Origin of the sequence: Centipeda artemidis DSM 19719, assembly GCF_000426665.1 — a bacterium.
Classification (GTDB): Bacteria; Bacillota; Negativicutes; order Selenomonadales; family Selenomonadaceae; genus Centipeda; species Centipeda artemidis.
Genome location: NZ_AUFU01000018.1, coordinates 1 through 40,817, shown reverse-complemented (window position 1 = coordinate 40,817; position 40,817 = coordinate 1). Strand labels below are relative to the sequence as shown.

General features: G+C 54.0%; 57 protein-coding genes. 5 read left to right on the top strand and 52 right to left on the bottom strand.

Annotation, left to right across the window (positions count from 1 at the left end; genetic code table 11):
- Positions 1 to 206: 206 nt before the first annotated feature.
- From K341_RS0109930 to K341_RS0109675, 51 genes are all read right to left on the bottom strand, one after another.
- Complete coding sequence (locus tag K341_RS0109930) at positions 207 to 746, bottom strand: hypothetical protein (RefSeq protein ID WP_026762698.1); 540 nt, start codon at positions 744 to 746, stop codon at positions 207 to 209.
- The gene (locus tag K341_RS0109925) at positions 739 to 924 is read right to left on the bottom strand and encodes a hypothetical protein (protein ID WP_026762697.1); all 186 of its coding nucleotides are present in this window, start codon (positions 922 to 924) and stop codon (positions 739 to 741) included. The genes K341_RS0109930 and K341_RS0109925 overlap by 8 nt, the downstream gene beginning before the upstream one ends.
- A complete protein-coding gene (locus K341_RS0109920) occupies positions 924 to 1,439 on the bottom strand; it encodes an IbrB-like domain-containing protein (RefSeq protein ID WP_026762696.1) in 516 nt (171 codons plus the stop codon). Before K341_RS0109920 ends, K341_RS0109925 begins: the two co-directional genes overlap by 1 nt.
- Positions 1,440 to 1,447: 8 nt before the next feature.
- Positions 1,448 to 2,752, bottom strand: coding sequence for a DUF3440 domain-containing protein (locus K341_RS12660; RefSeq protein WP_026762695.1), 1,305 nt, complete (start codon positions 2,750 to 2,752; stop codon positions 1,448 to 1,450).
- Positions 2,749 to 4,521, bottom strand: a complete 1,773-nt coding sequence (locus K341_RS11865; protein WP_051217814.1) for a GNAT family N-acetyltransferase — start codon at positions 4,519 to 4,521, stop codon at positions 2,749 to 2,751. Before K341_RS11865 ends, K341_RS12660 begins: the two co-directional genes overlap by 4 nt.
- Before the next feature lies 1 nt (position 4,522).
- A complete protein-coding gene (locus K341_RS0109905; RefSeq protein WP_162141750.1) occupies positions 4,523 to 5,548 on the bottom strand; it encodes a hypothetical protein in 1,026 nt (341 codons plus the stop codon).
- A 197-nt stretch (positions 5,549 to 5,745) separates the two neighbouring features.
- Positions 5,746 to 6,354, bottom strand: a complete 609-nt coding sequence (locus K341_RS0109900; protein WP_248676908.1) for a hypothetical protein — start codon at positions 6,352 to 6,354, stop codon at positions 5,746 to 5,748.
- Entirely contained in the window at positions 6,341 to 6,835 is a 495-nt protein-coding gene (locus K341_RS0109895) for a peptidoglycan recognition protein family protein (RefSeq protein ID WP_026762692.1), read from the bottom strand. The genes K341_RS0109900 and K341_RS0109895 overlap by 14 nt, the downstream gene beginning before the upstream one ends.
- 3 nt (positions 6,836 to 6,838) lie before the next feature.
- The gene (locus K341_RS0109890) at positions 6,839 to 7,357 is read right to left on the bottom strand and encodes a phage holin family protein (protein ID WP_037349633.1); all 519 of its coding nucleotides are present in this window, start codon (positions 7,355 to 7,357) and stop codon (positions 6,839 to 6,841) included.
- A 53-nt stretch (positions 7,358 to 7,410) separates the two neighbouring features.
- Complete coding sequence (locus K341_RS0109885) at positions 7,411 to 8,151, bottom strand: hypothetical protein (protein ID WP_026762690.1); 741 nt, start codon at positions 8,149 to 8,151, stop codon at positions 7,411 to 7,413.
- 1 nt (position 8,152) lies between these two features.
- Positions 8,153 to 8,641: a hypothetical protein gene (locus K341_RS0109880; protein ID WP_026762689.1), complete on the bottom strand. Its 489-nt coding sequence runs from the start codon at positions 8,639 to 8,641 to the stop codon at positions 8,153 to 8,155.
- A 12-nt stretch (positions 8,642 to 8,653) separates the two neighbouring features.
- Complete coding sequence (locus K341_RS0109875; protein WP_026762688.1) at positions 8,654 to 9,424, bottom strand: hypothetical protein; 771 nt, start codon at positions 9,422 to 9,424, stop codon at positions 8,654 to 8,656.
- Positions 9,425 to 9,695: 271 nt separating this feature from the next.
- Positions 9,696 to 12,941: a phage tail protein gene (locus K341_RS0109865; RefSeq protein ID WP_026762687.1), complete on the bottom strand. Its 3,246-nt coding sequence runs from the start codon at positions 12,939 to 12,941 to the stop codon at positions 9,696 to 9,698.
- Positions 12,938 to 13,378 carry a C40 family peptidase gene (locus tag K341_RS0109860; RefSeq protein ID WP_026762686.1) on the bottom strand — a complete coding sequence of 147 codons (441 nt, stop codon included), beginning with the start codon at positions 13,376 to 13,378 and terminating at the stop codon, positions 12,938 to 12,940. Before K341_RS0109860 ends, K341_RS0109865 begins: the two co-directional genes overlap by 4 nt.
- A complete protein-coding gene (locus K341_RS0109855; protein ID WP_211221219.1) occupies positions 13,375 to 14,265 on the bottom strand; it encodes a DUF2163 domain-containing protein in 891 nt (296 codons plus the stop codon). Before K341_RS0109855 ends, K341_RS0109860 begins: the two co-directional genes overlap by 4 nt.
- On the bottom strand, positions 14,226 to 14,801 hold the full coding sequence (locus tag K341_RS0109850) for a DUF2460 domain-containing protein (RefSeq protein ID WP_009350435.1): 576 nt from the start codon (positions 14,799 to 14,801) through the stop codon (positions 14,226 to 14,228). Before K341_RS0109850 ends, K341_RS0109855 begins: the two co-directional genes overlap by 40 nt.
- On the bottom strand, positions 14,798 to 17,344 hold the full coding sequence (locus K341_RS0109845) for a phage tail tape measure protein (protein WP_009350434.1): 2,547 nt from the start codon (positions 17,342 to 17,344) through the stop codon (positions 14,798 to 14,800). Before K341_RS0109845 ends, K341_RS0109850 begins: the two co-directional genes overlap by 4 nt.
- Positions 17,341 to 17,604: a hypothetical protein gene (locus K341_RS0109840; protein WP_009350433.1), complete on the bottom strand. Its 264-nt coding sequence runs from the start codon at positions 17,602 to 17,604 to the stop codon at positions 17,341 to 17,343. The genes K341_RS0109845 and K341_RS0109840 overlap by 4 nt, the downstream gene beginning before the upstream one ends.
- Before the next feature lie 59 nt (positions 17,605 to 17,663).
- The gene (locus K341_RS0109835; RefSeq protein ID WP_026762685.1) at positions 17,664 to 18,005 is read right to left on the bottom strand and encodes a hypothetical protein; all 342 of its coding nucleotides are present in this window, start codon (positions 18,003 to 18,005) and stop codon (positions 17,664 to 17,666) included.
- A gap of 51 nt (positions 18,006 to 18,056) precedes the next feature.
- A complete protein-coding gene (locus K341_RS0109830) occupies positions 18,057 to 18,527 on the bottom strand; it encodes a phage tail tube protein (protein WP_009350431.1) in 471 nt (156 codons plus the stop codon).
- 3 nt (positions 18,528 to 18,530) lie between these two features.
- Positions 18,531 to 18,947 (bottom strand): DUF3168 domain-containing protein, encoded by a 417-nt coding sequence (locus tag K341_RS0109825; RefSeq protein ID WP_009350430.1) that lies wholly within the window; start codon positions 18,945 to 18,947, stop codon positions 18,531 to 18,533.
- A 4-nt stretch (positions 18,948 to 18,951) separates the two neighbouring features.
- Positions 18,952 to 19,452 (bottom strand): HK97 gp10 family phage protein, encoded by a 501-nt coding sequence (locus tag K341_RS0109820; protein ID WP_026762684.1) that lies wholly within the window; start codon positions 19,450 to 19,452, stop codon positions 18,952 to 18,954.
- Positions 19,452 to 19,754, bottom strand: coding sequence for a phage head completion protein (locus K341_RS11855; RefSeq protein WP_162141749.1), 303 nt, complete (start codon positions 19,752 to 19,754; stop codon positions 19,452 to 19,454). The genes K341_RS0109820 and K341_RS11855 overlap by 1 nt, the downstream gene beginning before the upstream one ends.
- A gap of 11 nt (positions 19,755 to 19,765) precedes the next feature.
- Positions 19,766 to 20,023 carry a hypothetical protein gene (locus K341_RS0109810; protein ID WP_051217812.1) on the bottom strand — a complete coding sequence of 86 codons (258 nt, stop codon included), beginning with the start codon at positions 20,021 to 20,023 and terminating at the stop codon, positions 19,766 to 19,768.
- Position 20,024: 1 nt separating this feature from the next.
- A complete protein-coding gene (locus tag K341_RS0109805; RefSeq protein WP_026762682.1) occupies positions 20,025 to 20,288 on the bottom strand; it encodes a head-tail connector protein in 264 nt (87 codons plus the stop codon).
- A 17-nt stretch (positions 20,289 to 20,305) separates the two neighbouring features.
- Entirely contained in the window at positions 20,306 to 21,454 is a 1,149-nt protein-coding gene (locus K341_RS0109800; protein ID WP_026762681.1) for a phage major capsid protein, read from the bottom strand.
- A 13-nt stretch (positions 21,455 to 21,467) separates the two neighbouring features.
- A complete protein-coding gene (locus K341_RS0109795) occupies positions 21,468 to 22,106 on the bottom strand; it encodes an HK97 family phage prohead protease (RefSeq protein WP_026762680.1) in 639 nt (212 codons plus the stop codon).
- A complete protein-coding gene (locus K341_RS11850; RefSeq protein WP_051217810.1) occupies positions 22,076 to 23,365 on the bottom strand; it encodes a phage portal protein in 1,290 nt (429 codons plus the stop codon). Before K341_RS11850 ends, K341_RS0109795 begins: the two co-directional genes overlap by 31 nt.
- Positions 23,362 to 23,544, bottom strand: a complete 183-nt coding sequence (locus K341_RS0109785) for a hypothetical protein (protein WP_009350422.1) — start codon at positions 23,542 to 23,544, stop codon at positions 23,362 to 23,364. The genes K341_RS11850 and K341_RS0109785 overlap by 4 nt, the downstream gene beginning before the upstream one ends.
- Before the next feature lie 13 nt (positions 23,545 to 23,557).
- On the bottom strand, positions 23,558 to 25,288 hold the full coding sequence (locus K341_RS0109780; protein WP_026762679.1) for a terminase large subunit: 1,731 nt from the start codon (positions 25,286 to 25,288) through the stop codon (positions 23,558 to 23,560).
- On the bottom strand, positions 25,285 to 25,854 hold the full coding sequence (locus tag K341_RS11845) for a P27 family phage terminase small subunit (RefSeq protein WP_037349622.1): 570 nt from the start codon (positions 25,852 to 25,854) through the stop codon (positions 25,285 to 25,287). Before K341_RS11845 ends, K341_RS0109780 begins: the two co-directional genes overlap by 4 nt.
- Positions 25,855 to 25,963: 109 nt before the next feature.
- Positions 25,964 to 26,326: an HNH endonuclease signature motif containing protein gene (locus K341_RS0109770; RefSeq protein ID WP_026762678.1), complete on the bottom strand. Its 363-nt coding sequence runs from the start codon at positions 26,324 to 26,326 to the stop codon at positions 25,964 to 25,966.
- 71 nt (positions 26,327 to 26,397) lie between these two features.
- Positions 26,398 to 26,580: a hypothetical protein gene (locus K341_RS0109765; RefSeq protein ID WP_026762677.1), complete on the bottom strand. Its 183-nt coding sequence runs from the start codon at positions 26,578 to 26,580 to the stop codon at positions 26,398 to 26,400.
- 215 nt (positions 26,581 to 26,795) lie between these two features.
- Positions 26,796 to 26,966, bottom strand: coding sequence for a hypothetical protein (locus K341_RS12655; RefSeq protein WP_009350416.1), 171 nt, complete (start codon positions 26,964 to 26,966; stop codon positions 26,796 to 26,798).
- A 152-nt stretch (positions 26,967 to 27,118) separates the two neighbouring features.
- The gene (locus K341_RS0109755) at positions 27,119 to 27,496 is read right to left on the bottom strand and encodes a hypothetical protein (protein WP_248676907.1); all 378 of its coding nucleotides are present in this window, start codon (positions 27,494 to 27,496) and stop codon (positions 27,119 to 27,121) included.
- A 44-nt stretch (positions 27,497 to 27,540) separates the two neighbouring features.
- Positions 27,541 to 27,882: a dATP/dGTP diphosphohydrolase domain-containing protein gene (locus K341_RS0109750; RefSeq protein WP_026762675.1), complete on the bottom strand. Its 342-nt coding sequence runs from the start codon at positions 27,880 to 27,882 to the stop codon at positions 27,541 to 27,543.
- A 9-nt stretch (positions 27,883 to 27,891) separates the two neighbouring features.
- The gene (locus K341_RS0109745) at positions 27,892 to 28,095 is read right to left on the bottom strand and encodes a hypothetical protein (RefSeq protein WP_026762674.1); all 204 of its coding nucleotides are present in this window, start codon (positions 28,093 to 28,095) and stop codon (positions 27,892 to 27,894) included.
- Positions 28,085 to 28,696: a recombinase family protein gene (locus tag K341_RS0109740; RefSeq protein ID WP_026762673.1), complete on the bottom strand. Its 612-nt coding sequence runs from the start codon at positions 28,694 to 28,696 to the stop codon at positions 28,085 to 28,087. Before K341_RS0109740 ends, K341_RS0109745 begins: the two co-directional genes overlap by 11 nt.
- Positions 28,697 to 28,717: 21 nt before the next feature.
- The gene (locus K341_RS0109735; protein ID WP_026762672.1) at positions 28,718 to 29,095 is read right to left on the bottom strand and encodes a hypothetical protein; all 378 of its coding nucleotides are present in this window, start codon (positions 29,093 to 29,095) and stop codon (positions 28,718 to 28,720) included.
- On the bottom strand, positions 29,095 to 29,460 hold the full coding sequence (locus tag K341_RS11840) for a DUF1064 domain-containing protein (protein WP_037349619.1): 366 nt from the start codon (positions 29,458 to 29,460) through the stop codon (positions 29,095 to 29,097). The genes K341_RS0109735 and K341_RS11840 overlap by 1 nt, the downstream gene beginning before the upstream one ends.
- The gene (locus tag K341_RS0109725) at positions 29,457 to 29,882 is read right to left on the bottom strand and encodes a hypothetical protein (protein ID WP_026762671.1); all 426 of its coding nucleotides are present in this window, start codon (positions 29,880 to 29,882) and stop codon (positions 29,457 to 29,459) included. Before K341_RS0109725 ends, K341_RS11840 begins: the two co-directional genes overlap by 4 nt.
- Positions 29,882 to 30,655, bottom strand: coding sequence for an ATP-binding protein (locus K341_RS0109720; protein ID WP_026762670.1), 774 nt, complete (start codon positions 30,653 to 30,655; stop codon positions 29,882 to 29,884). The genes K341_RS0109725 and K341_RS0109720 overlap by 1 nt, the downstream gene beginning before the upstream one ends.
- Positions 30,612 to 31,640, bottom strand: a complete 1,029-nt coding sequence (locus tag K341_RS12120; protein WP_051217808.1) for a DnaD domain protein — start codon at positions 31,638 to 31,640, stop codon at positions 30,612 to 30,614. The genes K341_RS0109720 and K341_RS12120 overlap by 44 nt, the downstream gene beginning before the upstream one ends.
- A 15-nt stretch (positions 31,641 to 31,655) precedes the next feature.
- Entirely contained in the window at positions 31,656 to 31,901 is a 246-nt protein-coding gene (locus K341_RS0109710; RefSeq protein WP_026762669.1) for a hypothetical protein, read from the bottom strand.
- 5 nt (positions 31,902 to 31,906) lie between these two features.
- Positions 31,907 to 32,569, bottom strand: a complete 663-nt coding sequence (locus K341_RS0109705) for a putative HNHc nuclease (protein ID WP_026762668.1) — start codon at positions 32,567 to 32,569, stop codon at positions 31,907 to 31,909.
- Positions 32,569 to 32,955 (bottom strand): single-stranded DNA-binding protein, encoded by a 387-nt coding sequence (locus K341_RS11830; protein WP_071604423.1) that lies wholly within the window; start codon positions 32,953 to 32,955, stop codon positions 32,569 to 32,571. Before K341_RS11830 ends, K341_RS0109705 begins: the two co-directional genes overlap by 1 nt.
- A complete protein-coding gene (locus K341_RS0109695; RefSeq protein WP_026762667.1) occupies positions 32,952 to 33,833 on the bottom strand; it encodes a recombinase RecT in 882 nt (293 codons plus the stop codon). Before K341_RS0109695 ends, K341_RS11830 begins: the two co-directional genes overlap by 4 nt.
- Positions 33,834 to 33,859: 26 nt before the next feature.
- A complete protein-coding gene (locus K341_RS0109690; RefSeq protein WP_026762666.1) occupies positions 33,860 to 34,795 on the bottom strand; it encodes a YqaJ viral recombinase family nuclease in 936 nt (311 codons plus the stop codon).
- 36 nt (positions 34,796 to 34,831) lie between these two features.
- Complete coding sequence (locus tag K341_RS0109685; RefSeq protein ID WP_026762665.1) at positions 34,832 to 35,032, bottom strand: hypothetical protein; 201 nt, start codon at positions 35,030 to 35,032, stop codon at positions 34,832 to 34,834.
- Positions 35,029 to 35,346 (bottom strand): LysM peptidoglycan-binding domain-containing protein, encoded by a 318-nt coding sequence (locus tag K341_RS0109680; RefSeq protein ID WP_026762664.1) that lies wholly within the window; start codon positions 35,344 to 35,346, stop codon positions 35,029 to 35,031. The genes K341_RS0109685 and K341_RS0109680 overlap by 4 nt, the downstream gene beginning before the upstream one ends.
- Entirely contained in the window at positions 35,343 to 35,657 is a 315-nt protein-coding gene (locus K341_RS0109675; RefSeq protein ID WP_026762663.1) for an excisionase, read from the bottom strand. Before K341_RS0109675 ends, K341_RS0109680 begins: the two co-directional genes overlap by 4 nt.
- A 72-nt stretch (positions 35,658 to 35,729) precedes the next feature.
- Here K341_RS0109675 and K341_RS0109670 point away from each other — a divergent pair, with 72 nt between their 5' ends.
- Positions 35,730 to 36,089 carry a DUF2513 domain-containing protein gene (locus tag K341_RS0109670; protein WP_026762662.1) on the top strand — a complete coding sequence of 120 codons (360 nt, stop codon included), beginning with the start codon at positions 35,730 to 35,732 and terminating at the stop codon, positions 36,087 to 36,089.
- A 293-nt stretch (positions 36,090 to 36,382) separates the two neighbouring features.
- On the opposite strand, the gene K341_RS0109665 is transcribed toward K341_RS0109670, so the two are convergent.
- The gene (locus tag K341_RS0109665; RefSeq protein WP_037349617.1) at positions 36,383 to 36,598 is read right to left on the bottom strand and encodes a hypothetical protein; all 216 of its coding nucleotides are present in this window, start codon (positions 36,596 to 36,598) and stop codon (positions 36,383 to 36,385) included.
- A gap of 166 nt (positions 36,599 to 36,764) precedes the next feature.
- Here K341_RS0109665 and K341_RS12840 point away from each other — a divergent pair, with 166 nt between their 5' ends.
- The 4 genes from K341_RS12840 to K341_RS0109645 all read left to right on the top strand — a co-directional run bounded on the left by K341_RS12840 (position 36,765) and on the right by K341_RS0109645 (position 40,653).
- On the top strand, positions 36,765 to 37,220 hold the full coding sequence (locus tag K341_RS12840; RefSeq protein WP_026762660.1) for a helix-turn-helix domain-containing protein: 456 nt from the start codon (positions 36,765 to 36,767) through the stop codon (positions 37,218 to 37,220).
- A gap of 3 nt (positions 37,221 to 37,223) precedes the next feature.
- Complete coding sequence (locus tag K341_RS11825) at positions 37,224 to 37,688, top strand: ImmA/IrrE family metallo-endopeptidase (RefSeq protein ID WP_051217806.1); 465 nt, start codon at positions 37,224 to 37,226, stop codon at positions 37,686 to 37,688.
- A gap of 94 nt (positions 37,689 to 37,782) precedes the next feature.
- Positions 37,783 to 39,396, top strand: a complete 1,614-nt coding sequence (locus K341_RS12835; RefSeq protein ID WP_211221218.1) for a GIY-YIG nuclease family protein — start codon at positions 37,783 to 37,785, stop codon at positions 39,394 to 39,396.
- Between the two features lie 150 nt (positions 39,397 to 39,546).
- Entirely contained in the window at positions 39,547 to 40,653 is a 1,107-nt protein-coding gene (locus K341_RS0109645) for a tyrosine-type recombinase/integrase (protein WP_026762658.1), read from the top strand.
- Positions 40,654 to 40,817: the final 164 nt, after the last annotated feature.

Here is a 40,817-nt window from a genome sequence, read left to right as displayed (position 1 = left end):
GTTATTATTCAATTATAACGCATTACATTCGCATGGTATGTATTATCTGCACTTCCTTGAGACACAATGTTTTTCGTGTCCTATATGACACTGTATCTCCATTTTTTGTTAGAGTACAGGCTGTCACGAAGCTGTCAAACACCATTCCGCGAAAGCATGGATTTTAAGACAAAAAAGGGACGGTATCATTCCCCCCGCACTGCACGCTATCTTGTCCTAAACGTAACATCTGCCCTCTGCGCTAAGTCTTTCGAAGAAAGCGATTGATAAACTTCGAAGATTTTAGAATCGTATTCATGCGTTGAATAAGGTTCGCCTAACTGTGTCAAGACAGCTCGCCTAAAATAATTCGCGAACTTGCTATCCGTTGATATGAGACGGATCGCGCATATCTTCTTTGTCTGTATGTCAACAAGGAAGAACTGAATCGGCAGGCCCTCTCCGTCTTTTGCTGGCTGCAGGATGATCGTCGCCCCCGGATGTCGTCGAATTGAATACGGGGCGTCCATCCATCCGGTTCCAACGCCTTGTATTTTTGCGCACATGAAAATGACCGGAGCTTTTACCGTGATGGCAAGCTCTATCTTTCCATCCTTCACGCCGTCGATTTCCTTCTTGTTCGGCGCACTGAAAAACAGTACGAACGACGCGCCGCTTTCATCTGTATAATCGAAATACAATCCGTCCTGCTGAAAGACTTCTCCTGGCCAGCGATCGCCTACGGCAAATCTTGTGAGCTCAGTCATTGTTTTTCCCTCCTACATACAGGACCTTATTGAGTGCATCGTTGAAATATCTGAGTGATGCAATGATGGCGTCCGAGGCCTTCTTCCCTGTTTTCTCCTTGATCTCCTTCAGCAGGAGCTTCATTTCCTCGTTTTGCTCCTCTGTAATACGGAGGGTCGTTGCTTTCTTCGTTCCCATTATCGCGCCTCCCATGCTCTTGAAAATTCGTTGTCCACGAACATCGCGGCAAGACCTGTGATCTGCTTCAACCGGATCACCTCATCTGCATCCATACCGAGATGCTTCATGATCCACGCATTGCTTTTGCCCATATCAACCAGCTCCCGGACGATGTTGCTCATAAGATCAAGGTCATGCGATCCACGGGCTCTGTTGTGCCGGATCGTGCTTGCCATTCGGTCGCCTATTGGTTTGTCGATGACCGAAACAGGCAGCTTTCCGCCCTCCCTCTCGTAGATGTCTTTGTGCCGCAGCATGACGGAGTACCGATGAAATCCGTCAACGATTTCATACATATCGTCTTCTGGATGATAATAGCATACCACGGGCATCGTATACCCGTCTTCCTTGATGCTGTCATACAGCAGTTTCATCTCCGGCGGCGCAACACTATTCGGGTTGTATTCGTTCGCCCTGATCTTTTCAATCGGTACGGCAATGACGCCGTACACGGGGCTTTTGTATTCTTTCATAGCTCCTCCTATAGGTTTTTATACTTCTCTACAATTTCCCGCTGACGCTTCGTGAGGTCTTTTGTTATCGTGAAGCACAGCCCCTTACAAATGTAATCGTTCTTGATGATGCACATAGCCATCCGCTTCCATGTGCATAGGTCTTGTCGATTGTCCAAGCCCGGCAGTTCATCAAGGACCTTTCGAGCGCGGATCATCTCTTTGTCGCCTTTCCCGCGATTCGAGAATTTGTGAAGGTTCTCGATCGCGTCCGGGCAGGTTCTTTCCAGCTCCTCGATGATATCTGCCGGAACAGGACAGCCCGTGCGCTTCCAGTACTTTATGAACTTGATAAATTTACACCTATAGTTATTTGCCGCCTCTTTCGGCAGTGTCGTCAGCAGAAATTTACAGAAGCTCCGCCATGTATGTCCCTTCGGCAGCGTGTAATCTGCGGTCATGATCTTTTTCCCAGCGTATATATTGCCAAAGTTCGCACCGGAAACGCGGTTCACAACGCGTGCCCACGTGTCCGGCTCAATCACGCGAAAGAGGTTCAGCCCTGCTTTCGCTTCGTTCCCGAACGGCTCGTCCACGCGCATCTTGTGAATTGGCACGCCTCCCCGATAGAACAGATCGTACAGCCGATTATACGGCTTGTTGAATTTTCCGTAATATATCCAGTCGTCTTCCGCCGCCCAGTCGTAGATCGGATAAAAGCTATAGCAGTTCTCCGCCATCTTCTGCGACCATGCGATGTCCTCGTAGTTATTGACCTGTGCGCCGTCCGAGGCGATCGCCCGCCATCGGTTCAGCGATTCGTCTGTCCGTATCCCGACGAGCTGCGCGGTGCTCTTCCCCTGCCCGTACCACGCCGCAAAGTGGAGAATGAACTTCTCAAACGGCATATTCTGTGTGTAGAACGGCAATTCCTGATTATCTAAATTCACCACCCATTTATTTTTTTGCATCGGCCGCACCCAAATCGGACGCTTTTCCGGCTGCCACCATATCCACGTTGGTTCAAGGTAGGACAGGCTATTAGGGCTCTCCATCGGCAGGCATATCCAGTACGGCTCGAGGACATCCTCATTTTCGCGGAACATTCTCTCGACATATTCGATTGTCATTGAATAGAATGCCTCGAGGTCGATGAATAGGACGCCGACTTTGCGCTTTCGCTCCCGTGCAATGTCGATGCACATGTTCAGCAGAACGCCTGAATCCTTGCCGCCGGAAAAACTCACGCAGATTTTCTCGAAGTTATCAAACAGGAAGTTGATCCTTCGCTGTGCCGCAGTGTATACGTCCTCGTCTTGGTATACTTTCTTCATCCTTCCCTCCTCATATTCACCCATGCTTTACCTTTTTTGCCCGTCTCTTTGAATCCGTGTGAGACATATACGTGAGCAAGGCAGATTCGTGTCGTGACGGTAATGCTGCGGTTCCCGGCAAATTTAACAGCACGGCGTACCAGCTCTCGGAGCACGCCCTGCTTCCGATACCCCTCCATGACGTAGGCGGCGTGAATGTGAATCCCCTGCGCTTTCGGTTCGACGGCCAAAAATCCAGCAATAGTGTTTCCCTCTAGCGCGGTGACCCACGTCCAGTCCGGCTCGTTACTGAGCGGGTATCCGTCGAGCTCCTTTCGGATGGCACGCGAGGCAAATAACGCCCCGAACCGCAGATAGAAATCCGGGTCCGTTTCTGCTGAGAAGTTTTTGTACTGCATCGTTAGTTCTCCTTTCCATTGGTCGATTTCCTTCTTAAAGGTATCAACGAGGCTCTCCTTCCGCGAGAGACATCCTTCGATAAGTTCATCGATCGTCCCGCCGCAGCATATATCGTAAATTCTGACCTCCTGCGTCTGCCCGATACGGTGCACCCGATCCTCCGACTGCATGCGTGTCGCAAGGTCAAAATCATTGCTGTAGTATATGATGTTGCGACAGAACTGTAGATTCAATCCATAGGCGCCGCACACCTTGTTTGCTACAAAAAATTGTACGTTGTTTTGAAACGCCGCACGGTTCTCTTGCCGTTTCGGCTGCGATAACTTCCCCGTAAAGGTCACATGCGTGAGGTTCATTTCAGATAGCAACGCCTCGATCGTATTGATCTCGGATTGATACTTTGCGAAGATGATGCATTTCTCCGTTCCGATGTCCTCTATCAGTTCTTTTAATTTTTGTATCCTCGGGTTGTCGTGCCAGTCCGAAAAGAACGGCGCTGTCTGCATGCGCTCTTGTGGTCCCGACAGGACGCCTCGTCCTGAGACGACATGCTGTAATGCGGTGAATAGCTTATAGATCGTCTCTGCCCGCAGCTCGTTTACGCTCTCTAGGTATTCCCATTTGATCGCGTCATACAAATCCGCCTGCTCCGGCGTCATTGTAAAATACATCGATCGGTATTCTTTTTTCGGAAGATGCAGGCAATCCTCTTTTCTGATCTGATAGGTATAGGGCGCGATCTTTTCTGTAAGGTAATCCACGTTCAGAACGCGCGCGACCTGATCAGTCTTGTGTTTTATCCCCGTTCTTGGGTCTTTTATCTCTTTATACTCGAGGTGATTTGCGGCGAAACTATAGAACGATTTGTATCCGAGTATCCGCCAGTCTAATATCACCCACTGCGCGAACATATCCGCCTCGTTCTTCGAGACGGGCGTCCCGTTAAGGATGAGTTTATAATTGCAAAACCGCCCGATTCTTGTGATCCTCGCGGTGCGTATCGCCTCGTGATTTTTGACAAGGTTGCTCTCGTCCACGATTAGGTAGACTTTATGTGTTTCTACCAGCTCGAGGAGCTGAAGATACAGCCGCCCCGAAGATGACAGACTTTCAATCCCCCGTATGACAAAGTTACCGGGGATCTCTCCGCAATGATAGGTAATGTCTTCGCGGAGATTCTTCTTGACGCTGCACGGGCATAACCACAGCACAACATCAATCTTTCCCGCTTCCTCTCGCTCCTTGATAAGCGAGAGCGTCGTCCTTGTCTTTCCGGTGCCCTGCTCCATATACAGGGCACCAATCTTTAGTTTTCTGAGCTTTTCTACCGCCGCCGTTTGATGCGGCAGCAGTTCAGTTTTCAGATTCATTTTACTCGTCCAGCAAATCGTCTAGGACGTCCCTGCTAGACGACATTATCTCTTTGACGTCTTTCGTCTTTGGCGTAGCTTTCTCCGCTTTTTTGACAGTCGTCCGCGCCTTCTCTAGGTCTGCCTGTTCCGCCTTTGAGAGCAGCTTTTCTGCGCCGGGCGAAATCTTAAAGTCGTTCAGGTCTGCGAAATCCCGGATTTCTGCGAAATACCGAGCTTTTACGGTCACACCGCCATCCTCATACCGAGCCCCCGGAAGGTCTTTGATATATGAATATAGTACCGGGTTGTATTCCCAGTAGATACGGATCACATCGTTTTCTACTACAATCCATCGCGCTGTCCTTTGCTCAAAAACAGCATTGACCGCGCGTTCGCGCAGGGCTTCATCTTCGATTTTTACAATGATACCTTCGTTGAGGAGGGCATTTCCAATTTCCGCAATGCGGTCATCCTTGTCGCCGTTCATGACGTTCATCTTGAGCCGCCACGCTTGATACTCAGAATCCCACCGAAACCCGTGTTCTTTGGCCGTGTTCCGGATTGTATCGTTCTTCGGTGAACGTATGACTACATCGCCGTCGAGCACATAGACATGAGCGATATCTTTTGAGACTTCGTTTTCTGGATACACAACGGAGGGGGCTTCCGTTTCGTCCGCTGCCGGTTCATCGTACGAAGTATCAAATCGGACGGAGGCGATTTCTTCATAAAATTTGTCAATTAGCCCCTCCGGGAGCCAGTTTCTATTATCGATCCACCACTTCGCTGCCGTTTTCTGCCCAAAGAACTGTACCGCTTGACCGTACAGTTCGGGCTCGATCTTTCCCTTTTCCTCCTCCATCTTTTCAAAGAAACTCTTTCTAATCGTACGCGCCCAATGGATCTGCTTTTCCGATCCATCAAGCGCTGGGAGTCCGTAGGATTCTTCAAATGCGCTGTTTTCTGCGTCTTCTTTTTCAGCCCTGCAGTGGGGGCATACATCGTCAGCGAGGTGTTCTAAATAGGCGCCGCTGACCTTTCCCATAAGGTTTACTGATGCGCTGTGTCCGCACGAGAATTCGATATCATATCTTGACATGGTCTTCACGTCCTTTCTGTTTATGCTTTTAGTATATCACCTTTTCTGTATTTGTAAATACTTTTTTTTATTTTGTATATACTTTTTGTAAAAAAATAACCTCGAAGGATATTCTCCCTCGAGGCTTTCAACTTATATTCACTTTACCACTCCGCGACAGTGTAAATGACACTCCCGCCCTTAACATCGCCGCCCTGTCCGTGGACAAGTCCTTCCCATCGTCCGACCTGCAAGCCCGCCGTCCAATACGTACGGCTATCCACCTGTGTCACGCCCGCCTTGATCTTGCGCCGCTTGTCGAGGTTAATTTTGTAAACGCCAACTTGATAATCTTTGTTATCCGGCTGCGGTGCAACGACGGTTCGATCCGTCTTTTCGAGCGCCTCAGCCGGCAGTGTCGTATCGTGCTTGTTAATACGCTCCTGCACCTGCGCCGCTGCTCGCTCCACCGTCGGCGCCGTTACTGTGACGTGTGTGACAGGCTGCACTTTGCCCTGCTGTGCTCGTTCGACGGCTCGGGCAAGCTGATCTGCCTGTCCCTCTGAGATGCGCAGCCTCTCTCGGAGTGTCTCGGCGTCCCTTGCTTGCTCCGCCGTCATCTCCTGCGCCTGCCTCAGAGCCTCCTCTGTCCCTGCGTGGTATCGATACGCAAGGATGCCGACAGCGACGAGGACAAAGGCGCACAGCAAGGCGATGATGATTTGTTTACGCGTGATATTCTCGAGCATTGCTTTCACCTCAATTCTGCGCATACCAATTCGCCTTACCCCGGACTTCCGGCAGCAGCACATAAAGATTTGTTCCGGGGCATGCGGTCGGCATTAAATCGCGATGCCCGACGACGTGATCGTCGTCGATCGGCAGACCGTAGTCGTGACATACATTCGCGAGCAGCATAGCAAGCGCCTCAATCTGCGCGTCCGTCGGCTCGGCGAGCTCGAAATTACCGCAGACGTGGATCCCGATCGTGTGATAGTTCTCCTTGTACGCATGCGCGCCGACTGTCCAATGCGGGCGCCCCGCCTCGATGGTGCCGTCCTTACGGATAACATAATGGTAACCGATACACGCCCATCCCTGCGCCTGATGACTTGCATTGATCTCCTCTGCCGACAGATCATCATCTGTCGGATTTCCGGTATGATGCACAACAACCATATCTGTTACCGTTCTCGGTTTCAGCGCCCCATAGTAGTACGCCAGATTTACTTTCTTGATGTTTACTCTCTGCATAATTTACTCCTCCTTCTTTACACCGAGTCCGCTCTTCTTTCGGATGAGCTCATGCAGCTCTGCGGCCTCTGTTACCCCTGAACGCTCCATATTCTCGAGAATCGACAGCATTTCGGTCACAGACAGGTATCCGACCACAACGACGACCGCGATAGCCGGTGCGCCCGCACGTGTGCACATCGAATCGACAAGCCACGCGGCTGCGACAACGCCGAAGTAGGTGAGCATCTTCGCGACAAATCGCGTACGCATTTCCTCACTCCGGATATACCCAGCACGTCGCGCTTTTGGGATATTCTTGAGACACGCCCAGAAATGGATTTTCTTGCGGCCGCGGTCAGTGAGGTGCTGACGGGACAGTGAGAGCCACTTCGTCAGTAGGTCAACGCACACAAGCGCCGCAAACGCAACAGCCATCTGGAAGTGCGTGTGTGAGGCAAGTGCTATGATGCAGGACGTGCAGACTTTGAATGCCCACGCTTCCTGTAGTCTCTCCAGCACCTTCATCACGATATCCAACATAGCATTCTCCTTTCAGTGTATAAAAATAGCCGCCCTATTGAGCGGCATGAAGCTTAAACGGCTTTTGCGATCATATACGCATAAGCATGGACTTCGGAATACCAATCTACGATGGGATCATACCTCGGCGGTACCCCTTCGTATTTGTGCTCTAACAGTACTTTATTAATGGATACTGTGTTATTCGACACGTTAATCAACGGTTTCCACGCTCTGTTGCTCCCCACTGTTCCCGCCTCTAGGTAGATGAGCTGATCCACAATTATGTCTTCAGACAACAGAAACAACAGCGTATCTGCATCGTACACGTACGACGCGGGATCAGCCCCCCCACAATAGCTTACATCAAGATATCGCGCGTTAGATGAATATACCACTCTTCCGTTTGCATCGAAGACCTCCAACCCCGTGAGGTGCTCGGATGGGCTACGCTTTTTCGTCCCGAATATATACAGGTTTCCTACATTGACGATGTCATCCCTTGCCACGGTCGTAAAAAGGGTCGGCGGATTGTAGAATTGCATGAGAGCCCATGTATTAGGGTTGTCATATTGGCGCTCGATATCTACGCAAAAGGATTTTCCCTGCAACTCTGCTAAACTGACGCCGAATAAATAATAGTCATCCTTCGCCGCATTGCTCGGTTGCGGAACTACATAATCAACGCTTCCGTTAATTGATCGTTTCTCGCATCGTGACATTGGTACGATCTCAATAAGCTCAAGATTTTGGAAAGAGTCATTGAGGATTACGCGTTCATCATCTTCATTGAGATACTCAAAATATCTATCCATATCAATACACTCCGTACAGTATCATCCCGCCATATGGCGCGGGAGTATTCTTCCAGTAGATACGACGGTCAGTTATCCCCAACACAGGATGTTCATTGTTTACCCCAAAAGGATGGACTAGTACGACCATCCACGGATGCTGATTCGGATACTGCTCAAACGTCAATTCTCCGGTTCCCGAGATTGTCATGACACCAAGAACCTTTGTAAGGCGCTTAGTCATGTCGACTTTTATCTTACCGTTTTCGTCAAAGACCTGTAAGCCCTGCGGCATCTCCTTCGCCCACCCTTTCATCGGCACACCGTCTTTGTAAATTGTGACGGGATACTCCATCGGCACAGGTTCAGCCCTATGTCTCGGCGGTTCCCGCGAACTGATCGGCTCTTCCTTTACAGGAGGGCTTTCTGTGCTCGAATTTGCCCTCCGTTTCCACAAGAGGAACACTACCAGCACAACCAACACGAGCCCTACTACAGCATACATACTCATTTCACACCTCTCTTATACTGCTCGAGCTATCATATAGCCATATGCATAGCTCGCTAAATTCCTGTACTCTATATTCTCATCATCTCCGTGATGCCCCCCCCCATCGCCGCCATCTCCAACGTCACCCCCATACGCTGTCATAAACACCGATGCCGCAACGCTCACCGTATCCGCTGATACGGTGAAGGTCGGGCGGATATTGGATTCCGTCCCCCACTGCCCCTTATGCGAGGACTTTACTTCCACGTATACATCTTCCCCAAACGGGATAGCGATCGTGCTGTCATCATACGGTACGGTCGCCGCATCGGGGCCGCAACGGATAACATCCATGTATCGGGCGCCGGACGAATACAGAACGTTACCAGATTCGTCGTATAGCTCTATTCCGCTCAAATGCTCTGCCGGTTTTCGCGTTCGTATAGCAAATGCATAGACTTTCGCAACCGCTGCGATATCATCTCGAAAAACGGGGTGCACTCTTTGCGACGCAGGTAAATCCGGGTCGTAAAGATACAGACGCCTTTCATAGTAATCTTGAGTAACATTTATGCAAAAGCGCTTACCCGATAATCCGGTTAAGCCTAGTCCGTGCACTAGTACTTCCTTGCCGGGCGTCAGCCCGGGAATCGCAGGCAGCGCGTAAGAATAAAGCGTCGGAGTAGTAGCATCTTTCCTGCACTGCGAAAGCGCAGTGACATCAACAAGCTCGAAATTCTGAAAGCGATCATCCAACACGATGCGCCCGTTATCCTCGCTTACATACTCAAAGTAGCTTGACATTCAGCACACCCCATATACCACTACGCTTCCGCGTACCCCTTGATTGCGCCATATAATTTTTCTTCCGGTTCTGCGCACAAGCGGGACTACGCCACGACGCCCGGAAGCTCTCGGATAGATGATGCACCACGGATCAAGATTCGGGAACCCGTCGATCGTAAATTCTCCGTCGCCCGATAGTGTCAGCTTTCCAAGAACACGTGTGAAGCGTTTACTAAAATCCACCTTCACCCGCCCTTGTTCGTCGAACACCTGTAATCCTCCGGCCATTTCACCATACCCCCATTCTTACGCGTAACCTATCCTTATCGTCATAGACAAGGATCAGGTTATCGTGGATCTCCGTCCGTGCACCGCTGTCGGCTGTACGTAGCGTACCAATCTTGGCTGTTATCGCCGACAACTCGTCGACTTGTAGGCGGTCAGCGCCGATCGAATTTGCGACGATACGGTCGCCTTGTATGCTTCCCGCCTCGATATTTTTTGCAATGACGCCGCGCTCAAACTTTGTGTCTCCCGTGACGTGCAGAAATTTACCGTCGATTTGTACGCCGTCCGGGGAAAGGTTAATCTGATTGATCACGTCCCCCTTCTTGACGCGCAGGTTGATATCGTCGCCGAGCTGCGCGATCGCGGTGTACGCACCATCGACTTTTTTAACGATGTTTGTATAGCTTTCAGCCGCGGTCTTGCCTTTGTCGAGTGCATCCTTAATCGTTTCATCTACCTGCTCGATGCCGATCTTGATGTTTTTCAGCCACTCAGGAGGGATCGTTGTCGATACAGTCGTCATAACGACGTCCGACTTTGCGCCCTCGCCAAACATATCGAGGTATGCAACGGCGACCTCGTAGGCCCCCGCGTCACCGGTGAACGTGAAGGTGTTGACCGGTAACACGTACGATTCGGTGTTGATGTAGAGTTTCATTGCTTTCGCCCGCGGCGGAAGCGGGGAGGCAACGACACCGAATCCCCCGAGAAGCTTATGCACCTGCGGAGCCGCGGGCTTGACCGGCGCGGGGACGTTATACTCACACGCAGCGGCCGCGCTGTACTTACCAATCGCGTTACATGCGAATAGATATACGGTTCCCGTGCGCTCCGTCAGCGGTATGGTCGCCGATGTGCTCGTCGTTTTGAGCAACAGGTTACTGTTGGCTGTGCCCGCGAACTCGTCGAAGCGCAACTCGTAGAATGCGACATCTGAGGTAAAATCATCATCCCATCGTGCGACGGCCTCGTTGCCGAAGGAGATGCTGAAATTCTGCGGCGTATTCGGAACGACGTTCTTCCCGACAACGTGCACCGTCGTCTCCGTTGCTATCGCCGCGCGGTTGTTGTACGCGTCGACTGCGACGACCTTAATCTGCCACTCGTCGCCGATGCGCGCCTGGTTGATCGTCGCCTGCCGATCTCCCCGCATCACGAAATCCCACGCACTGAACGCCGTCTCTCCCGCAGGCTTGACGCGCGCGTACACATCGGCGCCCGCGTAACTCGAGATCTCGGGCGGCGTCCACGAGATGATGACGTCGTACCCCGTCCGCGCGTCCGCAAGCTGCCGATATCGTGTCACAGCGGCGAGCTGTGACACTGCCGGCACATACGCCGAAGAGATCGTATACTCATGTGCCGTTACCTCGTCGAGCGCTTGCTCTTGCAAACCGAAGATGTTGTAGGACGTGAGCTTGACATAAATCTTCTTGCCAACGTCGCGCGCGTTAATCGTGTGTTTGAACACGCTGTCGTCAAGGCGTACGTAGTATTCGGTCGGGCTGTGTGATGTCTCCAGCGTTCCATACATACCGCGATGCAGTCCCGTCAGGCTGTATAGATCCTTTCCGATGAGCTCCGCCCCCGTGTGCGCGATGCACTCGCCGTTAATCCAGCCGAGCGTATTGCCACGCTCGGCATCTTGTACGGTGCCCGGGTAAAGCCGCCCCGAGATAAGATTGACAACGCACACCCCATCGCCTGTAGAAGGTACGCGGGATCGGACATCGAGCCGTCCATAGGTACAGCCGCTTGTAATCTTCCCCGCGGCAACATACTTCTCGTTGTCATCCGATACCCAAACGGTAGCGCCGCCCCAGTACTGCCCGCCACTCGTAACGAGCCACACCTCGCTTCCGGATGTCGTAACATCCGCGGGCGGTTGGAAGATGAGCGGCTGATGGGCATCCCCGGGCGTCGCGTTATAGTCGATACTCTCGCTCGTCGTCTCGTGCGTCTCGTATCGTGCCGGTGAGTATATGCCCGGAGGCTTCGCGATGGCCGTGAATTCTAGGCCGCCGTCCGCGGCCTCCGTGACAGTCTTGATAACGACGACCTTCTTATCGATGCCAAGGCAGCGGTCCGTGAGTGTTACGAGATCGCCGGGCTCCAATCGGCAGTGTGCCCACGCCGTTTTAAACGTATACGCATTTCGGCTGTAAAGGTTCCGAAGCGCCTGCTGCTGAGCGATGAGCTGCGCCCGTGCCTTGGTATAGACCCACGGAGCGCTCAGCGTACTCGCGGCGCGCAGCCCTCGTTTCGCAATGTCGGAAGTGATTTCGAAGGATACTGTCTCCTTCTCGTATCCGTTCGCCCGATTGATGAACTCCACCGTGGCCTGATTGTACGCCTCGCTGTTGTCCTTTCGTTCGAAACGTACGAGCGTCCCGTCCGTCTGTGGAATGAAATCGTCGGCCGTGAGATCGTACTGCACATCCTTGTTTGCCTTCCAGCTCCCGACGTCACCGTCGGCGAGCGGCACAAGCTTGAGCTTATTCTGCGACCAAAAGCCGTATGTGTTCGTCAGCGTGCATATCGTCTCGACGATGCTCTGCACATTTCCGCGCGACGTATCATCGGGCGGCGTGGAAAAGAGCAGGTCGGCAGCGGCGCAGTAACGCCTAAAGTTATCGAGCGCGTCAAGGTCGATACTGTACTCGTTGAATCCGACGCCGTCGTTATGATCGGCGAGAATATGCAGAAGCAAGTCGGCGGGGTTCACGTCGACGCCGTCGCCGCTTCCCGCGATTGGATTCTTCACCTCGAAGTTATAGACCGGCAGACTTCCACTGTTACCGAGATCCACGACGCCCGCGAGATACGCCAGCCCGCTATACGGGAGCGCTCTTTCGGGATGCTTGCCCTTCATATACGACCACGGCTCTTGACCGTTGCGGCCGTCAAAGAGCGATAGGCCGAGGCCTTCGCCGGGATAGTTTAGCACCTCTTTGTTGCGCCATACTTTACCGATCCCCTGAATCGGTCCGGCGCAGAGAGCGATCGCAACGGCAACGGTATATGTGTAATCGATACTGACGGACTTCACACCGCCGCCTTTTCCGCTCCTCTGCGTATGGCGGTGTTCATACGCCGTAAAGTCTGTGTAGTCAATAATATTGCCGCTGATGCGCGTTGTCCCGAGTACCTGAGGCACCGTTGCCCCATATGTCGCCGAGTTGATTTGAAAGTCGGATATCTTGTCCGCCCTTGAGGTGATTGTCGTCTTGCCGAAAATCCCGCTCATGTCTTAAACCTCCATATGCCGGCGAGACGGCTGCGTCCTCGCCCGTCGAGAAGAAGCGCCTCGTCATTGTTGGACAGGATAACGCCGAGCCGTACGTAGGCGTGGATCACGCGCGGCCACGCGTCGACGATCGCACCGTGACTGATGCACCGTCCGAATTTATAGAGCGCGAAGTCTCCGGGCTGCGGCTCCCCCGTCACCGGTTCGCAGTACCGCTCGATAAATGCAAGGTACTTTTCCTCGCTCCGGTGCAAGTGCCATTCCTGTGAATACGTGCCCGTCTGTACCGTGCCGCGCTGTATCAGCCCCGCATCTTCCACGGCCGCGATCAACAGCTGACCGCAGTCAATGCCGACGCCTTTCACCTTTGCGCATCCTTCGTACGGCGTACCGAGCCACCCATACGCGGCATCGCGTATCTTCTCGCCCGCCGTCATAGGACGCTCTCCTTCTTCGGCACGTACGGCGTTGCACAGTTCCGCGCCCAGTTATTGAATTTCTGCCGGCAGGTCTCGGGCTGCTTGTCGCACCCCGGATAGATCTTCATGCGGTCGCCCGCGGCGGGGATTGCTTCTGCCGGTACGAGAATCTCTATGCGACGACCGTCATAACTCTTCTTGATTGGGGACACCTGCCCTGCAAGCGCGCCGGTCAACCACTCGACGCCGCCCGTGTCGTAGTAGCCGGCCGCGAAGTCTACGCTGACCACGAACATGACGTCGCTCTCTACCGTCTGCACGACCGCATCTTTTCGATACTTTTTGATATCAACGCCGCAGCGCGCGCCGTAAAGAGAATACGGACAGGACGGATAGAACTTACGCGTCGGCCACGCGACATTGAGCTTCTGCACCTCGCTCTTGACCCACAGCTGCAGCGTCAGCCCGCCGCCCTGCCGGATCTCAATACTGCCGGTAAACAACGGAACGGTTCCGACGATCTCGTTATCGTCGCTGAAGAATGCCCGCTTGAGCGTGAGTTCTCCGCCATCGAGGCCGCCGTTATGCGCGATCTGCATCAGTGGTTCGGTATGGAGCTTATCGACGTCAGTAACATACATCGTTACGTCAAGCTTATCAACCGACATACTCGACTGCAGCTTGATCTGATTCCGAACGAAGATCGGGCCGTCATGCCGGAACGTATGGTTGTCGGCGATAATGTCGATATCAAAGTCGGTATAGTAGAGCCTCTCGCCGTTCGCAAGCACGAACTCATAGAGATCGCACGAGACATACCGCTGTCTTTCGTTCAGATACTTTTGCAGAGCTTCATTGACTTCTTTCATCGCACCGTCACCAGCTTCATTGACTTTGACCTCCATATGCTGTCGAGGACAACCTCGATCGTGAACTTATCGTCTGAGAGACGTACGCGCCAGTAGTAGCCGTAGGACGCTGTCACCTTCGCGCCATTCGGCGGTGCAGCCGCAAGCGTGATGATGCCGTTGTCGTCTACGGTTGCCTCGACCTTCACGTCGTCGACCTTGACTTCGAGCGTATCGGGCTTTAGGTCAAGGACGGGCTCCGCCCATGTGCCGAACCGGCGCAACGCTTGATACTTCGTCTTGGCGCCCGTGCCAATGCCGAGCTGTATGCCCTGCTCCGCGTTGTGCTCGGGGTCCGGCCATAGAAAAGGCTCATACCTACCGCGCAGGCTCGCGAAGAATCCATAGAGTAAATCGCCCGCCTCGGGCGTCAAAATAGAGTAGCTTGTCTCGATCGTCCAACGCGGATATGCCCAATTCGTCAAGACGCGTTCTTTGCCGCTGCCGGCTTCCTTCACCGTCGTTGACCATGCCTGCGCCTTCGTAGACTTCCACGCGATGCCATCAGTCACCGGCAGCACCTTTAATTTCATGCGAACGCGCCTCCTCCCATACTGAACTCTCTTGCGCTGTCAGCGAGATAGCGCTTCAGCTCCACGCCGCCGCCTGTCTGCAGCCAGTGAGAAAAGCTTCCCGCGTCCATTGCGCTGACTTGCAGCGTTACGTTGCCGCCGATCCCTTGTCCTGCGATCCCCTTTGCGATCTCGCCGAACGTATTATCATTGAGCGGCAGGACAGCCTCGGGGTGCTTGCCCTCACCGATGAGTGCCAGCGTCGGACCGTAGGCGTAGCCGCCCTCTGCCATCGCGCGGAACGGCGACGCGACGCCGAAGCCCGTAAACGATCCGCCGGCAAACGGGATGCCTGTTCCTGTACCTCCGAGACCTCCGAAGCTTCCAAAGCCACCGAAACCTCCTGTGACAATCATCTTCGGAATTGCTGCCGCCCACCATGCAGCCGCCAATGTCGCGGCTTGTGCGGTGCCTGTAGCAGTTTCCTGCGCCTGCTGTTTTTTAGCAAAAGCAGCGGCGAGCACCTGCTGAATACGCCACTGAATATACATCTGGATCATCTGCTTGATGACACCGCCGAGGGCGTCGCCAAGCGACTTTGTCCCCATGATGAAGTCTGTAATGGACTTGCTGAAGTTCTGCCGGAACTGCTCCATGATTTGAAGGGAGAATGCACTGTAGCTTTCCTCCGCCGCCATGCGCCAGTCATGATACTGCTGCAAGGCCGCCTGTCTTTCTTCTAGGCTTGCTATGAACGCAACATTCTCATCGGAGAGCGCCGCCTGATAACGCTGTACGTCCCCTTCATCCATCGCCGCGCGCATCTCCGCTTCGATCGCTCTTGCGCGCGTGCTGTTCGCGAGCATCGCTTTATTGGCATCTTCTTCGATCAAGGTACGGCGCTTTGCGACCTCTTCCGCGGCGGCAGCCTCTGCTTCCTGCCGTTCGAGCAGATACCGCTCAGCCTCCGCAAGGATCGCCGCGTCGCCCGTCTTCTCGGCATCGGTTTTGATCTTCACCGCTTCTTCAACGGATTTGCGATACTGCTTGAGGAAGTCGTCAAGGCTCTGCTCACGACGAATCCGTTCCTCTTCGATCTGACTGTAAACTGCCTGCGCCCCGTCAAGCATACCGACTGAGAGCTGCCGCCCCGCGTTCGCGAAGTTATCCGTGAGTTCGCCGGAGGATTCAGTTGCCCGTTTAATGTCATCGGTGATTTGCTCGATCTCACGCTGCAAGCGCTCTGCTTCGGCTTTGGCCTTGCGCGCTTCAATTTCTGCTTCGTGCGCTGCGGAACGTCCGCCGCCTCCGCGGGAGCCCCCGGAAGAAGCCGCACCGAAATTAAATTCCGGTATCTTGGGAGGCGCGTTAAGCTGCTCCACTTCCGCTTGATGTTCACGGTCTGCCGCATCCGCTGCCTCATCTACCGCGGCGTTGATCTCTCTGCGTTTTTTGATTGCCGCGATTTTGTCAGGATCGGCGTACGCCGTCCCTGCCTCCTCGTCAACCGTAAACGCCTCCATACCGTAGTTCTTAAAAGCTTCGTTCTGCTTATATGCGCTGTACGCAACAACGCCCGCAGCAATGGCCACGGGTCCCGCTACCGCAAGACGTGCGGCGATAGCGGCATTACGCATCTCAACGAGTGCGGCGATGACCTCTCCTATGCCGGTGATCAGTGGCCCAAAGGTAAATATCAGCGCGCGAATCCCAAGCCCCAGCCCGCCGATTGCGGCGGCGACCTCTAGGGTAGTCAGCATTGTATGTTTTTCTTCGTCCGACATCTTGCTGATCTTGCCGGAGGCTTCTTGCACAAAATCTGCAAGCCTTCTTAACTCCGGCAGTAAGAGACTACCAACCTGCACCCCCGCGCCAACCATCGCTGCTTTCGCCTCGTTGATCTGAAACGTCATGTCCTCCCATGCCTGCGTCGTTTCGTGGTCGAGCACAAGCCCCGCAGCACGGGCACGCTGCGTCATGCCGTTCAGCTGTTCCTCCGTGAGGTTCAGCAAGTCGTTCAGCTTCGCGCCCGAGCGGCCGAAGATCTCCATCTCCATCGACGTCTTGGCAACACCGTTCGCCATCTCGCGATGACGTTTTGCGACGTTGGCCAATATATCCTGCGCCGAGAGCAACTTGCCGTTCGCGTCGGTGATTGTGATGCCGTACTTCGTGAAGATATCAGTCGACTGCTCGCCTGCCTCGTTTGCCTTCACAATCGACTGATATGCCGTGACCGAGTTCTTCGACATCTTGGACAGGCTGTCCCCCGCATCAGACATACTGAGTCCGACAGCCTGCGTAACATAGAGCAGCTCGGAACAGCTTTCGGCAGACATGTTCGTCTTATCCTCGAGATCGTTGACCGCCGCCGCCCAAGACTTGGTCGCCGCGATCGCGCCACCGACCGCCGCAACCGACATGCCGCCGATACCGACCATCATGTTGCTGATGCCCTTCAAGGACTCCTGGAAGACCTCGACTTCTGTCTTAGCTTTCTTGAGCCCCTTGACCATGTCGGAGCTGTCCGCGCCAAGCTGTACGATGAGCTCTGCAATCTTCAATCCGTTTCTCCTCCTCTCTGCCTTCTGTCCATCGCCATAAAATACTCTCTATCCTTTGCCAGCTCCGCCTCCGAGATCTCCCGCCGCGGCGCAAGTGGCTTATAGATAACGTCGGGCGGGATCGCCTTTTTGACGTGCGGCGCGATGATCCAGCTCACGAAATACGATCTTTCCTGCTGCTCGATCTGACGCCGCAGTCGGTACCCCTCGATGAGATCATAGAACTCGCTCGGGGTGAGCGCATAGAACGTATTCGGCATCAGCGCGAGCGGTCCGTATGCGATCGGCTTTGCCGCATTGATCCAGCCGGCAAAGGACGTTATTTTTTTCCGCCGTTCTCGCTCGTGATGGGCTTCTCCTGCTTGCCGTAAATGCCAGACTTGTAGAGCGCCATGACGAGAGCGCCAATGATCGCGATCAGACTTCCACCCTCATCGATGCACTCCTGCACCTTATCGCGGATCGTCTTATCGTCAAGTTCCGGATGGCAGTGCTTATATGCGATTGGCAAGGCCTTGAACACAAACATCGCGCCGAAGTCGTCGTCGCCCATCAACTTGAATACGCTTTTGCCCGTCGCCATCTCGAGCATCTCGATGTCGGCGATCGTGAATTTCAAGTAGTCTGTATCGTCTCCGAAGTATGGGAATTTAACTTTCATTGACCTGTCTCCTTATAGCAAAAACGGGGGCTCCCGCCCCCGCCCATCTGATTAGCCGCCGGCTGTGATCTTCGTGCCCTGCTTGAGCGGGCCCTTGCCACTGAGCTTGATCGACAACGTCGCAACGTCCGTGTGCGACGTATCAATGCTAAACTCCGTCACGGCCGCCCATCCGATGTAATTTGTCCCATCCGGATAACGGAACCGACAATGCACCGGCTGACCGTTCGTGAACGCGAAGTCAACGGCCTCGGCGCCCTTGTCATCGATGATAACGACGGCATCCGCCTCCATCGACCAACTGCGCAGACCTGCCGCAGAATCCTTCCAACTCCCCGACGTCTTATGACTTGCGTCGATCTCGTCCGCCTGACGGGACAGCTTCGTCGTGCGCTGGCCGCCGACCGCCGTCCAAGTCGGCGTATCTTCGTCAGCGCCCGTGTTGACGTCGAGAATGAAATCCTTGCCGAGGGCAAGATGCAGAGCCGCGTCTTTGGGCGTCGGCAGCTTTGTAATCGGCATATGTTATTCCTCCTTCTTGGTATTGAGCACATCCGCCGCAAGCGTTATCACACCGTGATACCCCGAAGGATCCTCGGCGAATGCCTCGAAAAAATCTATCTCCTGCCGGACGACTTCGAACTCGTCGTCAAGCGTTAATCGGCTGTGCTCGATGAGCAGTGCAATGTCGTTCGTGATCTGCTGCACTTCCGCGCGACCGGACTCCGCCGACCACACGTCGAGCTGCAGCGTCACGTGCGCGACGTCATCCTGCTTCGTTCCATCGGGCTTATAGGTAAATGCGCCGAACGTGATGCACGGCAAATCATACCGCGCGTTAACGTCGTCCGGTACGGCGTCGTAAACAGGGACGTCCTGACACTCCGTCAGCCGTTTGTAGATCGCCCGCTGGAGGGCGATGAGCGGAATCCGTCGTGCCATTCGATCACCTCTTCTTCGGCTGCAGGGCCTTTTGCAGGTTCTGAATATACCGCGATCGCTCGCTCGAAAATGCGGGGCTCATGTACGGATGCGCCTTCGATCCGTGATGCTTATACGACATACGGTAACCGATGCCGGGGATCTTCATTGCTTTCGGCACGCGGCGCCCAAAGAGCCCGACCTTCGGTTTTGCGCGGACGGGATTCGTTGAGCGCAGCTTTGCCTTGCTCCCCGCCATTCGAACGCCGTGCGTTCCGAACTCGACGAGATGCGCATGCGGGGCGGTGCTCCGCACGGTCCCCGAGATGACGCGCGCATCGAAGGTCTTTCGAATGCGCTTTGCAAGATAACCGGAGCGCGAATGTATACGAGCTTTCGCACCCCGGCGTATCGCATTGAGACTGCGATTGACGGCTCGGGCGAGCCGGTCTTTCGTCTCCGCTTCGTAGCTGTCGATCGCGAGGAACACCTCTCGAACGCTCTCGGTTTTAACCCGTATAAGCATCAGCTCTCCACCTCCCGCACTAACGCGCACTGCGTCTCAAGGTCATATGGCTTGACGTCAATCACCTCATAGCGATGACGCCCCTCGACGACTTGATCGCCGCGCCGTATTTCGATACCGCCGCGGCGCGTCACAATCTCGCCCGTGAGCTCCGTTGCGGGAGTTCCCGCCGCAAGCTGTTCACGGATGCGCGGGCTCCGCACATCCGCCCATAGCTGACCGACGTCCTCCCATTTTGACGAATACCCGCCCATGCCGTCAGGCTTCTGTATGCGCCTCCGTACGATTACACGGTAACGCATACGCCCGGGGTTCATTTCTTCCCCTTTCCTTTCGCCTTTTCGGGCTTTTCGGGCTTAAGGGGTTCTGCCGGCTGTTCCGGTTCCGGCTCTGGTTCCGGCTCTGGTTCCGCCGAAGGCGCACTCTCTTCGGGAGCTTTCGGATTCCCGATCGGCTCGACGAAGTCGCTGTCAAGGTAGAGGCGCAGCTCTTCTTCTGTTCCTTCGTACACATCGCCGACGCTCAGCCAATGACCGCTGATGACGGTTTTAATCAACACGCGTACTTTCATGCTATTCTCCTTTCTCCGTTTCAAGCTGCAGCATGAGCGCGGTAACGGAAAACGGCAGCTCGGAGCCCTGCCCCGCCAGCTGCCGATTTTCGTACCAATGCGCGACAAGGAACTTAACGATCAGCATTCCCTTCTCGTTGTCCTCCCGCACTTCAACGCCCGTGCCGCTTTTGATAAAGCTGACGGCGGCGGCTATCAGCCCGCGCAGCAGCTCGTCTTCATGATCGTGGTCGATCCGCAAATACAGCTTTACGGCTTCCAGCATGCCGCCTGCCTCCTCTCTTACGCGAGCGTAATCTGTCCGTAGACAACCGCTTCGGCATCAACCTTGCGCACGTCGAAACGCGTGATGCCCTTGATGTCGAAGCTGTCACGCTCGAATGACTGCCCGCCAACCGTCGTCCCCTCGAGGCTAAGCGCCTGACGGTCAAAGAGCGTGATCGCATCCTCAAGCGAGCCGATAAAGACCGGAACCTTCTTCGTTTCGGTCGGCAGCGTCCGATTCGAGACGACGTGCACAGGATGGCTGAACAGCATCTTCTGCGTCGGCTCGAGCGGATTCGGCTGCAGGAGATAGCGCCCCTGCAAATCCTTGAGCGTGTCAAGGTAGTTAAACCCGTCCTGATTCGTGACGACCACAGAAGCCAGCGCGATCTCGGGATCAAGATCAACATTGAGCACGCCCTTGATGCTGTCGACGTCCGCAAGCGGCTTTGCCGTCAGTGTCTTGAGGAGGGCAACGATCTTCGCGTTGCGCGTGACAACGTCCTTCTTGGCGAGCCAGCGCGTCACATAGTCGATCAGATTCTGATCGGTGTCCGCGAGAAGCTCTTTAGACATCGGCAGGATGCCGCCGTACTTTTTGATCGCGTATTCGATCCGGACGAACTCAGGCTTGTCGGTGTCAGCCAGCTTCGCAAACTCGGCGACATCCGCGAACGCGGTCATCACCGACGACTTCTCGATGACGCGCGAGCCGGACATCGTGACGACGGGTTCAATACGCACGAGCGCGTCAAGCGGGTTCAACGTGCGCTTGAGCTCGTTGATGCGCGTCTGCACATCGACCGGCACGATGTATCCGCCCTCGGCTCCCGTCGTCTCGTTGAGCCCTGCCGACGCACGCACGGAGGGAATCAACTTGCTTTCCGCCTCGGTGATTGCACGTCCACGCAGGAGCTTTGCAAGGACGTCGGCGCCGCGCACCTCGGTCTCCTCTACGCTCGTCTCAACTGTTTCCGCGCCGCGTGCGGCGGGCGGTACGACCTGCGGCAAGTCAAGCTCGCGCATGACATCGAGCTCGCGCTTCATCTTGCGGAGCTCCTCCGTCTTCTCCTCGGCTTCACTGAGCTTGTCCGTCTCAAGCAAGCCGCGAATCTCTTCCTGCTTCTGCTCCATCGCCTGACGCAGAGCACGTTCTTTCTCGTTCATGTGTGATCCTCCTTTAGTCAACTAAGCATTCTACTTCAACGGCAAGACGCCGTTTCAGAGTCTCTCTTTCCTCAGCCGCCTGTCGAGCGGCTTCATCGGCAGCCTTCGCCGCGGCAAAGGCGCGTTCGCTCGCAACGGCTTCCGTATCCGGATAAGCCGGCGTCGTAACGATTGACACGTCCCACAAACGCGCGATCTTTGTGACCTCGCGGTGATACATGTCTATGTCATGCTCATACGTCCACGCCTGCCCGTCGTCGGCAACCGTGAACGCGAACGAGCACTGATTCACCACGCCCGCGCGCATGTTGCGCTCGAGGTCAGCTGCATAGCTCGTTTCGGTCGGCGTCAGCGTAAAACGTAGGCCGATGCCGTCAACGGTAAGCCGCAGGCTCCCCTCGCCGCTCGGCACTGTGCTCCGCGCAAGCGGATAACTCGCGTCATGGTTATACAGCGCGACGACGTTCGACATGTCTGTCCCGTCAAGACAGTTCTCACGCAGGATTTCGTCAAAGCCGCCGAGGTTCTCGGAGCGCCTGTTAAATTTAAGCGCGTAGCCTTCGAACACACGCCGCTTGCCTCCGGCACCGTCATCGATCTCCCGCAGTTCAAGCGCCGTCGTCAGCGTCCGCCGCTCTCTCTGTGCTCCCATCCCCCCTCACCTCCTTTCAAGCGCGCCGAGCCGGCTTTCGCGAGCTGCAGCGCTTCAAGATTATCCAGCGTCGTATAGTTAAGCGAGACGAAGTGCTTGTCTCCGTTCTCACCGATCGCAAGCTGCTCTTCCATCGCGCGCACCTCGTTGATCGTGTAGACGCCCGTCTCGAGCATCTGCTTATAGTACTGCGCGCGCATCGCACTGTCGCCGCGGAGCTCGGCAGCCGCGTTGAATTTGACGTAATACTTCGTGCGCTCCGTCTCCGTGAATAGCTTGTAGTTGATCTCCTGCTCCCACTGCGTAAAGATCGGAAGGAGCGTCGTCTTGATGTAGTCAAGTCCCATCGCCTCAGCATTCGCATAGGTCGCACGGTCAAGCTGCGCGAGTTTGTGCGGCGGCACACGGTAAACCTTCGCAACCTCATTGATGCCGAACTTCTGCGTCTCGATGAACTGTGCTTGATCGAGCTGCATGCCGAGCGGCTTATAGTCAAGCCCCATATCAAGGACGGCCACCTTGCCCGCATTCTCAGGTGTGCCGTAAATCTTATCCCACTCGCCGCGCAGCTTGTTCTTTGCTTCCGCGTCTATCTTCGTGGACGCCTGCAACACGCCGCTGACGTGCGTGCCGTTTTTGTAGAAGTTCCTGATGAACTCCTTCGTCGCCTTCTGCCCGTCGAGCTCCGGCGCGAGCGTCTTCCACGGGGGCACGCCGACAATGCCGTTAAGTGTCATCGTACGCAAATGCAGCACGTCGGACGGCTGTAACACGTACTGTCGCCCTGCGCGGTCGTGCGTGTGGTAGGTCAACTGACCTGTCCCAACGTCAAGCCGCGGCACCGTAACGGACGGATCAAGCACCCAGAGCGCATCGGGATATCCGGACGGCCCCCACGCAATCAGCGCGTAGGCGTTGCCGTATAGTCCGAGATGCGCCTGCAGCGTCTGCTTGAATGTGAATGCGGACATCAAGGGGTTCGCGCGTTCGTATAGCAGACGCGCCGCGGGATGCTTTTTCCCCTCGTCTCTGCCTCCGTCAACGGTGAAGGTGTGGATCGGAAGCTTGGCGATATCGTCGGCAAGGATACTCACGCACGCATATACGTTCGAGTTCCGCGCTGCCTGCTTCGCCGTGATACTCCCATCCTCTCCGCTGAGTGCGGAGATCAGCCACGCGGCGGGATTCAGCAGATCGCTCGCCGGATCATCCACACCGAGAAAGGCGCCGCGGCGGGAGAATAGTTTCTGCAGGATCATCGTTTACCGCCGCCCTCGATGTCCGACCTCACACGCGCTATGATGAGCGCGGCAATAAAGCTGACCAAACCGAGCACGAAAAGCCCTAGGATAGGATCAAGCATCGTGCTCCCCACGACGATACACGCCGCACTGAACACCAACAGGCCGTCGTCAGCCCAACGCCATAACTTACCCATATTCACAACCTCCTCACAAACTAAAATCATCGCTGAGTATATAACTTTCAAGATCGGTATCCGCCATAGACAGCGCCCGCGTGAACGCGTTCATCACGGACGCGATCGGATCGATCCTATTTGTTGACTTCGCTTTATCGAGCATGATGTTCCCCTGACTGTCGACGCGCATCACCGCGTTGCTGATCGCCCAGTCAAGGAGCGGATTTTCAACGTGCAGGATGTCGCCCTGATAGGCCGCCTCGCGGAATCCCTTCGTCGGCTCGGAGAGCGTTGCGACACCCTGTCGTACTTCGACGCACGTGAGCCCTGCCGCGTCGAGCTCCTGCGCGTAGTGCGTGGCGTTATACGGGTCGTAGCAGATCTCGCGGATGTTGATTCCGAGCTCGTCCGCTTTCGTGAGCAGCCACTCAGTCATATACCGGTAGTCGACCACCTCGCCCGGCGTCACCGTCAGATGTCCCGCCCGCGCCCATGTGCTATATGGGACGCGGTCGGTCTTCTCCTTGGCGTGCATCGTGTCTTCCGGGATAAAGCTGTGCCCGAGTACAAGATGCCGCCACCGATCTTGATATTTGACCGGGATAACGATCCCCGCCGACGTGAGGTCGATCTTACTTGAGAGGTCGATACCCACGTATGCGTCGGCGCCGTGATAGTCGACTGACGCAAGATCGACCGCGCCGCGGGCTTTCCACTTCTCCATATCCATGTAGGATTGGGCGGTGCGATTGACCCACAGATTCATATTCTTCGTCAAGAACGACTCCATCTTCTCGGGGCTCTCTATCGCCGCGTTCAGCTTGCTGCGGATATTCGCGACGCCTTCGTCGTAGGACGCGGCTATCGGATTCGCTTTGATCCATGTCGTTTCGTCGTTGACGTCGTCAAGCAGATTACCGGATTCGTCATGGTCGAGCTCGTTGACCATGACGAAGTAATCGACAACGTCAAAGTCAAGCGCGGGGTTTAGTATCTTCTCGACGAGCGGATATTCGACGCGATAGCACGGCCCGCCGAAGTTCGAGCCCGCTGTCGTAATCACAAACAAGAGCGGCTGCGACCGAGCGATCATACCGGTGTTAATCACCTCGAGGATCTCGTCTGTCGGATGCGCGTGGTACTCGTCAATCAACCCGCCGTGTGGACTCAATCCGTCGCCCGTCTTACCATCGTCTTTCGACAGCGCACGCATGACGCTGTCCGTCTTCGGATGCGTGATGATGCTGTACTTCTCGTGCCACTTGCCGCGGAAAAACTCAGGACTGCGCCGCAGCATCGCGACGGTTTCCTTGTAGATGATCTCGGCCTGCGCCTTCTTCGTCGCGCCGATATACACCTCGCTCATTGGTTCCCCGTCCGCCATAAGCAGATAGTCACCGACAAGCGCGAGGCTCTGCGACTTCGCGTTCTTGCGCCCCACCTGCCAATAGGCGCGACGGAAACGGCGAAGCCCTGTCTCCCGATGTACCCAGCCGAACACGTTGCCGAAGATAAATCGCTGTATCGGCGCAAGCTCGATCGGCTCGCCGGCAAGAATCCCTTTCGTGTGTTTGTGAAGGCGAGCCCACGCGTAGAAGCGCTCCGCCCGCGGCTCGTCAAATACGTACGGGAAATCATCTGTGCCCGCGCGCTCGACGTCGCGCAGAAACCGCATGCACGCCCATCGGTGCTTGACACAGCAGCATGCGGCATCAGCGATGCAGGCTTTACTATATGCCTCGAGTTCTTCGAGCAGGCTCATACGTCAAAGCCCCTTTCCGCCGCCGCGTCAAGCTTCTTCTCCGGCGTCTTCGGTACGTTCTTGATTTTAGCAACCGGATTGAGAAACAAGCGATCCTCCATCTTGACGAGCGCATCCATCTTCGCGTTGATTGCCTTGTCGAGCGCGAGCAGACCCGCAACCGAGAGGATGTAGTCGATCTTCTCAAAGGTCTTCACTGCGCGCTGCCGGGAATAAACCTCCGGCAGAACAGCAGTGAGCAGGCCCTCATCCATGCCGTCAATCTTGATCTCGCGTATGCGCTGCCGGTGCTCGACAAGATCGAGGTATTCGGCGTACGCCACGCAGTACCGCGCAAGCATGCCGACGTCACCGGAGCGGACGAAATCAAAGCCCTGATAAAGCTTTACCATCTCCCGCCACTTCTTCGCGGCCGCCGGAAGTGCTTTCACAAACGAGGGACAAACAAGTTTCGAATCGCCGAATTTCACTTCGGCTCTTTTGCGGTGCTCGATCTCGGCTTTCGTCAAGTGCCTCTTATTGCCGTTTACAAGATGCAGTTCAATCGGTTTTGCGTTTCGTCCCATGCGATACACCTCCTTTCATCAAACAAACGGTTTAATCTGACAGCTTTGTAACACGAAATTTTTACAGAAAAAGGAAAGGCGCGGTACGGTAAATTGTCTGAAAACTTTTTCACCGCCCGGGGGCATTTCCGAATCCGCCGTCCTCTCTCGCCGTCTTGCGGTCATGACAGCGCTTTGACATCGCCTGCCAGTTAGTTTTATCCCAAAACAAATTTTGGTCGCCCTTATGCGGCTTGATATGGTCAACGACCTCCGCCATGAGAGGCGCGCCGCTCGCCACACACTCAGGACACTCGCACGTCGGATGCGCGGCGAGGAACGCTAGGCGTTCGCGCTGCCACCGCGCATTATATCCGCGGCGGCTCGGCGATAACCTGTCGCGTTCGCGCGTCTTCTTATGCGCTTCGCAGAATCGTTCGCGCGTCAAGACATGACAGCCCGGCATGCAACACTCGTGCAGCGCTCGCCTCATACCCTCGCCCTCCTTTCATCCCATGCAAAAAGGACGCCGCCATAATGGCAACGCCCTTTTTGCGTTGTAGGTTAGTTTGTTTTCATCATACGCGCGGCACGCGCAGGATCCTTCTTGACAATAACCGCGAAGGCTCGGATGAGCTCCCACTCGTCATCAGAAGCTCGCGTCTGCCTTTGCTTTCTCAGTTGTCCGTCGGGAGACGTACGCGGACGCCCCGCCCCTTCGCGCGCACCGCCCCATCCGTTAGTCATGGCGCACCCTCCAGTACACGACCCATGCGGATAGCATTACGCCGACGCCGACGCCTAACAGCCAGTCTAGCCATTGTATAGTATCTGCTCTGCGCGCAATCAGTACGGCCATCACGACTGAGAAAAACAATATTGTCTTCATCGTCCTACATGTGATAGAATGTCCACAGGTCAGGGGCGATTGCTCGCCCCCTTTCCTGTGGCTCCGCTGTCAGCTATTTGCGCTTCCGACGCTTTCGACTGCGGGGCTTTTTCTTTTCGGATTTCTCTTTCGACTCTTTCTCGGTTTTCCTTTCTTCGAGCCATTTGCCGAGCTTGTAGAGTCCTTCGCCTACCGTCATCAGCGCGGCGGCGAGTTCGATGTAATCCGTGCCCTTTTCTATCACATGTACCACCTCCTTTCTATGGTTTTATTATATCGCCTCCTCTTGTTTTTGTCAATACTTTTTCTAGCTATTTTTATATTTTTTTGCTGAAAAGGCGAAGTATCTTGTCGGACGCTTCGCCTCATATTCCACAGCCTACACTATACCACAGATCAAATAGGAACTTCTAGGCACTCTTTTTCAAAAGCTCGTAATGCTGCGCCGTGCATATGTGTCACCCATCGGTATGTATACCCCATCGCACAGGCAATCTGCTCCCAGCTCTCGCACAGGATATACCGCCGTGTCAGGACTTCGCGATAACGCACGTCGGACAGCTTCGCGATCAGCGCCTTTGCCTCCTCGCGCTGCATGATTACAGTGTCCCACTGCCGATTGACACGCGCGGCGTAGTACTCGAGTTTTGCAATCGCGGCGGACAAGTCCGTGGGTTGACCGCCTCCGCTGACAATGGTCTTGTTATAGCTAACGCCCTTCAGGCTGATAATATCGGCTTCACACTGTACGCGTTCGGATTCAAGGAGACGCAACAAACGCTCTCCTTCTCGTACTTTTTGCAGGTATTCTTTTGCTCTCAACGTGCGCCGACCTCCGCTTCCTCCATCATCGCAAACGCCATCATGCAGCGCATACTCGCGTTGATGATATGGCTGTCACTCCGATCACCTGCAAGCCACAGCGAGAGATGCCGCAGTGCGCGTGCGGCGTGCTCCTCTGCAGGGATACTGCGCCACGTTTCGCCCGGATGCTTACGCGCCCCTGCCGTGAGTCCCTCGGCAATTTTATCAAGCCATGGGAAATGGATATAGCGGTATTCGTTCTGCTCTTCGTCCTGCGGATACCTTTCAAGCCCCTGTGGAGAGATCAATCCCTCCTCCATAACGGAGTATTTCTTCACCGCGCTTTGTTCGCTCATGCCATCCTCCTATTCCGTCCTCTGCCAGTCATAAAGCCTTGCCCATGCCTCAAGCCTGTCTAACGCATCCTTCTTCGTGGGATACGCCCCTATAAGTACTTCTGGCGCCTGTCCCTGATCAGCATAGTACACCGAGTACCGCAGCCTCCCTTTTGCTGATTTCCCATCCGGCGCGACGTAGTAGACTATGCCGAGCTCGTCCTCATACCGCATCTTGTACCTCCTTTTCGTATCGCTCCGCACGGTAACGAAAGGTAGCAAGCGGCATACTGCACGCCCGCGCTGCCGCACTCCCTGTAATTTTCTCTGCTTTCCACTGCCGATAGCATTCAAGAAAGTTCTCCGGCAGCGGGCGCGCCGGTCTGCCAAACTCTACACCGCGCGCTTTTGCCGCCGCGATCCCTTCGGCTTGTCTCTGCTTGATGTTCGCACGTTCGCTTTCGGCAACGAACGAAAGCACCTGCAAGACAAGATCGCTGATGAACGTTCCGATGAGGTCTTTCCCCCGCCGTGTATCAAGCAGCGGCATATCGACGACCACAATGTCAACGCCTTTTTCCTTGGTCAATATACGCCACTGCTCTTGTATCTCTTCATAGTTCCTGCCGAGTCGATCGATACTCTTGATATAAATCACGTCGTCCTTTTTCAGACGCCGCACCATCTTCTGATAAGCGGGGCGGTTAAAGTCTTTGCCCGATTGCTTATCGACGAAGATATTTTTCTTTGGTATCTCAAGCGTTTGCAGGGCGATTATTTGCCGATCCTCATTTTGCTCGCGAGTGCTAACGCGCACATACCCGTAAATTGACATGTTGCCCTCTCCTCCGGCGCGTCACCGAACCTCCTCACCCGTGGGCATCTGATAATGCTGCACATTGATAACACGCTCAAAATTCGGCATATGTCCGTATTTCTTTGCCCATTTTACAAACGCCGCTGTCAGCATATCGGACAGGTCTTTTTCCTCCTCCTGTGTGACGTCTGTCATCCATTCATCTGCGACCTCGTCACACTCGTTTACAGCGTCCTCTTGCAGACACTCAATAACCCATCCACCGCAAATATGCGACACATACGGGACGACCTCGCCAACGTATACATCCTTGTAGTCCGGATCATATTCGTGCGCATATTTCAACGCCTCCTCCGCGGATACAAACTCGCCCATAAAAGGATCTGCCTCGTCAAAGCTCCACGCATATTTTTTCATCATCGCACCTCCCGAAACATCAACCCCGTCCCCCGCATCTTGTGCAGGAACAGCTTCTTCCGCAGTATGTAGTCACGCGTCTTCATGCCCTTTACTTCGACGACCTCAGTATGCCCGTCCGCGTACCGCACGAGGAAATCGGGCGTGTAAGTAATCGGGAGCTGCTTGTACCCTGCGTTGTCCACGAACCCCTCAAGGAGCTCAAAGGACGGTTGCAGCGTGATTGATACCACCTCGCCCCGACGCTTGAGGTCAAGCAGCTCGAGGTAATATTCTGCCTCGCGCTTGCTGTCAAACGTGCGCCCGTATACCGTCGTTTTCTTCGCACCGTACTTGTTCGGCTTGCGTCGCGTGTGCAGGATCATATCGTTCTCCTCTCTGTATTGCGGTCAACGATGGCGTTGACAATCTTTTCGATCCGCTCATATGCCGCCCCGACGCTCTCTCCGATCCTCTCAAGTTCGCGAATTTCGATGGCGTTTACCCGCCCGCTGTAATCGAGGGAGACACACCGCGTAAACTCTTTGATTTTTAGTCCCGCACGCAAGACGTAGTTGACACGCATCAAAAGCTCCGCGTTCTGCCGGCGCAATTTCTCCTGCCGTTTTTGTATCACGCGCCGCTGTTCTTCCTCCTTGCGCGCGTTCCATAGCTGCGTCTGCTTTCTATGCCGCGCAAGTTCTTTTTCGCTCATCATTCGAACGGTGCGAAATCCGTCCCTGTCAACGTTTCCGATTGCCGCCCGTGCCGTCGGGTCGCTTTTCTTGCAAGGTGTGTATTCGTCCATCATCCTACCTCCTTCATCCGCCAGTCGAGGCTTTCCATCCGTATCGGCTCGCACATCCCGCAAATACGGCTCACGATGCGCTCGCCCATAATGTCTTTCTCCCGTTTCTTCGGGTCTATCTCCGATAGGTGTTTGCTCAGTTGCTCGGGCGCAAAATTCGACGTGACAATCGTCGGCAACTCCTCGTTGTAGCGATGGTTGAATATCCCGAAAAGCTGTTCTCCAACCCATGAGGACATGCGCTCCGTCCCGAGGTCATCGAGCACCAACATTGGCGCCGTTCGTATCGCTTGCGTTACCTCCTGCGTCGTCCCTTTTCCGAACGTTGCCTTGATGTCGGCGAGGAGGTCAATCGCACTGGCAAAGAGGACGTTCTTGCCGCTCTTTGCCCGCTCATTCGCGATGATAGCCGCGAGCATCGTCTTTCCTGCGCCCCGTCCGCCATGCAGGAGCAGCCCGCCGCTCTCTGCCGTCACCATCCACCGCGCAGCCCTTACCGCCTCTTTGTTGCGCTGTGTGACGCGGTAATCGGCAAAGCCAAGATTGCGGTACCGCTTCGGCACATGTGCCGCTTGGAAGAGGCGGTCGAGCCGCACCTTCTCACGGCGCCTCCGCTCCACATCGCAGACGGTATAGCTCACACCATAGCGGCCGTAATCATCCGTGACGACAGGGATCATCCCCTGCGCGGAGCCGGTCTTGTAGCACGTCCCCGCACAGCCGGCACACCTATCCCGCTCGTCCTCGATCTGGATGATCTCCTCCCGGTGCATCTCGATCACCTCCTGCGGGAGGTTGTATGTCCCACGGACGCGGGGAGTTTCGTTTTCGCTCCTCCCACTCTCTGAGCTGCTGTATCCACGGAGTTTCATCTGCGGAGACATCCGCGCTATGATCTCTTTCGCCTGCTCCATCTGCCACCGCTCCTTTCGTTTTTCGCTGTGTCTTAAATCCGTCTCTTTGCCACCGTTCGAGGATTGCCGAGATGTAGCGGAGATTGCGACCGCCACACTCTACCGCCTCCGCGATTGCGGCGATGACCCATTTTGCCCCGTAGGTGTCGTAGAGGTCAGCGAGTTTATCCGCCTCTATCGCCCCCGTAACGGGATGGATGTTGTCCGAGAAGGTACGCATCACTTCTCCTAGGTCATCATCCGGCTTATCCCTAGAATGCGGCGGCTGCGGCTCGTCCTCACGCGCGCACGCACGCGGTATATACTGCTGCTGCTGTTTATTATTATTTGTTTTAGTTTTTGTTTTTGTTTTAGGGGGCTCGGAATCCATTGAGGCTGTAGGCTCTGCGGCGTCCTTTTGGGGGAATTTTTCCCCTATAACCTCCCCTAAAACCTCCCCTAAAGATTCCCCTAAAACTTCTTTTTGAGGGAATTTTTCCCCTAAAACATTGTCTTTATAGGGGAATTTTTCCCCTATAACCTCCCCTAAAGATTCATCCGAGTTTCCATTATAGGGGAGTTTCTCCCCTAAACGGATGATGTGATACTGCGTTGGGATGCGTCGATCACCAAGCTGAACAGAGATGAATCCCTTCTCGATAAGCTCCTGCCGTGCCTTTTGAATCGTCTTGCTCGTGAGCCCCGTGACCGTCTCTAAAAACGCATTGCTCGCCTCGAACCACTCTGCCCAGCGGCGTTTGTTGTTGAGACCAAATAGCTGTAGATAGAGAGCATAAGAGGACGCACTTAAAGACACCGCCGCAGAGCGGTCAATAAATGCGCTCATCTGCCGTATGTAGTCCATGCGCGTCCCCTCTCCTTATGCTTCCTCTGCCGCCTCATCCGGACGCAAGTCGTCCTCAGGATCACAATATCGCCCTTTGATGTCCTGTTCAGCCCACCATTCACGACTTCGGTCTTCATACTCCACGAGATACCCGATATATGCCTCGAAATCGTTAGTTTCGCATTCCTCAACCGCAACAACAGTGCCGCAGACACCTTCAAGGTCGTTGTATTGTACCTCGTCACCGACTTTATATTTTGGATTAAACTCAAAATCCATCTTTGCTACTCCTTCCTCAGCTTGTAGACTGTCGCGATCCGCTCATCCACCCGTACAGGCTCTAGGATGTACCGCCGAAAGAACGTCTCATGCCCTATGCGGTGAATCTCCGTGTGATGCGTCCTGCACAGTGGCAGAACCTTCATGCCTATATGGCAGATTTCCTTTCTGTTCCTGCCCATCCCGACCACGCTCCCCGCGCAGTGATGCAGCTCCGCTTTCCTGCCGCACACCGCGCACCGCTTGTTAAGGGCGCATGCCCACACATACCGCCCGATGTCCTCTGCGAGCTTGTAGAGAGGCTCGCCACACGGAATGTCGTGCAGGAGGCAAAAGTCGATGAGGAACGTGATATAGAGGCGTGCAACCTCCATCGAGCAGTCCGAGAGTGAGAACATCTCCTCCAGTGTCGCGGGCTCGCTCTCCTGAAAGATCCATTTCGTGAGCTCCTTTGCCGTTTCCATCGGCGTTCCACCCATCCATAGGGAGATGTCCCTGATGAGTGCGTATGCCTTGCGCCGCTGTTCGGGACTGATCCTGCGCGGGTCGCACAGCTCGATATTAACTCCCCGCCTGTATTTGCCCTTGAGAGCCTCCTTGTCGGCAGCAGGGAGGAGGATGAGAAAGCCCTCCTCTACCTCCTGCACAACCTTACCCGGGACGATCATCAGAACGGGATCATTTCATCAGAGACGGGCGTTCCGCCGTATCCCTGCGAGGTGTTATCCCCCGTGCCTTTATCCCCGAGGAACTCGACATTTTCGGCGATAACTTCCGTCGCGTAGCGCTTCGAGCCGTCCTTCACCTCGTAGCTGCGCACCTGTATGCGCCCCTCCACCGCCGTCCTGCGTCCCTTTGTCAGATAGTTGCCGCATATCTCGGCGAGCTTGTCCCATGCAACGACGGGGATGAAATCTGCTGTTTGCTGTGCGTCCGCATCTTTACGGACGCGGCGGTCAACCGCGAGCGTAAATGATGTGACCGCCTTGCCGCTCTGTGTGTAGCGAACCTCCGGATCGCGGGCGAGACGCCCGATCAATACGACTTTGTTCATGCCTGCTCCTCCGCCTCGAGTTCGAGGACTTCGCCCGTTGCCGCATCAACGGTACGACCTTTTTCCTCGATGACTTCAGGGGCATCCTTCTCGACGACCTCGGCATCGATATAATCCGTCTCGTCCGCCTGTTCCGCCATATCTGCCGCAATGGTCGTCTTAATCGTCTCATCCGTGCTGATGCTGCGAGCGAACTCAGTTTTAATCGGGGCGTATTTCAGACATCTTTTCAGGACGGTCTTTTTTGCCATCTCGTCAAAATTCGACTTCCACGGGCTGAACGAAGACCCGTAGGGTTTACTGTACTTCCTTGCGTGTTCCTGAACGTCGTCAACGCTCATGACATTGAATCCATAGCCGCCGTCCTTCGTGTGGAAAATGGCGTAGTACATGATAACTGCGCCGCGATTCTTCATTGCTGGGATATGTTTCAATTTCGGCTCAAGCCCGAGTTCGTACTCAAAGGTGTCATTCTCGTGTACTTCGTGCGCCTGAATGTCCTTGACCTCGCCGCTCCGATAGGCAAGGTCGATCAGCCCCTTATAGCCGAGTTGGAAACTGCACTCAAGCGTGCCCTTGTTCTTGTATGGGATGAGATACGCCTGCCCGAGCGGCGTATTCGGCTCGACGCCGAGCTGTGCCGCCTGCATCATCGCGCCGAGAAAGCTGTTCGGCGTGCACAGCTGGAGATCCTTATTCGTGCTCATCGCCGTGAGTACCATGCGCGTGAAACGCTCGGGCGTGATGACGGAGGGCAGGGCTTTTGCGATCTGCCCCTCCATCGAGATGATGAGGTCTTTCATCGAGCGCTGCGTCTTGACCGCCGCGCTCTTTTCCGTCTGTGCCTTTTGGATTGCTCCGCCGTTGACATTTGCCATGATGTATGTCCTCCTTTGCTCCTCTGTTAAGCGATCCGCAAAACGCGTGTCGGTGCGCCCTGCTTCTTGTACTTGTTATAGACTTCAGGCTCTTCCGCCTTGAGGCGCTTGGCATCGATCCCTTCTCGCCCTGCCTGCGGCTTCCAGGTGACTTTGTAATCCCCCGCATAGCCGATCTCGCTGTCTCCGAGCATGGCGCGGAGCTCGTTCTTATGGCGGTTGAGTTTTTCCTCCGTGCTATCCTTGACCTCCTCGAGCTCCTTGATGATCTTGATGACGTCAGCCGCTTTCTCCGGCAGCGTGAGCGGCTCGGTGCTCCCGCCGCGAAATTCGTTTTGCAGGGCTTTTCGGCAGTCGTCGCTCCCGTCCACATCCGGCATGATGCCGTTTTGTACCTTGTCCCAAAATGCAATCTCCGCCTGCAGGAGCAATTCAATCTCTGCGTCGCTTCTGGGGATCTCCTTCCACACAAACCGGTTACCGCCAATAAGCACGGCGATGTACCATTTCGCGCAGCCCGTCACCATCATGTAGTGCTGGCATTGCACATAGTAGGCGTCCGGGATTTCGTCGTCTTCCCACTCTTTGGCGGCAAATCCGTTACAGGTCTTGCACTCAAGCCCTGCGTCCTCGCCGACCACCATGCGATCAACGGAGGCAAGGATGAAGGGATGGTCATCGTGCTGCAAGAGTCCGCGACGCTGAACTTTCTTGCCCGTGACCTCGCAGAAGCGATCTGCGACCGCCTGTTCAAGGACTTTGCCCCAGTAGACGTACTCGTTGTTGCTGAGGTCTTCGGGCTCCGTCTTGCCGGTCTTTTCAAGCCACAGCTGATACGGAGACTTCCACCGATTCAGCCCAACAACGACGGCGGCGTCACTTCCGCCAATCCCTGCGTTTCTCGCGTTCAACCATTTCGTTTCATCCTGCATCTCTGCAACTGTCATAATCAGTTTTGCCATTACGTCCTCCTTGTGATATAATGACCTCGTCTAGATTTATTCTCTTGCGCTCGTATCGGTGCCAGCCGGTGCGGGCGCTTTTTCTTTTGCGTTAAGTTCGCGTGCGCGTTTGAGCGCCTCTCCCTGTGTTCCGTAGATCGAAATGTCTGTTTCGCGCATCCCGTCTACCATGCGGCACGCGCGCCACATCGGCAGGATGCCGCCGACGCGTTCGGAGCAGGGTGCCCATTGCGTCATTCTTTTCCCTCCTCGCCCTTCACCCAGTAGGTCAGGGTAATTTTGTCCCCGGGGTAAATTTCCCCCTTCCGTTCAAGGAGCCACGGGTTCAGCTCCTCGATGCCGGATTTGTATTCGAGGATGTAGCGGCGCGTGCCGGTATTTTTGGCAAGGTACTCTTCTGCGATACCCCAGATGGTATCTCCGGGGCGTACGGTATATACCTCCTCGACAAGGACGGCGTTCTTGTCGTCGTCCCAAGGGTTACACGCCCCTGCGCAGAGGATCGCTAGTCCCGCGATCACACATCCTGCAATCACTTTCTTGCCGCTCATGCGACTGCCTCCCTTCTCTTGCGCGGACGACCGCGCCCGTGTGCCTCGCTCATCTGCTTCGCATTCTCCACAATCGCCGCTGCTTTGGTTAGGTCGCGGTGCGATACCGCTACATCATCAAGCCACTGCAGCAGCGCTCGACGTGATACCTTGATCGTCTTTCCCACCCAGAAGGCAGGAAAGTCGCCCATGCCATGCCGTGCGGCGTGTGCAAGGGCGCGTATCTGTGCGACACCAATGCCCATATATGCGGCAGTCTCTTCGAGGTTGAGCACCGCCTTTTCCCAGATCGGGATCAGGTCTTTCTCCATCCCCTCACCTCCTCTCGCGGTTGTTGCCCTCCTCTCAGCGTGGTATAATCAATGCGGAAAGGAGGTGATGATATGAAACGTGATCTTGACTTACTGCGTAATATGCTGCTTCGCATTGAAGAGGCAGAGTCAGAAATTGAAAACAGTGATTTCGATGATCTTTCGGATAATCCGCAAATCATCGGTTTCCATATACAACTGCTGATTGACGCGGACTTCATTTCCGCTATCGACGCTTCTTGTATTGGCAGCCCGGATTATTTTGTCATTCACCGATTGACCTTCAGCGGATGTGAATACCTGGATTCCGTCCGCAGCAATGACGTATGGGGACAGGCAAAGAAGAAGCTTGCCGGCATCGGGGGAAGTGCCTCTCTTGATGTCGTCACGACTCTCTGCTCAGCGCTCGCAAAAGCGCAGTTAGGCATTTAGCCTCAGAAGCCTGTATATCTGCGGTGTTGTCGTACAGGCTACATAGTGCGCGCGCCTCGGTCACAATCACCTCGTCGATCTTCCCGAAAAGCTCTGCGTATTGCACGCGGAGCTTTTCGCGCTGTAGCGGTATTAGTGGGATTTTCAGTTCATCCGCAAATTTAACCCTCGTCTGAATCAAAAGACCAAGCCGATGTTGTGAGAACTCACTTTCCCTCAAAAGTTTCTTCATATCTTCCACCCTGTCACCCCCTTTCATGCTGACAACGCGCGGCGCTTGGTTTTTCTTGCGTTTATGCAAGTTTTTCGGCAAAAAAAATCCTATCGGCTTCATCCGTGGTGAGTCTCAGAATCATGCGTAGCAGTTGTACTTCCCCGCGCGTGAAGTCGCTTTCACCGTTGATTTTTCTATACAGCGTGGTGGCGTTTATACCTAGCTTATTGGCGATAGTCTCCATTGACGCATTGGCGCGTCCCGCATGAAATTTGAACAAGTTTTTATCAAACAACGCCTATCTTCCTCCTTTCTTGCGTCTACGCAAGTACAATATAGCACATTGGATACTCTTAGTCAATGCGTCTGCGCAAGTTTTTTAGCATTTTCGGTAAAGATATTGCGAAAATGCAAGAAACAGAGTATAATGAATTAAGTTTTCACAACAAGGCGGTGATGTCATGGAGATAAGAGATTTAATCCGGCAAAAGCGAATAGCCCTCGGTATGACCATGAAAGAGGTCGCGGATAAAGTCGGTGTGAGTGAAGGGACAATCTCGCGGTGGGAGAGCGGTGAAATTGCCAACATGAAACGTGGAGCGATTGCATCGCTCGCTAAAGTCTTGCAGCTATCCCCCAATAGCATTATGGGTTGGGACGACGATGAACAGGAATCCGCCGCCCCCGCATCAGACAATCTGCCCGACCTCACTCCAAAAGATGAGCGCGAGATCACCCGCATGATGGACGATATGAAGGAAAAGCTCATGCAGGAGGAGGGGCTGATGTTTGACGGACACCCCGCAAGCCCCGAGAGCATCCAGTCCATCCTTGACGCGATGCAGATCGGGATGGAGATGGCGAAGAAGCGCAACAAGGCAAAGTACACGCCGAAGAAATACCGTCACGAGGATTGAGCAATGAATGCAAGGGAATGTGCAATCAAACTCATGAGGCGGTGTAACTCCAACGATCCTTTTACGATTGCCCGGGCACTTGATATCGTACTGATCTATTGCCACCTCGTCGATCTCAACGGGTTCTACCAGTATCATAAGCGCAATCATATCATCTATCTTTCAGAGGACTTGGATGAGATTACACAACGCTTCGTACTTGCTCACGAGCTGGGGCATATGCAGATGCACCGAGACTTAAACACGGTTTTCATGGACACAAAGACATTCAACCCGCACAGCCGATTTGAACGGCAGGCAAATACATTCGCTGCTGAGCTACTACTGCCGGATGAACTCCTTCTCGAATCCCCCGAATGCTCTATCTATCAGCTCGCGCAGTCGTATGGCTTGCCCGTGGAATATGCTGAGTTAAAGTTGCAAGGGATGCAAAGGCGAAATGTCCATCGACAGATGAATTTGTGGTAAGGACGAGGTGCGAAAGCGAATAACTTTTAACCTTTTTGGATGGAGTATCGTGTAAGGAATAGAGAGAGAATGAATTTAGGGGAAGTGACCATTGATGGACGAACACTATAAGTACACAGAGCCATGGTACATCAGTGATTGGATTCTTATTGTTTGCGGGATAGCTATTTTTGCAACTCCAATAACCCCAATGGCCGGGATCACGCTTTTAATACTGGTCTTCTTAAAGGTTAGGCATGCGAAACGATATAGCGTGCGAGCCCAGGCCGGTATACAAAAAGAACGTGAAACAATACTAAAAGAAGCCAATAACACCGTTGATGAGCTCATTAAGGAGGCTGAGGTAAAACTCGCCGTCATAAATGAGAAGGCGGCTGATAAGCAGGCTATTATTGATCAGGCAAGGGAAGATGCTTTGTCTGAGGCTATTTCTCGTATCAAAGATAAACAAACTGAGCTAGACCGAATAAATGCAGAGATCGAAAAGAAGGATTTTTATATCGCAGAAATTTCCCGCACAAAAGAAGAACTCGAATCTCTTGAAAAGAAACTTGTCTCCCGTGAGGAAAAAATAGATCGTTTGGTGACAATCCAAAATGCTGTCAATCATACTCTGAAAACCTATTTCAAGGGATCGACAGAACCGTATGACCGATATCTCACTTTACCCGTAGAACTCATGAGGGATATCGATGAGTTGGTTCCTGTCGTAACACTAAAGCTCCATAGCATGGATTACAAAGATCTCCGCCGAGCTTTCCGGGCAAATGAGAAACTCATTGACAGTACATTGGAGCGCTACGAAGGGCGTTATAGCACAAAAACAAATCAAGCGATCTATCAACTCATGGTTATTGCACTCCGAGCAGAATTACAAAATATCCTATATACGCTTACGTATTCCAAGTTGAGCGACGGAATTGAAGCCGTAAAAACGATGACAAATAGGTACATCAATATCGCGCAAAGCGGAAACCAAACGATAGCTGCTACACTGGCGAAATTTATAGGCGAACTGGAATACCTCTTTATAGATGCCGTAAAAATAGAATACGAGTATTATGTGAAGCGCGAAGCCGCAAGGCAGGAGCAACAGGAGCTACGCGCACAGATGAGAGAGGAAGCCGAGGAGCGCCGCCGTTTAAAAGAGCAACAGGAGCAGATGAAAAAAGAGGAACTCAAATATACTGCTGAAATCGAAAATATCCGGCAACAGATGGTAGACGCCGAGGATGATGAAAAAACAAGGTTACTACAAGAGCGAATCAAAGAACTCGAAGGTCAGCTACATAACCTTGAAGAAAAACAGGAAGAAATAACGCGTCTGCAAAACGGCAAAGCCGGCTATGTCTACGTTATCAGCAATCTTGGGTCGTTCGGAGACGATGTGTTCAAGGTCGGCATGACGCGGCGGCTAAATCCACAAGAACGCGTAGACGAACTCGGAGATGCTAGTGTCCCCTTCAAATTTGACGTACACAGCTTCATTTTCTCCGAAGATGCCGTGAAGCTAGAATCTGATCTGCATGTGGCGCTCGAACAAAACCGTGTGAACAAAGTAAATGCGCGAAAAGAGTTTTTCAAAGTGTCTATTGATGAACTTGAAGGATTGGTCGATAAATATGACCCGTCCGCAGAGTTCAACAGGACTATGCAAGCGGAACAGTATCGCCAGTCTCTTTCTCTGGTGGAGGAAGAAATAGCTTAGTTTTTATATCTCCCCACGCCGAGATACAAAGATCCGCGATTTTTACTATTTCAAAGCATACCTTACATTTTCGGCATCAATATCTGAAAGTATAGTTTAAATCTTTGACGCCATCTCCCGCAATCCCTTGATACACGAGGAGGCTACCCAATGCCAACAAAAAGAAAAGACGGGCGCTACCAGTCGAGCGTCACCGTCGAAAATCCAATCACAGGGGAAAAGGTTAAGCGATACATCTACGCATACAATCTGCGCGACCTCGAAATGGAGCGTCGCCGCGTTCTTGCGGCGAACGTCTCCGACTTTTTGGCGGTCGAAACATTTCACAATTTCGCCGAAGAATTTCTCGCCGCGAAGCGTGACGTCGATAAACTGGAAAGATCGACCATATCGACCTATCGCAAGTTCCTTGATAATCACATTCTCCCCTCCATCCCGGCAGAAATGAAGATCGCGGATGTAAAGCCTGTGCTAATCAAGAAGCTACTCGCAAAAATCAAAGGTGACGGAAGCCGCCGCACCGTATATATCCTGCTGTACTCAATTTTCAAGGCGGCAAAATTCGAGCAGCTCATTGCCATAAATCCCATGGATTTCGTTCGCAAACACAAAAACGCTCCTGTACGCGCCGGTATCGTCACCCCCGAAATATATCATGCCCTACTATCAAAAATCGAAGGGACGCAGCTTGAATATCTATACAAGTTCGCCTGGGACACAGGCTTGCGACGCGGCGAAATCGTCGCCCTGCGTTGGTCTGATTTAGACTGGGAGCGAATGGTGGTACACGTTACAAAATCGCGTAAGTATGCAGGCGGAGAATATGAGGGCGCGCCGAAAACGGCAAGCAGCATCCGGAACGTGACGCTGACGAACGTAGCGCTGAAAAACCTCCTGGAGTGGAAAAAGGTTCTCGCAAAGAGCCTTTTCGCCAGAGGTATCCGAATCTCGGATCATGACTACGTGTTCCGTTCTTTGCGCGATATAACACAACCCATGACGCTGGGATCGCTTTCTCACTCATTCTTCAGCCTAAAGCGAAAGCTGGAACTCCCTGAGAATTTGCGGTTTCACTCGTTCCGGCACACCCATGCGACGCTTCTCGCCGAACAGGAGGTCAGTGCAAAGAAGATACAGGTTCGCCTCGGTCATTCCTCCGCCGCGTTTACAATGGATCACTACATCCACAATACCGATCACATGCAGGACGGCATAACAAATAAAATTGATCATATCGGTGAGAAATACGGCAGATAAGACGCCCCGGGCTGTCAAATAAGCTGTCAAAAAAGAAAATCCAGTAAAACGCAGATGCAGGGATACCCCGCTAGACCGCTGTTTTGCTGGATTTTTTTGATGTTGAATGTCTTTATGTTTTTCGTGTTGTGTTATTATTCAATTATAACGCATTACATTCGCAT

Coding starts and splice junctions, on each gene's coding strand:
- K341_RS0109930 (WP_026762698.1), bottom strand. CDS start 746: ATGACTGAGCTCACAAGATTTGCCGTAGGCGATCGCTGGCCAGGAGAA.
- K341_RS0109925 (WP_026762697.1), bottom strand. CDS start 924: ATGGGAACGAAGAAAGCAACGACCCTCCGTATTACAGAGGAGCAAAAC.
- K341_RS0109920 (WP_026762696.1), bottom strand. CDS start 1,439: ATGAAAGAATACAAAAGCCCCGTGTACGGCGTCATTGCCGTACCGATT.
- K341_RS12660 (WP_026762695.1), bottom strand. CDS start 2,752: ATGAAGAAAGTATACCAAGACGAGGACGTATACACTGCGGCACAGCGA.
- K341_RS11865 (WP_051217814.1), bottom strand. CDS start 4,521: ATGAATCTGAAAACTGAACTGCTGCCGCATCAAACGGCGGCGGTAGAA.
- K341_RS0109905 (WP_162141750.1), bottom strand. CDS start 5,548: ATGGGAAAGGTCAGCGGCGCCTATTTAGAACACCTCGCTGACGATGTA.
- K341_RS0109900 (WP_248676908.1), bottom strand. CDS start 6,354: ATGCGCAGAATTGAGGTGAAAGCAATGCTCGAGAATATCACGCGTAAA.
- K341_RS0109895 (WP_026762692.1), bottom strand. CDS start 6,835: ATGCAGAGAGTAAACATCAAGAAAGTAAATCTGGCGTACTACTATGGG.
- K341_RS0109890 (WP_037349633.1), bottom strand. CDS start 7,357: ATGTTGGATATCGTGATGAAGGTGCTGGAGAGACTACAGGAAGCGTGG.
- K341_RS0109885 (WP_026762690.1), bottom strand. CDS start 8,151: ATGGATAGATATTTTGAGTATCTCAATGAAGATGATGAACGCGTAATC.
- K341_RS0109880 (WP_026762689.1), bottom strand. CDS start 8,641: ATGAGTATGTATGCTGTAGTAGGGCTCGTGTTGGTTGTGCTGGTAGTG.
- K341_RS0109875 (WP_026762688.1), bottom strand. CDS start 9,424: ATGTCAAGCTACTTTGAGTATGTAAGCGAGGATAACGGGCGCATCGTG.
- K341_RS0109865 (WP_026762687.1), bottom strand. CDS start 12,941: ATGAGCGGGATTTTCGGCAAGACGACAATCACCTCAAGGGCGGACAAG.
- K341_RS0109860 (WP_026762686.1), bottom strand. CDS start 13,378: ATGACGGCGGGCGAGAAGATACGCGATGCCGCGTATGGGTGGCTCGGT.
- K341_RS0109855 (WP_211221219.1), bottom strand. CDS start 14,265: ATGGAGGTCAAAGTCAATGAAGCTGGTGACGGTGCGATGAAAGAAGTC.
- K341_RS0109850 (WP_009350435.1), bottom strand. CDS start 14,801: ATGAAATTAAAGGTGCTGCCGGTGACTGATGGCATCGCGTGGAAGTCT.
- K341_RS0109840 (WP_009350433.1), bottom strand. CDS start 17,604: ATGCCGAATACGTTCTATGCGCTCACCCCGAGCGAGTTCTATGATCTC.
- K341_RS0109835 (WP_026762685.1), bottom strand. CDS start 18,005: ATGAAAGTTAAATTCCCATACTTCGGAGACGATACAGACTACTTGAAA.
- K341_RS0109830 (WP_009350431.1), bottom strand. CDS start 18,527: ATGCCGATTACAAAGCTGCCGACGCCCAAAGACGCGGCTCTGCATCTT.
- K341_RS0109825 (WP_009350430.1), bottom strand. CDS start 18,947: ATGGCACGACGGATTCCGCTCATCGCCCTCCAGCGGGCGATCTACAAA.
- K341_RS0109820 (WP_026762684.1), bottom strand. CDS start 19,452: ATGCTTATACGGGTTAAAACCGAGAGCGTTCGAGAGGTGTTCCTCGCG.
- K341_RS11855 (WP_162141749.1), bottom strand. CDS start 19,754: ATGCGTTACCGTGTAATCGTACGGAGGCGCATACAGAAGCCTGACGGC.
- K341_RS0109810 (WP_051217812.1), bottom strand. CDS start 20,023: ATGAAAGTACGCGTGTTGATTAAAACCGTCATCAGCGGTCATTGGCTG.
- K341_RS0109805 (WP_026762682.1), bottom strand. CDS start 20,288: ATGCTGGAAGCCGTAAAGCTGTATTTGCGGATCGACCACGATCATGAA.
- K341_RS0109800 (WP_026762681.1), bottom strand. CDS start 21,454: ATGAACGAGAAAGAACGTGCTCTGCGTCAGGCGATGGAGCAGAAGCAG.
- K341_RS0109795 (WP_026762680.1), bottom strand. CDS start 22,106: ATGGGAGCACAGAGAGAGCGGCGGACGCTGACGACGGCGCTTGAACTG.
- K341_RS11850 (WP_051217810.1), bottom strand. CDS start 23,365: ATGATCCTGCAGAAACTATTCTCCCGCCGCGGCGCCTTTCTCGGTGTG.
- K341_RS0109785 (WP_009350422.1), bottom strand. CDS start 23,544: ATGGGTAAGTTATGGCGTTGGGCTGACGACGGCCTGTTGGTGTTCAGT.
- K341_RS0109780 (WP_026762679.1), bottom strand. CDS start 25,288: ATGAGCCTGCTCGAAGAACTCGAGGCATATAGTAAAGCCTGCATCGCT.
- K341_RS11845 (WP_037349622.1), bottom strand. CDS start 25,854: ATGGGACGAAACGCAAAACCGATTGAACTGCATCTTGTAAACGGCAAT.
- K341_RS0109770 (WP_026762678.1), bottom strand. CDS start 26,326: ATGAGGCGAGCGCTGCACGAGTGTTGCATGCCGGGCTGTCATGTCTTG.
- K341_RS0109765 (WP_026762677.1), bottom strand. CDS start 26,580: ATGACTAACGGATGGGGCGGTGCGCGCGAAGGGGCGGGGCGTCCGCGT.
- K341_RS0109750 (WP_026762675.1), bottom strand. CDS start 27,882: ATGAGCGAACAAAGCGCGGTGAAGAAATACTCCGTTATGGAGGAGGGA.
- K341_RS0109745 (WP_026762674.1), bottom strand. CDS start 28,095: ATGCGGTATGAGGACGAGCTCGGCATAGTCTACTACGTCGCGCCGGAT.
- K341_RS0109740 (WP_026762673.1), bottom strand. CDS start 28,696: ATGTCAATTTACGGGTATGTGCGCGTTAGCACTCGCGAGCAAAATGAG.
- K341_RS0109735 (WP_026762672.1), bottom strand. CDS start 29,095: ATGAAAAAATATGCGTGGAGCTTTGACGAGGCAGATCCTTTTATGGGC.
- K341_RS11840 (WP_037349619.1), bottom strand. CDS start 29,460: ATGATCCTGCACACGCGACGCAAGCCGAACAAGTACGGTGCGAAGAAA.
- K341_RS0109725 (WP_026762671.1), bottom strand. CDS start 29,882: ATGGACGAATACACACCTTGCAAGAAAAGCGACCCGACGGCACGGGCG.
- K341_RS0109720 (WP_026762670.1), bottom strand. CDS start 30,655: ATGCACCGGGAGGAGATCATCCAGATCGAGGACGAGCGGGATAGGTGT.
- K341_RS12120 (WP_051217808.1), bottom strand. CDS start 31,640: ATGGACTACATACGGCAGATGAGCGCATTTATTGACCGCTCTGCGGCG.
- K341_RS0109710 (WP_026762669.1), bottom strand. CDS start 31,901: ATGGATTTTGAGTTTAATCCAAAATATAAAGTCGGTGACGAGGTACAA.
- K341_RS0109705 (WP_026762668.1), bottom strand. CDS start 32,569: ATGATCGTCCCGGGTAAGGTTGTGCAGGAGGTAGAGGAGGGCTTTCTC.
- K341_RS11830 (WP_071604423.1), bottom strand. CDS start 32,955: ATGAACAAAGTCGTATTGATCGGGCGTCTCGCCCGCGATCCGGAGGTT.
- K341_RS0109695 (WP_026762667.1), bottom strand. CDS start 33,833: ATGGCAAATGTCAACGGCGGAGCAATCCAAAAGGCACAGACGGAAAAG.
- K341_RS0109690 (WP_026762666.1), bottom strand. CDS start 34,795: ATGGCAAAACTGATTATGACAGTTGCAGAGATGCAGGATGAAACGAAA.
- K341_RS0109685 (WP_026762665.1), bottom strand. CDS start 35,032: ATGACGCAATGGGCACCCTGCTCCGAACGCGTCGGCGGCATCCTGCCG.
- K341_RS0109680 (WP_026762664.1), bottom strand. CDS start 35,346: ATGAGCGGCAAGAAAGTGATTGCAGGATGTGTGATCGCGGGACTAGCG.
- K341_RS0109675 (WP_026762663.1), bottom strand. CDS start 35,657: ATGGAGAAAGACCTGATCCCGATCTGGGAAAAGGCGGTGCTCAACCTC.
- K341_RS0109670 (WP_026762662.1), top strand. CDS start 35,730: ATGAAACGTGATCTTGACTTACTGCGTAATATGCTGCTTCGCATTGAA.
- K341_RS12840 (WP_026762660.1), top strand. CDS start 36,765: ATGGAGATAAGAGATTTAATCCGGCAAAAGCGAATAGCCCTCGGTATG.
- K341_RS11825 (WP_051217806.1), top strand. CDS start 37,224: ATGAATGCAAGGGAATGTGCAATCAAACTCATGAGGCGGTGTAACTCC.
- K341_RS12835 (WP_211221218.1), top strand. CDS start 37,783: ATGGACGAACACTATAAGTACACAGAGCCATGGTACATCAGTGATTGG.
- K341_RS0109645 (WP_026762658.1), top strand. CDS start 39,547: ATGCCAACAAAAAGAAAAGACGGGCGCTACCAGTCGAGCGTCACCGTC.